The sequence below is a fragment of the Polyangium spumosum genome, from assembly GCF_009649845.1.
In the GTDB taxonomy this organism is placed as follows: Bacteria; Myxococcota_A; Polyangia; order Polyangiales; family Polyangiaceae; genus Polyangium; species Polyangium spumosum.
Genome location: NZ_WJIE01000028.1, coordinates 1 through 51,394 on the forward strand (window position 1 = coordinate 1; position 51,394 = coordinate 51,394).

Annotated in this window: 56 protein-coding genes; 24 read left to right on the forward strand and 32 right to left on the reverse strand. The window is 68.1% G+C overall.

The annotated features are described in order from the left end of the window. The 19 genes from GF068_RS46745 to GF068_RS41215 all read left to right on the forward strand — a co-directional run. The coding region (locus tag GF068_RS46745; protein ID WP_153825036.1) for a phage portal protein family protein at window positions 1-2,158 on the forward strand (2,158 nt) is incomplete at its 5' end. A gap of 182 nt (window positions 2,159-2,340) precedes the next feature. Beyond that, window positions 2,341-3,333 (forward strand): phage protease, encoded by a 993-nt coding sequence (locus GF068_RS41130; RefSeq protein ID WP_170319992.1) that lies wholly within the window; start codon window positions 2,341-2,343, stop codon window positions 3,331-3,333. 12 nt (window positions 3,334-3,345) lie between these two features. Continuing rightward, a complete protein-coding gene (locus GF068_RS41135; protein WP_153825038.1) occupies window positions 3,346-3,759 on the forward strand; it encodes a hypothetical protein in 414 nt (137 codons plus the stop codon). 18 nt (window positions 3,760-3,777) lie between these two features. Continuing rightward, entirely contained in the window at window positions 3,778-4,725 is a 948-nt protein-coding gene (locus tag GF068_RS41140; protein ID WP_153825039.1) for a Mu-like prophage major head subunit gpT family protein, read from the forward strand. Between the two features lie 17 nt (window positions 4,726-4,742). Next, window positions 4,743-5,051 carry a hypothetical protein gene (locus GF068_RS41145; RefSeq protein WP_153825040.1) on the forward strand — a complete coding sequence of 103 codons (309 nt, stop codon included), beginning with the start codon at window positions 4,743-4,745 and terminating at the stop codon, window positions 5,049-5,051. Next, entirely contained in the window at window positions 5,048-5,473 is a 426-nt protein-coding gene (locus GF068_RS41150) for a phage protein Gp36 family protein (protein WP_153825041.1), read from the forward strand. The genes GF068_RS41145 and GF068_RS41150 overlap by 4 nt, the downstream gene beginning before the upstream one ends. Continuing rightward, a complete protein-coding gene (locus GF068_RS41155) occupies window positions 5,470-5,925 on the forward strand; it encodes a phage virion morphogenesis protein (protein ID WP_153825042.1) in 456 nt (151 codons plus the stop codon). The genes GF068_RS41150 and GF068_RS41155 overlap by 4 nt, the downstream gene beginning before the upstream one ends. Beyond that, window positions 5,925-6,431 (forward strand): hypothetical protein, encoded by a 507-nt coding sequence (locus tag GF068_RS41160; protein WP_153825043.1) that lies wholly within the window; start codon window positions 5,925-5,927, stop codon window positions 6,429-6,431. The genes GF068_RS41155 and GF068_RS41160 overlap by 1 nt, the downstream gene beginning before the upstream one ends. Continuing rightward, a complete protein-coding gene (locus tag GF068_RS41165; protein WP_240808165.1) occupies window positions 6,431-8,479 on the forward strand; it encodes a DUF2586 family protein in 2,049 nt (682 codons plus the stop codon). Before GF068_RS41160 ends, GF068_RS41165 begins: the two co-directional genes overlap by 1 nt. A 13-nt stretch (window positions 8,480-8,492) precedes the next feature. Further along, a complete protein-coding gene (locus GF068_RS41170; RefSeq protein ID WP_153817265.1) occupies window positions 8,493-8,939 on the forward strand; it encodes a hypothetical protein in 447 nt (148 codons plus the stop codon). A gap of 6 nt (window positions 8,940-8,945) precedes the next feature. Next, window positions 8,946-9,635, forward strand: coding sequence for a hypothetical protein (locus GF068_RS41175; RefSeq protein ID WP_153825045.1), 690 nt, complete (start codon window positions 8,946-8,948; stop codon window positions 9,633-9,635). Between the two features lie 148 nt (window positions 9,636-9,783). Continuing rightward, window positions 9,784-12,411 carry a tape measure protein gene (locus GF068_RS41180; RefSeq protein WP_153825046.1) on the forward strand — a complete coding sequence of 876 codons (2,628 nt, stop codon included), beginning with the start codon at window positions 9,784-9,786 and terminating at the stop codon, window positions 12,409-12,411. Continuing rightward, window positions 12,411-12,998, forward strand: coding sequence for a hypothetical protein (locus GF068_RS41185; RefSeq protein WP_153825047.1), 588 nt, complete (start codon window positions 12,411-12,413; stop codon window positions 12,996-12,998). The genes GF068_RS41180 and GF068_RS41185 overlap by 1 nt, the downstream gene beginning before the upstream one ends. Then, complete coding sequence (locus tag GF068_RS41190) at window positions 12,995-13,666, forward strand: hypothetical protein (protein ID WP_153825048.1); 672 nt, start codon at window positions 12,995-12,997, stop codon at window positions 13,664-13,666. The genes GF068_RS41185 and GF068_RS41190 overlap by 4 nt, the downstream gene beginning before the upstream one ends. Beyond that, window positions 13,663-14,202, forward strand: a complete 540-nt coding sequence (locus tag GF068_RS41195) for a hypothetical protein (protein ID WP_153825049.1) — start codon at window positions 13,663-13,665, stop codon at window positions 14,200-14,202. Before GF068_RS41190 ends, GF068_RS41195 begins: the two co-directional genes overlap by 4 nt. Window positions 14,203-14,206: 4 nt before the next feature. Beyond that, window positions 14,207-14,614, forward strand: a complete 408-nt coding sequence (locus GF068_RS41200) for a hypothetical protein (protein WP_153825050.1) — start codon at window positions 14,207-14,209, stop codon at window positions 14,612-14,614. Further along, window positions 14,614-15,759 (forward strand): baseplate J/gp47 family protein, encoded by a 1,146-nt coding sequence (locus GF068_RS41205; protein ID WP_153825051.1) that lies wholly within the window; start codon window positions 14,614-14,616, stop codon window positions 15,757-15,759. Before GF068_RS41200 ends, GF068_RS41205 begins: the two co-directional genes overlap by 1 nt. A 14-nt stretch (window positions 15,760-15,773) precedes the next feature. Continuing rightward, entirely contained in the window at window positions 15,774-16,535 is a 762-nt protein-coding gene (locus tag GF068_RS41210) for a phage tail protein (protein WP_153825052.1), read from the forward strand. A gap of 4 nt (window positions 16,536-16,539) precedes the next feature. Then, window positions 16,540-17,568, forward strand: a complete 1,029-nt coding sequence (locus tag GF068_RS41215; protein ID WP_153825053.1) for a hypothetical protein — start codon at window positions 16,540-16,542, stop codon at window positions 17,566-17,568. Between the two features lie 386 nt (window positions 17,569-17,954). On the opposite strand, the gene GF068_RS41220 is transcribed toward GF068_RS41215, so the two are convergent. The 8 genes from GF068_RS41220 to GF068_RS41255 all read right to left on the reverse strand — a co-directional run bounded on the left by GF068_RS41220 (window position 17,955) and on the right by GF068_RS41255 (window position 25,391). Beyond that, a complete protein-coding gene (locus GF068_RS41220; RefSeq protein WP_153825054.1) occupies window positions 17,955-18,248 on the reverse strand; it encodes a helix-turn-helix transcriptional regulator in 294 nt (97 codons plus the stop codon). 41 nt (window positions 18,249-18,289) lie between these two features. After that, a complete protein-coding gene (locus GF068_RS41225) occupies window positions 18,290-18,574 on the reverse strand; it encodes a hypothetical protein (protein ID WP_153825055.1) in 285 nt (94 codons plus the stop codon). A 26-nt stretch (window positions 18,575-18,600) separates the two neighbouring features. After that, a complete protein-coding gene (locus GF068_RS41230) occupies window positions 18,601-19,491 on the reverse strand; it encodes a hypothetical protein (RefSeq protein ID WP_153825056.1) in 891 nt (296 codons plus the stop codon). 25 nt (window positions 19,492-19,516) lie between these two features. Next, window positions 19,517-20,563 (reverse strand): RNA polymerase sigma factor, encoded by a 1,047-nt coding sequence (locus GF068_RS41235; protein ID WP_153825057.1) that lies wholly within the window; start codon window positions 20,561-20,563, stop codon window positions 19,517-19,519. Between the two features lie 39 nt (window positions 20,564-20,602). Further along, complete coding sequence (locus GF068_RS41240) at window positions 20,603-21,640, reverse strand: hypothetical protein (RefSeq protein ID WP_153825058.1); 1,038 nt, start codon at window positions 21,638-21,640, stop codon at window positions 20,603-20,605. 100 nt (window positions 21,641-21,740) lie between these two features. After that, window positions 21,741-22,796, reverse strand: a complete 1,056-nt coding sequence (locus GF068_RS41245) for a hypothetical protein (protein WP_153825059.1) — start codon at window positions 22,794-22,796, stop codon at window positions 21,741-21,743. A gap of 163 nt (window positions 22,797-22,959) precedes the next feature. Next, window positions 22,960-23,442, reverse strand: coding sequence for a hypothetical protein (locus tag GF068_RS41250; protein ID WP_153825060.1), 483 nt, complete (start codon window positions 23,440-23,442; stop codon window positions 22,960-22,962). A 245-nt stretch (window positions 23,443-23,687) separates the two neighbouring features. Beyond that, window positions 23,688-25,391, reverse strand: coding sequence for a recombinase family protein (locus GF068_RS41255; RefSeq protein ID WP_153825061.1), 1,704 nt, complete (start codon window positions 25,389-25,391; stop codon window positions 23,688-23,690). 700 nt (window positions 25,392-26,091) lie between these two features. Here GF068_RS41255 and GF068_RS41260 point away from each other — a divergent pair. From GF068_RS41260 to GF068_RS41280, 5 genes are all read left to right on the forward strand, one after another. After that, window positions 26,092-27,000, forward strand: coding sequence for a hypothetical protein (locus GF068_RS41260; protein WP_153825062.1), 909 nt, complete (start codon window positions 26,092-26,094; stop codon window positions 26,998-27,000). Between the two features lie 587 nt (window positions 27,001-27,587). Continuing rightward, complete coding sequence (locus GF068_RS41265; protein WP_153825063.1) at window positions 27,588-28,133, forward strand: hypothetical protein; 546 nt, start codon at window positions 27,588-27,590, stop codon at window positions 28,131-28,133. A gap of 39 nt (window positions 28,134-28,172) precedes the next feature. Then, complete coding sequence (locus tag GF068_RS41270) at window positions 28,173-29,213, forward strand: RNA polymerase sigma factor (RefSeq protein WP_153825064.1); 1,041 nt, start codon at window positions 28,173-28,175, stop codon at window positions 29,211-29,213. A 566-nt stretch (window positions 29,214-29,779) separates the two neighbouring features. Further along, window positions 29,780-30,208, forward strand: a complete 429-nt coding sequence (locus tag GF068_RS41275) for a hypothetical protein (protein ID WP_153825065.1) — start codon at window positions 29,780-29,782, stop codon at window positions 30,206-30,208. A 23-nt stretch (window positions 30,209-30,231) separates the two neighbouring features. Next, window positions 30,232-30,528, forward strand: coding sequence for a hypothetical protein (locus GF068_RS41280; RefSeq protein WP_153825066.1), 297 nt, complete (start codon window positions 30,232-30,234; stop codon window positions 30,526-30,528). A 5-nt stretch (window positions 30,529-30,533) separates the two neighbouring features. Here GF068_RS41280 and GF068_RS41285 read toward each other — a convergent pair whose 3' ends face one another. From GF068_RS41285 to GF068_RS41395, 24 genes are all read right to left on the reverse strand, one after another. Next, a complete protein-coding gene (locus GF068_RS41285; RefSeq protein WP_153825067.1) occupies window positions 30,534-31,577 on the reverse strand; it encodes a hypothetical protein in 1,044 nt (347 codons plus the stop codon). Further along, a complete protein-coding gene (locus GF068_RS41290) occupies window positions 31,567-32,328 on the reverse strand; it encodes a phage tail protein (protein ID WP_153825068.1) in 762 nt (253 codons plus the stop codon). The genes GF068_RS41285 and GF068_RS41290 overlap by 11 nt, the downstream gene beginning before the upstream one ends. Before the next feature lie 15 nt (window positions 32,329-32,343). Next, on the reverse strand, window positions 32,344-33,489 hold the full coding sequence (locus GF068_RS41295) for a baseplate J/gp47 family protein (RefSeq protein ID WP_153825069.1): 1,146 nt from the start codon (window positions 33,487-33,489) through the stop codon (window positions 32,344-32,346). Further along, window positions 33,489-33,896 carry a hypothetical protein gene (locus GF068_RS41300; RefSeq protein WP_153825070.1) on the reverse strand — a complete coding sequence of 136 codons (408 nt, stop codon included), beginning with the start codon at window positions 33,894-33,896 and terminating at the stop codon, window positions 33,489-33,491. Before GF068_RS41300 ends, GF068_RS41295 begins: the two co-directional genes overlap by 1 nt. A gap of 4 nt (window positions 33,897-33,900) precedes the next feature. Continuing rightward, on the reverse strand, window positions 33,901-34,440 hold the full coding sequence (locus tag GF068_RS41305) for a hypothetical protein (protein WP_153825071.1): 540 nt from the start codon (window positions 34,438-34,440) through the stop codon (window positions 33,901-33,903). Further along, window positions 34,437-35,108 (reverse strand): hypothetical protein, encoded by a 672-nt coding sequence (locus tag GF068_RS41310; RefSeq protein WP_153825072.1) that lies wholly within the window; start codon window positions 35,106-35,108, stop codon window positions 34,437-34,439. The genes GF068_RS41305 and GF068_RS41310 overlap by 4 nt, the downstream gene beginning before the upstream one ends. Continuing rightward, entirely contained in the window at window positions 35,105-35,692 is a 588-nt protein-coding gene (locus tag GF068_RS41315) for a hypothetical protein (protein WP_153825073.1), read from the reverse strand. Before GF068_RS41315 ends, GF068_RS41310 begins: the two co-directional genes overlap by 4 nt. A gap of 1 nt (window position 35,693) precedes the next feature. Continuing rightward, a complete protein-coding gene (locus tag GF068_RS41320) occupies window positions 35,694-38,324 on the reverse strand; it encodes a tape measure protein (RefSeq protein WP_153825074.1) in 2,631 nt (876 codons plus the stop codon). 148 nt (window positions 38,325-38,472) lie between these two features. Next, complete coding sequence (locus GF068_RS41325) at window positions 38,473-39,162, reverse strand: hypothetical protein (RefSeq protein ID WP_153825075.1); 690 nt, start codon at window positions 39,160-39,162, stop codon at window positions 38,473-38,475. A gap of 6 nt (window positions 39,163-39,168) precedes the next feature. Further along, entirely contained in the window at window positions 39,169-39,615 is a 447-nt protein-coding gene (locus GF068_RS41330) for a hypothetical protein (RefSeq protein WP_153824625.1), read from the reverse strand. Window positions 39,616-39,628: 13 nt separating this feature from the next. Continuing rightward, window positions 39,629-41,677: a DUF2586 family protein gene (locus GF068_RS41335; protein WP_153825076.1), complete on the reverse strand. Its 2,049-nt coding sequence runs from the start codon at window positions 41,675-41,677 to the stop codon at window positions 39,629-39,631. Next, window positions 41,677-42,126 carry a hypothetical protein gene (locus tag GF068_RS41340; RefSeq protein ID WP_153824627.1) on the reverse strand — a complete coding sequence of 150 codons (450 nt, stop codon included), beginning with the start codon at window positions 42,124-42,126 and terminating at the stop codon, window positions 41,677-41,679. The genes GF068_RS41335 and GF068_RS41340 overlap by 1 nt, the downstream gene beginning before the upstream one ends. A 56-nt stretch (window positions 42,127-42,182) precedes the next feature. Further along, window positions 42,183-42,638: a hypothetical protein gene (locus GF068_RS41345; protein WP_153825077.1), complete on the reverse strand. Its 456-nt coding sequence runs from the start codon at window positions 42,636-42,638 to the stop codon at window positions 42,183-42,185. Next, entirely contained in the window at window positions 42,635-43,060 is a 426-nt protein-coding gene (locus tag GF068_RS41350) for a phage protein Gp36 family protein (protein WP_153825078.1), read from the reverse strand. Before GF068_RS41350 ends, GF068_RS41345 begins: the two co-directional genes overlap by 4 nt. Next, window positions 43,057-43,365, reverse strand: a complete 309-nt coding sequence (locus GF068_RS41355; protein ID WP_153825079.1) for a hypothetical protein — start codon at window positions 43,363-43,365, stop codon at window positions 43,057-43,059. Before GF068_RS41355 ends, GF068_RS41350 begins: the two co-directional genes overlap by 4 nt. 17 nt (window positions 43,366-43,382) lie before the next feature. Next, window positions 43,383-44,330, reverse strand: a complete 948-nt coding sequence (locus GF068_RS41360; protein ID WP_153825080.1) for a Mu-like prophage major head subunit gpT family protein — start codon at window positions 44,328-44,330, stop codon at window positions 43,383-43,385. 18 nt (window positions 44,331-44,348) lie between these two features. Further along, window positions 44,349-44,762, reverse strand: a complete 414-nt coding sequence (locus tag GF068_RS41365; protein ID WP_153825081.1) for a hypothetical protein — start codon at window positions 44,760-44,762, stop codon at window positions 44,349-44,351. A gap of 12 nt (window positions 44,763-44,774) precedes the next feature. Then, a complete protein-coding gene (locus tag GF068_RS41370; protein WP_153825082.1) occupies window positions 44,775-45,827 on the reverse strand; it encodes a phage protease in 1,053 nt (350 codons plus the stop codon). 119 nt (window positions 45,828-45,946) lie between these two features. Continuing rightward, window positions 45,947-48,214 carry a phage portal protein family protein gene (locus tag GF068_RS46750; protein WP_153825083.1) on the reverse strand — a complete coding sequence of 756 codons (2,268 nt, stop codon included), beginning with the start codon at window positions 48,212-48,214 and terminating at the stop codon, window positions 45,947-45,949. Beyond that, complete coding sequence (locus GF068_RS41380) at window positions 48,211-49,620, reverse strand: terminase large subunit domain-containing protein (RefSeq protein ID WP_170319993.1); 1,410 nt, start codon at window positions 49,618-49,620, stop codon at window positions 48,211-48,213. The genes GF068_RS46750 and GF068_RS41380 overlap by 4 nt, the downstream gene beginning before the upstream one ends. A gap of 4 nt (window positions 49,621-49,624) precedes the next feature. Then, on the reverse strand, window positions 49,625-50,149 hold the full coding sequence (locus GF068_RS43985) for a hypothetical protein (RefSeq protein ID WP_170319994.1): 525 nt from the start codon (window positions 50,147-50,149) through the stop codon (window positions 49,625-49,627). Window positions 50,150-50,152: 3 nt separating this feature from the next. After that, on the reverse strand, window positions 50,153-50,431 hold the full coding sequence (locus GF068_RS47550) for a hypothetical protein (protein ID WP_153825085.1): 279 nt from the start codon (window positions 50,429-50,431) through the stop codon (window positions 50,153-50,155). Between the two features lie 65 nt (window positions 50,432-50,496). Continuing rightward, window positions 50,497-50,805, reverse strand: coding sequence for an HNH endonuclease (locus tag GF068_RS47555; protein WP_153825086.1), 309 nt, complete (start codon window positions 50,803-50,805; stop codon window positions 50,497-50,499). Continuing rightward, on the reverse strand, window positions 50,802-51,212 hold the full coding sequence (locus GF068_RS41395) for a hypothetical protein (protein ID WP_153825087.1): 411 nt from the start codon (window positions 51,210-51,212) through the stop codon (window positions 50,802-50,804). Before GF068_RS41395 ends, GF068_RS47555 begins: the two co-directional genes overlap by 4 nt. Window positions 51,213-51,394: the final 182 nt, after the last annotated feature.

Sequence of the window (51,394 nt, forward strand, 5' to 3'; positions counted from 1 at the left end):
TCGCGAATCAGCAGACCTCGCGGAAGCGCTCTTGACCGACGAGCGGCTCGATGGCGCTCTCCAGCAACGGATCGACGGGCTGCTCGCGCTGCCGCTCTCGTTCGAGGTCTCGACCGAGACGGGCGACAAGGAGGCGGCGGAGCTCGCGCAGAAGAAGGCCGCGGAGGTCTGGTGGCGCTTCTGTCCCGAGCCTGTCCTGCGTGATGTCCTGAAGTGGTTGATCATGCTCGGCGTCGCGGTCGTGCAACTGAACTGGACCGAGGAGCGGGGGCAATGGCTGCCGCTGCTCGAGGTCTGGCATCCGCGCGATCTGTGGTTCGAGGGGCACGAGGTTACCTACAAGGTCGGCACTCCGACCGCGCAGATCGCGATCGGCGCGGACCCGTACAAGTGGGCGATCTTCGCCTCGGGGAGCCAGACACCCTGGATGAACGGCGCCGTCCGGCGGGTCGCGATGTACTACCTCGCGAAACAACAGATGTTCACGGATTGGGCCCATTACTCCGAGGTTTACGGGCATCCTACGCGGGTCGGGAAGTATCCCGCGGCCCTCGACGAGAGCGACGAGACGGCGCGGGAGCGCGATGCGTACCAGGACGCGCTCGTCAACGCGGGGAAATCGCCGGTGATCATGCTCCCGGTCGATATTGACAGCGAGGGCAAGGCGGCGGCGGGTTGGGATTACGAGCTCGTCCAGGCGGACGGCGCGAGCGCGGTCGAGGTGTTCGAGCGCGGGATCCGGTACTGTGACAGCGCGGCGGCGATGGCGATCCTCCGGCAGACACTCACCATGGAACCTGCGCCGATTGGCTCGCATGCGCTCGGGAAGGTGCATAACGCCGTCCGCCATGAGGGGAAACGGGCGGACACCGAAGGGCTCGCGACGACGGGGCATTTCGAGGTGTTGCGGCCGTGGGCGCTGTTCAACTTTGGGGACGAACGCCTCGCGCCGTGGCCGAAGTGGGACACGAGGACGCCCGAGGAGCGGGAGGCGCAAGCCGAGGCCGAGGTGCTCGAGGCGCGACGGCGGGCGGACGTGGCGAAGGCGGAAGCGGAAGCGCGGCGAGCCGTCGCTGAGGCGAAGCGGGCGGAAGCCATCGCGGCGGCCGAGGCGGCGAAGCTCCGGGCCGAGACGCTCGAACGTGTCGCGGGCGCGTTCGCTGCCCTCGGCGCGAGCACGCTCGCGAGCCGCGTGGATTGGGACGCGCTGGCGAAGGACGAGGGGCTCCCCCTGGCTCCGGCGGGCAAGTCTCAGCCGCGGGAGCTCGGGCGTCGCGCCTTGTCGGGAGGCGGGAAGGTTCTGCACGTCGTTGACGGCACGTATGAGCTCTTCCGCGCTCACTTCTCGCGAGGCCGGCGGCGCGTCGTCGACGGGAAGGACGTCAAGGCGACCGTGGGCATGGTGGCCTCCCTCGTGACCCTGCTCGAGGCGGGCGAGGTCACGCATCTTGCCGTAGCCTTCGACAACCCGATCACGAGCTTTCGAAACAAGCTGTTCGAGGGATACAAGGACGATACCGTCGTCCCGGCGGCCCTGCGCGCGCAGTTCGAGGACGCGGAAGCGGCGGCGCGCGCGCTCGGGGTCGTGGTCTGGTCGATGGACGAGTTCGAGGCCGACGACGCGCTTGCCACGGCATGCCAGAAGTACGCGCAGGACTTCGCCACGATCCGCCTCCTCTCGCCGGACAAAGACCTCGCGCAATGCCTGACGCGGGCGGGCGTCGTGCTCGTGGATCGTGCTCGTGGTCGGGAGCTCGCGGCGGATGGCGTGCGGGATCGGTTCGGCGTCGATCCGGAGAGCATTCCCGATCTGCTCGCGCTCGTGGGCGATGCCGCCGACCAGATCCCGGGGCTCGATGGGGTGGGCATCGAGGCGGCGGCCGCGCTCCTGTCGAGATACGGCCATATTGAAGATATCCCGGAAGATGCGACGGATTGGGACGTCGAGGTCTGGGGCGCGGAGCGTGTCGCGGCGGCCCTGAAGGCCGGTCGAGAGGACGCGCTCCTGTACCGCGAGCTCGCCACGCTCGTGCGGAATGTCCCCCTCGAAGAGAAGGCCGAAGAGCTCGCGTGGGGTGGGGAGAGCGAGGGATTTGGCGCATGGTGTGAGAGAATGAACGCCGACCATTTGAAGGGACGGTTGCCTGTCGCCGGGTGAACTGGCGTCGATTTCGTGCTCGTCGTCAATTGACGCGCTGAATCATCCATCAATCCGCCAGATATGGCTGATTAAACCCCCAAGGGTAGAGGGCTCCTATTTGAGGGGCCCTACACCCGATGAAACGCACGTCTCGTGCCACGCTTCGCCTTGTCGACCTATCCGGGGATCCCCCTGGCGAAGTGCTGCTCTTCCGCGCGGGCGTAAACAAGTCGTACAAGGGCCTCCTCCTCTTCGATGAGGAAGCCGCGCGGCGCGTCCTCGCCGATTTCGAGGCGCACGGCGCCGAACTGTTCTTCGATTACGACCACGCCTCTCTGTTCGGCTTCTCGAAGGGCATGGGCGAGGCGGCCGCATGGTTCCGGCCCGAGGTCCGCGAGGGCGCGCTCTGGGCCGTGAATGTCCGCTGGACCGAGGAGGCGGCCGAGAAGGTCCGGGCGCGGAAGTATCGCTATATCTCGCCCGCGGTCGATTACGAGCTCGATAGCAACCGGATCACGCGGCTGATCAACGTCGCGCTGACGAACCTGCCCGCTTCGCACGGGCTTCCGCCGCTGATGGCGGCTTCGCAGGGAGCAAAAGGCATGCTGGAAGGCGCGCTCGCGCATATCGCCTCGGCGCTCGGGCTCGATCCCGATACGGCGACCGAGGACGACGTGATCAAGGCATTCGATGATCACATGGCCGAGGAGGGCGGCGACGAGGGGGACGACGCGCTCAAGGATAGCGACGCGGCGGAGGCCCTCGCGCAGATCCGCACGCTCACCGGGAAGGCGACGGCGCGCGAGGCGCTCGCGGCGGCGGCCGAGGAGCTGCAAGCGGCGCGAGCGGCGGCAGTGGAAGACGAGATCGGCGCGCTCGTCGATCGAGGCGTCGCGGCGAAGCTGATCCCCGAGGCGGGGCGCGAGGCGTTCGTCAAGCTCGGCCGGAAGGACCTCGACGCGCTGCGGGAGCTCGTCGGGAGCACGGGCGAGGATCCCGAGCGGGAGAAGCCGAAAGGGGATCCGCCGAAAGCCGATCCCCCGAAGAAACCCGCGGCGCGGCCCTCGCCTCCTGCGACGCGGTATCAGCAAGCGACGCTCGCGGCGCGCACGCGTCGGAATGGGGAGTTTGATCTCCAGGTGGCGAAAACGCTGCGGATCGATCCCGCTGCGATGGACGACGGCGACGATTGAAGGAGCTGGGCCATGGTCCGTGACGTCAAGCGATACGGGATCGGCGTCTGCGTCGAGAGGATCGCGCCCGGCATGAAGGCCGGCGCGGTGATCGAGGAAGGCAATATCGTCTGCGTGGATGCCTCGGGCTACGCGGTCGAGACGACCGAGGCGGCGGATCTCCGGCCGGTCGGGCGAGCCTGCGAGACGAAGGACAACAGCGCGGGCCAGGACGGCGCCGAGCGTATCAACTGCGAGCCGGGGACGTTCCTGCTCCAGAATTCGAGCGGGGCCGATGCGGTGACCATGGCCGATTTCCTGAAGGACGTGTTCCTCGTGAACGGGGGGCGCGTCGCGAGGACGAGCGGCGGCGGGAAACGGTCGGTGGCGGGAAAGATGATGGGGCTCGACGGGGGCCGCGTCGCGGTCTCCATCGGTCCGCGCTGACGCGAGGAAGGGCGTTCGATGATCATCACGCGTTCGAGCCTGCGGGCGATGTTCAAGGGCTTCCAGGTCCTCTTCAAGAGCGGGATGGGCATGGCGGAGCCGTGGGGCTCGAAGGTCGCCCGCACGCTCCCGAGCACGGGCGAGGAAGAGACTTACTCGTGGTTGACCGCGATCCCGGGCCTCCGGCATTGGGTGGGCCCTCGCGTGGTCGAAAACCTCCGCTCGCGGAGCTTCACGATCAAGAACAAGCCCTTCGAGAAAACCCTCGGGGTCGAGCGGGAGAAGATCGAAGACGACAAATACGGGATGTATGGCGATTATGCGAGCCTGCTCGGGCAGCAGGCCGCAAAGCATCCCGACGACTGCATCGCGCCGATCCTTCTGTACGGGGAGCAAGCGAGCTACCTCGATCCCCTCGTCGGGCCGGTCTCGCTCGTCGTGTACGATGGCCAGCCGGTCTTTTCCGAGGTGCATCCGGTGGATCAAGACGATCCCGATTCACCCGTCCAGGCGAATTATTACCCGTCGGGGATGGCGCTCACGCCCGAGAATTACGAGATCGTCCGCGCGAACATGCGCTCGCTCGTCGACGTGAACGGGCGGCGGATCGGGATCAAGCCGGATACGCTGATCGTGAGCCCGCAGAAGGAAGGCACGGCCAAGCGGATCGTCGAGGCCGAGACGATCGCCCGCGGCGGCGCGCAGGAAGACAACATCAATCAGGGGACGGCCGAGGTGCTCGTGATCGATGAGCTGAGCGATTCGCCCGGGGTCTGGTTTCTCGCCATGCTCAAGAATCAACTGATGCGGCCGATCATCTGGCAGGAACGGCAGAAACCGCGGTTTCAGGCGCTCATGAACGGGAGCGAGTACGCGTTCGTCAATAACCAATACCTCGCGGGGGTCGACTGCCGGGGCAATGCCGCGCCGGCCGTCTGGCAGAGCATCGCGAAGTGTCGCCCGTAGGGCCGGAGGGAAGGACGATGATCATCGTTACGTGTGTTCCGCCTCCCGGATATGACGCCTATCGCTGCGGGTGGCGCGAGGAGGAGCGCGACGGGAAGAAGGTCCGGATCGGGCTCTGCTGGAAGGCCGGGGCAACCGAGCTCCCGGATGATGCGTTGACGCGCGAGCAAATCGAAATGCTGAAGCGTGATCCCGGGAAGCGGATCACGGTGCGGGAGCTGCCGGGCGTCGAGCAAGTGCGCGCGCCGAGGTCGAAGGAGCCGACCGAGGCGAAGGGCAAGGCGCCGAAGGAGAGCGGCGAGGCGAAGGAGACGGGGGAGACGTGAACGCGTACGCCACGCTCGCGCAACTGTACGCGCTCGGCGTCAACAAGGAGGCGCTGGCTCGTGTACCCGTCGCGGATCAACTCGAAGGGCTCGAGGCGGCTTCGCGGAAGGTGGATACGTATCTCGCGGATCTCAACCCTCCGCTGGCAGTCTTCACCGGGGCGATCGTCGAAGCTACCGCGGCGCTCGCGGCCTATATGCTCATGTCCGCCTCGGGGTTCGACCCCGAGCACGACGACTCGAAGAATCTGCGGCAACGATACCTCGACCAGATCCACTGGCTCGAAGGGCTCGACGGCGGAAAGAAGCTGCCGGGCGTGGTCGGGCAATCGGGGGCCGGAGGAAAGCGGCTCGGGCCGCGTGTGCGCGCGGCGGAGCTGCGTGGATGGGAGCGCGGGTGGCGAGGAGGGCGGCGGGCATGAAGCTGTCACGAATCGCGGGGCGCGGGCTGCTCGAAATGGCCAAGAGGCTTCGAGGGCTCTCGAACGGCTCGCATCAAACCGAGGTGCAAAAGACCCTCGGCAAAGAGGCCGTCGAGCTCGTGAGGGACGGCATCGAGTCCGGGCGCTCCCCCGACGGGGACGCCTGGCCAAAGCGCGCCGCGGATGGCGCGCTCGCGCTTCAGCCGCTCGCGGCGCACGTCGAGTATCGTCCGCTTCCGCCGAACCCTTTCGAGTGCGCGGTCGAGGTGCGGGTGAATCACTGGACCGCCCATTTCGCGCAACGGGGGACGCTTCAGCATGGGGTCATCCATAACCCCGAGCGGGCGCTCGTGCCCGATGGCCAACCCCCTCCGGGGTGGATTGCGCGCATCCGCGCGAGTGCGGGCGTCGCTTTCTCCGCGGCGGTGCGGCGCGCGGTCAAGGGGGAGTAATGGGCGGCTGGGACGAAACGAGCCTCGGGCGGTTCGCCAAGGAGCTCCATGCGAAAATGAACGTCGAGGGGCTCGACCTCGCGATCGGAAAGGACGAGGGGCGCGGGCTCGCCTCGCCCGCGCGGCTGATCGTCTCGGCTCCTGAACATGAGGACCTCGAACCTCCGGCGCAGCAAGGCGGCGCGGGGAAACACGTCTGCGAGGACCGCGTGATCGAAGCGACGTTTACGATCTGGGGGAGCTCGCCCGTCGAGGCGGAAGGCGTCTACCTTCGCCTGTTGCAATCGGTGCGGGAGCTCGGGGTGAGCCGGCGTGCGCGCGGATATGGGCGCGTCCAGTGGATCGCGGGGGCCGGGCGCGCGGGTTCGGCGGGGGTCAAGGTGGTCGTTCCGATGTCGATCCGCCTCCCCGTGGTCGACGTCGATCTGCGACATGCGCTGATCCTGAAAGCCTCGGTCGAGGGGGAGACGGCTGCGCCCGATGGCTCGAAACGTGAGGGGTTCTGATGCCGAGCGCTGAAATCACGTTTACGGAATTCGGGCCGGCGGGTGAGCCGGCATCCGCCGCGCGGGTGGTCGCCAAGGTCGGCGTATGCTCGGCGGGGTCGAAGAATACCGCTTATGCGTTCGATGTTCCCTCTCCGGTGGCGAAAGCCCTCGGCGAGGGGCCGCTCACGGAAGCCACGGCGCAAGCGGTCCGCGTCTCCAGGCAGCGCACGCTCGCGGTTCCCGTCGAGGCGAGCATTCCGGGCGTCCTCGGGCCGCTCACGCAATCGGGCCCGGGGCCGGCGCTCGTTCTCTCGGGGGATCCGACGGATGCGGCGGCGGTGCGTGTGCGCATCACGAAGAGCGGGCCGCAAGGTGTCGGGCGGTTCCGCGTCTCCATTTCGGGGACGGCGGCGGGCGCGCAGGTGGTTCCGCGGTTCGGAACCGAGCTCGCGATTCCCTCGCGGAAGGCGGCCGAGGTGACGGGGACGCGGGATCTGTCGCGGCTCGCGTATGCAAAATCGGCTGTCATCCGCGGCGACAAGGACCTCGGGGCGTCGGGCCTCTACGGGCCCGGGGGCTTGCTCGATGGGAAGAGCATCGAGGCGAAGATCCACGGCGGCGAGGTGTCTTGCGTGCTCGAGGCGCCGAAGGACGGGGCCACGCTGCTCGCGCAACTGTCGAACGCTTTCGCCGCGTGCGTGTTTTCGCTCGACGTGGGCGCGCGGCTCGTGTGGACCTCGAAGGCCATCGGGAAGGCGGCGACGATCGAGCTCCTCGGCGGCTCCGCGCTCGGCGTGCTCGGGCTGGTGGTCGGGCTGAAGCAAGGCGAGGCGGGCGACCTCGACGGGACGACGGTCGATTTGCAGGAAGACACGGGCGATGCACAGAGCATCAAGTTCGATGATCCGCCCGCTGATCCTGCGGCGGTCGTCGCGGCGATCGGGAAGGCGAACAACGTGGCGGCGTCGCTCGTGGCTCCGGCCTCGAAGCTGCGGCTCGTGAGCAAGACGATCGGCGAGGGGTCGAGCCTCACGATCCTCGGCGGGAGCGCGATCGAGCTGCTCGGCCTCCCAAAGGCAGCGGCGAAGGGGCGCGAGGCGGACCATAAGATCCCGGGCGTCGGCGTGACGATCCAGTTTCCCGCGGCGGCGTTCGTCAAGGACACTGAATACGCGTTCGTCTGCAACGCGCCGGGGTTCGCGATCGAGGCCGTGATCGAGGCGATCGACAAGCTCGTCCACGTGAAGGCCGATTTTCGGCTTCTGCATGTCGTCGGCGAGCTCGCCGATGCTGCGGAAACGAGGGCGCTGGCGGAGGCGCTCGACACGAAGATCGCTGAGCTCGAAGCGCTCAAGCGGCCGATCGTCGCGATCCTCGGCGCGCCCCTCGGCGAGACGGACGAAGCGCTCGCGGAAGCCTTCGAGGGCTTCGTTTCGCGGCGCGTGTGCGTGTGCGCTCGTGGCGCGTGGCTCCGCGGTGGGACGCTGCAAGGGTCGTTCTTGCGGTCGCAATCGTGGGCGGCCGCGTACAAGGCGGCGGCGCTGCGGTTCTCGTCGGACCTCGGCAACCATGATGACGGGCCGCTGAAGGAGGTGGACGCTCTGCCGGTCGATGAGGGCCTCGCGACGGTGAAGCTCCGCGCGGCGCGGTTCACGGTCATGGATACGAGCGGGGGGAACGTGTACTTCGCTCGCGGTCTCACGATGGCGGACGAACGGAGCCGCTATCGGGATCTGAACGTGGCGCGCGTCATGATCGAGGCGTACCTCGCGGCGCAGCCGGTCCTCGATAACGAGATCAACAACGATCCGCCGCTGAACGAGGACGGGACGCTCGAAACGAATACCGCGGGGGCGATCGATCGAGCGGTAACGAATGCGTTGGCAAATTCGCTCATGCCCGACCACGCAAGCGCGGTCCGGGCGCGCGTCATCCGCACGGACAACGTCTTCGAGACGAACCTGCTCCGGGCGCGGATGACCGTGGTCCCTCGGGGGCAAATCTACGGGGTCTCGGCCGAGCTCGGGCCGGGGCTCTTGACGGACAACGAGGAGGAGGGCGGCTGATATGGGCCATACCGTGACCACTCCGCGCGGGGAATTCGCTCATGATGATCTAACGATCACGGCGATCCTCCACAACGGCAAGCGGCACACGTTCACCACGTGCTCCTCGATCACCTACGGCAATGGCCTGTCCTCGAGCACGGTCGGCGGGACGCAACCCGGGCCGAAGGCGCACGGGGGGCGGAAGGCGGAGCCGAAGTGCGAAATGGAGATATCCCGCGGCGAGGAGGACGAACTGCGCGGGAAGCAGGGGGACGGCTGGATCTATCGGACCGTGGATCTGCAAATCGTCTATTCGCTCCCGGGGAGGCCGGACATCATCGATCGCGTGGAGACGTGGCTGCCGCTCGGGGATGAAACGTCCTCGCAAGCCGGTGATCCATCAATGACGAAGCTCGAAGGGAATTGCCTCAAGGTGATCAAGAATGGAATCGATCCTTTCAAGAAGCCGAGGAGCTGAGCAAAAATGCGCAAGCTGACGGATGAGGTGCGGGCGGACCTGCGGCGGACGCACGGCGGGGAGCTGCGCCTGATCGAGGTCGAGGATCGCGAGGGCGCGGCCGTCGTGGTGAAGCCTCCGACGCGGAAGGCGTGGGCGGCGGCGTTCGATGGGCTCTCCAAGCCTGCCGGGCGCCCGGACGCGCTGCACAACCTGCTGATCGATTGCGTGGCCTGGCCCGATGCGGCGGCGCTCTCGGCCGTACTCGAGGAGGTTCCCGCGCTGTCTGAACTGGCCTGGCCGATCCTGGCGGAGCTCGCCGGGGCGCCCGACGACGAGCTGGAAACGATCCCGCTCGGGAAGCTCGGTTCCGATGACTGGATCACGCTCGCGGCGGCGGGCCTGGCGGAGGCGAAGTGCGCCGAGCTCGCGGCGGAGGCGCGCGGGCCCTCGCAACGCGTCGCGCTGCGGCTGCCGACGGGCTTGTGGTTGCTGAAGTGTCCGAGCTCCTCGCAATATACGGCGGCGCGGCGGCTGACCGCGCAAGGCAAGGTCTTCGAGGGGCTCTATCGGCTTTCCCTCAACGCGATCGAATGGCCGACGAGTGAAGCCGTGGCGGCTGTCTTCGAGCGCGCGCCGGGGCTCGCGAGTGCCGTCGGCGAGGTGGTGATGGATCTGGCCGGCGCGGGGGCAAAGCTTCGCGTGGGGGGGATCTAAGCCTGCTGCGACAGGCGAGAACGGATCCGGGCCTGGTCGCGGACGGGCTCCTCGAGCTGTGCGGCGTCGATGCGGATTCCGAGCCGGCACGCGCGGCGGCGCTCATGATTGCGGCGTTTCTTCAGTCGAACATCAAATGGGCTGACTCATGACCGTCTCCGAGAAACTCGTTCTGCGCGAAGATGTGGCGCGGCCCGCGGCAAAGGCGGCGGCGAGCGTGGAGCGGCTTGCGGGCGCGCTCGGCGAGCTCGGGGCCGTCGAGGTGGACGCGCAAGCGGCCGCAAAGATAGAGCGGACGGCGAAGGCCGCGGCGGCGGCGCAGGATCGCGCAACGGAGGCGGCGAAGCGGGCGGCGGCTGTTCGAGAGGGGGCGACAAAGACTGAGGCGAAGGCGCGCGAGGCCGCCGAACGCGTTGCGAATGCGACGCGGGAGGCCGAGGACAAGGCCGCGGCGACGGCGAAGAAAGCCGCGGCGCTCCGCGAGGAGGCCACGAAGGCCTCCGAAAAGGCGGAGGAAGCCGCGGCTCGGGCGGCGCGGCTCCGGGAGACCGGAATCACGTCGGATAAGGCAGACAGGGAAGCCGCGCGCGCGGCGGCCAAGGCGGCGCGCCTCCGGGCGAGCGCGGATCGGGCCGAGGAAGCGGCGCGAGAGGGCTCGGCGGCAGCGGCGCGGGCGCAGTCGTCCGCGGAGCGCCAGGCGCAACGGCTCGGGGAGAAGGCCGCGAGGCAACGGATAGCGGCGGAGCGCGCGGAAGCGACGGCGAAGAAGCGCGCGGCTACCGCGGAGCGCGCGCAAAGCAACGCGAACAAGGCGAAAAGCAAGGCCGAGGAGGCCAGCGCGAAGCGCGTGGCCAAGGCCAAGAAAGACGCCGACAAGGCGGCAGCGCGGGAGGCCAAGAAGCTCCCTCCGGGGATGAGCAAGACGGAGAAGCGCCTGCTGGATTCGATACACAAGTTCAATCCGGCGCAGGAACGGCGTGAGGCCATGCTGGAGAAGCAACTGCGCAAGATGCGGGAGGGGGCGCGCGTCGGCGTTGATGAACCATCCAAGGAGGGGGCCGGCGGCGGATGGGAGACGCTCAAGCAAGGCGCAAAGGCTGCGGCGCTCGCGGAAATCGCCTCGCGGGTCGCCTCGGCTGGGGCGCGCGCGGCGCTCGATCTGGGCTCGGCTGCCGTCGATGCGGCGGCGTTTCGAGAGGATGCGACGCGGGCGCTTGGCATTTTGCGCAAGTCCAAGGGAGACGCGGATCACGTTCTCCAGACGGCCATCCGAACGGCGGATTTCATAGGCCAAGGCCGTAGGGCTACGCTCGCGCAAGTCGTGGGCTTGCTGGGCAAATTCGAGGACGCTGCGCTCGTCGATCGGATCATCCGGTCGATCGCCGATCTCGGAACGGTCAACCCCGAGGCGAACGTCGACGCGATCATTCGCGCGATGGGAAAGATCCAAGCGCAAGGCTACCTCCAGGGCGATGAGCTCAACATGCTCACCGAGGCCGGCCTCGCGGCAGACAAGGTGTACACGCAGCTTGCGCGCAGGCTCGACAAGACGACCGATCAAATCCGAAGCATGCAGGGCGCGCGGAAGCTCTCGGCCGCGGATACCATCGAGTCGATCCTGGGGGCGATCAACGAGCAAGCTGGCGGCCGTGCGCCCGGCCTCGCGGCACGGGCGAAGTCGCTGGAGGATATCACAGGGATCCTCGGCCGCCTCCAAGCGATGCCGGGGAACCTGCTCATGGACCTCGACGTGACTCCGGGAATGCGGTCCTTCAAGGCGTTCGTGGGCGGCGTGCTCGATAGCCTCGATCCCTCGGGGCCGCGCTGGGGAAGGATCACGGGCGCGCTCGGGCGCGTGCTCAATTCAGCGTTCGGCGGGATCTTCGCAGAGCAGGATCCCGGGAAGTTCATCGATCGCTTGGTCGCGAAGATGGAGCAGGCCGAGCCCATCATCTCGGCGCTCGTCTCGGGTTTCCGGACGGGGTTCGGAGGTGTCCTCGGCGTGTTCGAGAAGCTCGATTCGCTCAGCGCGGGCGCGTTCGGCGAGGTGGAGAAGGTGCTCGGGATCGACAAGATCCCCTGGATCGAGCGGGTGGCCCAGGGCGTCGGGTTGATCGCCGGTGTCGCGGGCGTGGCGATCGGGCTGATCGGGGTGATGGCGTCGAAGTGGGCCTCGTTCGTCGGGTCGGCCTACACGGCGGTGCTCGCGACCTACGGCTATCTCGTGACCTTTGTGGACTGGGTGGGGGGCCTGTTCTCCGGCGAGGGCCTCGCGGAAGCCGGGGCATCTGTGGGGACTGCCATCGTCGATGGCCTGGTCGGCAGTATCCGCGCCGGTGCGCTCGCGGTCGCTGGCGCGGTCAAGGCCATGGCCGGTGGGGCCATCTCCACGGCCAAGAGCGTGCTCGGGATCGCGAGTCCCTCGCGTGTGTTCGAGGGGATCGGCTGGAACATGGCCGGCGGCGCCGAGGTGGGCATCACGGGCGGCGCGGGGCGCGTGGTCCGCGCGGCGGAAGCCATGGCGTTCGCGGCGACGCGGGCGGCAAATGACAACATCGTGACCCCCTCGAAGGCCGCTGGCGTCGGCGGCTCCGGGATCGCTTCGAGCTCGGGCGCGCGGGCCGGGCGCGGGGGCGCGTACAGCGGCGAACGCGTGACGATCCACGTCGAGAAAATCGAGATCGTGATCCAGGGCAGCGCAACGGAGCGCGACGGGGAAGCCGTCGCCCGCGGGCTCTGGGCCGAGCTCCAACGTCTCGCCGAGGAGGCTGCCTGATGCCGATTCCCGCGCCGAGCGATAACCCGGACGTCTGGGATACCGTGACCCTCGGGCCGGGTGATCTTCCGCCGAACCCTCGCGAGGGGACGGCGACGCTCAAGGTACAGCCAAAGGCGAAGCTCGATACGAAGCGGAAGGGCGGCGCGTCGAAGCCGACCACCACAAATGCAGCGCGCGAGCTCGCCGAGGTGACGATCACCGTGCGTTTCACCGAGGCCCTATGGCACGACATGGAGGCGGCGATCGAGCGGCTCCAACCGGGGAGCGGGCCGCACAAGATCGGGCATCCCAAATGCCGCCTTGCGAAGATCAACGCGGTTTCCATCGAGTCTTACGAGGGCCCGGATTGGGACGAGTTCCAAGTCGGGACAATCGTCTGGCATTGCAAGGAATGGGCGCCTCCGCCTCCGGCCGAGGTCGCTGCGAAGAAGCCGGACGCGGTAGAAACGCCGAGCACGGCTGTTCCGTACGAAAACAAGCCGTGGCATGAGGTGAAGCCGGGGAGCACGGTTGCTCATAAGGGCATCGGCGCGCTCTTCGCGACGGCGGCGGCGAAAGCCGTGGCGGGAGCGAACCGGCCGTGAGCCTCGTTCAGATCGGCGCGCTCGAAGTGATCTCGCTCCGGCTCTCGATGCCGCTCGCGGGAGCCTGGACGGCGGAGGTCGAGGTCGACACGGGCGAGCCTCTCGCGGGCTCGGTCGTGGTCGCTATGGGCGTGGAAGATGCCGCGCCGGTCGAGTTCTCGGGGGCGGTGCTCGAAAGCCGGGCGTTCGAAGGGCGCGCGCGGGCCTTCATCGTCGGCGGGCGTGGAGGCCTGCGGCGCGAGCTCCCTCCGCGGCAGTATCAACTGGCTCCGCCTCGCCTCGTCGTCTCGGCGATCCTTCGCGAGGCCGGCGAGGAGGCGGCCGAGCTCGAAGGGCTCGACGGGCTGCCGCTGCTCGCGCGGTGGGTTAGGGCGCGTGCTCGGGCCGGGGACTCCCTCAACGTGGTTTGTCGACGTGCGGGCGTCTCGTGGCGGGTTCGGCGGAACGGTACAATCCGCGTCGGCGTCGAGACTTGGCCCGCGTATCCCGGGCGGCCGTTCTGCGTCTCGGAAGACGGGGCGCACGCGCGGGCGATGTATGCGCAAGAGGCGCCCGACATCGAGCCGGGCATGCTGCTCGAGGGGCGGCGCGTCGGGCGCGTCGTTCACCACGTGAACGATGCTGGCGCCTTCCGGACCGAGGTCATCTTCGACGAGGGCGGCTCATGACTGCGGCGCGCGAGAAGGAGATCCTCCGGCGGATCGTGGCGCAAGCGCTCCCGGTTCCGCTGCAATACCTGGCCGCGCATGATGCCACGGTCGTGGCGCAAGGGACCGACGGGACGCTCGATCTGCGCCTCGATGCCGCGGACATGCCCGGTTTATCGGGCGTCCCGATATGGCTCGGTCTGCCGGGCGTGCGGGTCGAGGTGGCGAAGGGCGCGCGCGTGAAGGTCGGGTTTTCCGAAGGGGATCCGGCCAAGCCCTTCGCGGGGCTGTGGGAGACGGATGCGGCCATGATCCGGATCGTCCTCGGTGGCGGGACGAAGGCCGTTGCTCGGGTCGACGATTCCACGGATTCGGGGACGCTCGTCCTCCGGACGGTCACGGAACCGGCGGCCCTTTGCACGATCGAATGGAAGCCGCCCGGCTCGGCGGTGGCGATCGTCCTCGGGGCCCTCGGCGTCCAGGTCTCCGTGCCTTCGGTGGTCGAGATCCCGATCCGGGGCATCATCACAAGCGGGCTCGCCTCGCTGCTGGGATAGGCCGATGGCGATCGATTACGGCGACGATCTAAGCACCTTTGGCCCGGATGGGTCGATCGATATCGATTTCGATTCGGTCGTCGAAGGACCGCGCGTCGTCCTCGAGGCCGTAGCGCGCCGGTGGCTCATGAGCTCGGGTGCGTTGCCCTGGTCGCCCGCCGAGGGCGTCAACGTCCTCCGCATGATCAACGCGGATCCCTCGCCGACGGATCTCTATCGCCTCGGCGAGCTCCTCGAAGGTGAGGCGCTGCAAGAGCCGGGCGTCGTCGGGGCCTCCGTGCGCGCGGAGCTGCGGGGCGGCGTGCTCTTCATCGTGGGGCGCCTCGAGCTCGCCGAAGGAAGCTACCTCCTCACGGTCGAGACGGGCGAGGCGCGGCGCGTGTTGTTCCGCCCGCTCGGGGAGGCTGCGTGATGGGCGCGCCGTCGCTCGCGGCGCTGCTTCGGGCTCGCCGAAAGGACGTCATCTTCGAGGACCTGCTCGAAAAGGCCCACGGGCTCGGGCTGCGGGCGCGCGGCTGGGACTCGAAGAGGATCGGGCGCGTGCTCCTCGAAATCGAGGCGCAAACGGTCGAGGCGTGGGAGGCGGCGAGGATCGCAATCACGCGCGGCGGATACCTCGGCGACGATGAAAGCGGGCCCTTCGGCGCGTGGCTCGATCTCGTCGCGCTCGGCTGGTTCCAAGAGCTGCGGCGCGAGGCCATTCCGACCGAGGGGCGGATGGTCCTCACGGAGTTTGCCGACGACTCGCTGCACGTCATCCAACCGGGCGAGCTCGCGGCGGTGTTCGGGCCCGAGCTCGCCGATCCTCTCCGGTACGTGAACGTTGACGGCGGGACGCTACCAAAGGGCGGAAGTCTCGCGCTCACCTTTCGGGCCGAGGCGCCCGGCGCGAGGTACAACGTTCCTCCGTCGACCATTTCGTTTCTGAATACGCCGCTCCAGGGCGTGAGGATCGCCAATCCGGCCGATCCCGCGACGGGGACATGGATCACGCGGGCCGGCGCGGACGAAGAGAGCGATCCGAGCCTCCGCGCCAAGTGCCGGGATAAGTGGGGCTCCCTCGGCGCAGGTGGAAACCTCGCGGCCGTCCGCTATCGCATTCGCAAGGCGGCCGAGCTCTTCGGGCTCTCGGTCTCGCGGTTCCGGGTTCGTGACGATAACCCGAACGGGCCCGGGAGCGTGGACGTCTATCTCGCGAATCCGGCCGGGCCGGCGTCGGCGGCCGAGGTGAAGGCGGTTCGGGGCTACCTCGCGGGCCTGAAGGCCGTGGGGACGGGGCCGCTTCGGTGCTTCGCGGCAACGCTGCTCGAGGTGCCGATCGTCGCGGGCCTGCGAAACCCGACGAATCCGCACGCGGTGGCGGAGGCGATCGGGCGGCTCGTCGCCCTGCAATCGGATTACCCTCTCGGCGAGGCCCTCTACCGCGCGCGGCTGATCGAAGAGCTCGTCGATGTCGCCAGCGGGACGGTGGATGTGCGGCTCGTGTCGCCCGCGCGGGACGTCCTTCCGAAGGCGACGGACGCAATCGTCTTCGTCCCTCAACTCATCCTGCTTTGAAGATCCGAGGGCGCATGGCCGACGAGTTTCGAGAGCTACAGCACGGCAATATCCCCGACGGTGGACAATGGACCGACGCGGAATGGCTCCGCGGCCCGAACGCGCAAGCCTTCCTCGCTCTGCTCGGCGAGACGAAGGACGCCACGCTGGACGAGCTCCGCGCGGCGATCAAAGCGCGCTGGCCTGGGCTCGGTCCGCCCGATGCGCTGCGCTTGCAGGGGCAGGGCTTCGACGTCGAACGCTTCGAGGGCGAGACGGACGAAGCCTACCTGGCTCGGCTGGAACGGGCTTGGGAGACGCATCGAGGCGCGGGGACCTCGGGGGCCATCGAGGAAAGCCTTCGGGCCTTCGGGCTCCCGGATGTGCTCGTGATCGAGGATTGGCAAGGGCGGTTCGCGGAGGGGTCCTGGTATTCGCGGTTCTGGGTCGTCCTCGGCCCGGATTTCGGGACGCTCGGGATCGAGCCGCTGCGAATGCCCTTCCTTCTGGGGGAACCAACGCTCGGGAGCTCGGCGACGGTGGCACAAGTGCGGGCCATCAAGCGGCAAGTCCTCAAGTGGAAGGACGCGCACGGCTTCCCCGTCCACATGATCCTTCGCTTCCGGGACGCTCCGATCCTCGGGCTCGGGCTCGAGCTCGGCTTCAAGCTCGGCGGCTCCGAAGGGAGCGGGGCGGCGTTCTGGCCGATCGGCGCGGCGAACATGCTCGGGGAAATGACGATGCCCTTCCGGCTCGGCGGCGGTTACGACATCGATGGAGGCGGTCATGGCTTATGATTTCATGGGTTCCCTCGTCTTCCATGCCTTCGTTCGCATGCTGAACGACGGGGAGCTCGTCAATCACGAATCCCTCTACCGTCTCGGTCTGGTCCGCCTCGCGGATCGGACGGCGTACCTACTCGATGCCATCGGTCGAGCGCGCGCGGAGCTCGCCAGCGTGGCGAACGGGACGCGGGCAACGCTCCTCGGCTCGAAGCGGCTGTCCGTGTTCACGCAATATGACGCCGAGACGAACCCTACCGGCGAGCTTGGGCCGGGGGGGCTGCTCGACGGGAAGACCCTGCTCCTCGGCGAGGACTCGGGGCCGGCGGAGCTGGTCCAACTCGCGGCGCCGATGACGCCTGCGGACATCGTGCAGCAGATCAAGGCGGGCGCGCCCAAGAACAAGGACGCCGGGCTCGATGATGAATCCCGGCTCGTGCTCATGTCGAAGACGTTGGGCGCGAGCTCCTCGCTCTCGGCGAGCGGGACGGCGGCGGCGATCCTCGGCCTCCCGAGCGGAACGGCGACGGGGACGGGGGCGATCGATGATGGAGCGTCGCGGGTCGGCTTCTTCGAGCATGGCGCGATCCCGACGGGAAACGTCCGCTCGGCCCTCGTCGGCCTGATCCAAGCGGTGGACAAGCTCGGGAAGACGAAGGCGGCGCTCGCGGGGGACACGTTCACAGGGCCGGTTACGTTCGCGGGGCCGGTCACGTTCAAATCAGGAACGCAGGATACGATCTTCGCGAATGCGCCGAATGCGGACGCGGTGCTCGATGCGAGCACGGCAAACGTCTTCCTCCTGCCCATGCTTACGGGAGCACGGACCTACACGCTCGCGGAACCCTCGGGGGGCGCGAGGCGCGTCCGCGTCGTGCGTACTGCGATCTCGGGCTTCGGGGCGCTGTTCCGGCGGCAGGATAGCGCGATGGTCGGGTTTCCGCCGAACGGCCAAGCGTGGGCGGAGTTCACGCATTTCGATGATGGGACGGGGGCGCGGTGGCGGCCTACGGCTTGGGGCGGGAGCGTTTCGCAGGTGATTTGGTAGTCTCGCAGGACGAGTTCGGGCGCTTAGCCCGTGAAGGTTCTCTTTTCGGCCAGCACTTGCTCACGCGGCTCGTGCTCCACTGGACTTCAGACGCCATTCTGCGAACCGTCTGGTGGAACTCGTCCGTATGCGTCAACTCGTACCCGAGGAACAGATCTCTTCCCTGTTCGGACCGGGGCAGCATGCTCCAAAAGACGTAAATACGCCCATCACTGCCGATCGCAATCTCCCCGGTGACTGCCCACGCCAGTAAAGGCCAATGCCCGAGCCGCGCGAGTTCTCGCCACGTAATGGCAAACCCCATGAACCAACGTCGACCCCGCTTCGGGCTGCCACGCACGTAGACGCGCCCATCCGTCGCACAAACGAAGTCGCGCTTTGCCACATCATCCTGCGCGCTTGACATGGCTTCCCGGGTCGCTTTCTCGACCCCTCGACAATAGGGCCTCCAACCCGCTGGGAATCACGTCCTGCACCCGGACCCCGAGGCCTACGGCGATCTTCACGCAGGTTTCGACCGTGAGGTTGATGCGCCCATTTTCGATGCTGGACAAGGATCCCTTGCTCACGCCGCTCGTGTCGGCGAGCTTGGCCAACGACATCTTCCGGTTGAGGCGCAGTTCCCGGATGCGGTCGCCAAGGGGCCTGAGAAGCGGCTGGACGGCTTTTCGACGCGGCATGGATCAGTCCTCGAGGCGAGGTACCGCCGGGCGGATCGTGGTCAACGCTTTCGCTTGCTCTTCGGGTTCGCGAGACGGACTTCCGCTGTGATGTTGAAGGCGATCTTGTGCATCGCGGAGGCGGCGCGCTGAGCCTCGGCGGGGGTCATTGCGTACCCCTGGAACATGCGGCGACCCTCGCGCTCCTCGGCGGTCAGGTGCTCCGCGTTCACGTAGAGAAGGCCATCGGAGCCAAGGGCGAGCTCGGTGAACAACTCCTCCGGCTCCTTCTCCTCGGGGAACGTCAAGGGCGCCGCGTCGTCTTGCTGAATTTGCGTCTTTGCCATGGTACCACCTCTCGTGCCGCGCTTGTTCAGAGCGGGCGGCGAAGCTCGATGTGCGTGAGACAGCCGCGGACGGGATTCGAGATCCCGAGCGAAACCTCGCGCGGGTCGTTGGTCTCCAAGCAATAGAGCGCAATCGCTTGTTGCTCCTCGAGCTGCTCGAGGGCGCGATTCAGGTCGGACCGGCGTACCTCGGGGATGCGCGCGCGAACCCACGCGATCGGCACGGGGTCGCGCGCGGTTGCGCAGAGGCGCGTGACTGCGAAATGGACGACCGCGAGGACGCGTTCATGACTGGGAAGACGCTGGACGAGCCGGGCTGTGTAGAGGACATGCTCCGCCGCGTCGAGATACGCGGGCGACAGTCGAAAGAGGTTGTGGAGAAGGATCTCCCCGATCTGCTCGTGGGAGAGTTCGCCTTTGCGATGGAACGGCGGCGGCGGAAGGACGCTCGCCAAGGGCGGTGGATTGAGGCGCGCGGCGAGGCGCTCGCGGGCGCGGCGAGGCGCTCCGGCGATGAATGCCAGGATGGCGAACACGAAATCGAGGGCGCGGCGCGGCCAAGGGACCGGCGGAGCGCACTGCGGATCGAGCCAAGTGTCGCGCTTCTCCTCGGGCGGCGCGCTCGAACGCACCCCCGAGGCCGGCGGCGCGACGCTCGACGCGCAAACCACGGTGGGATCGTCCTCGTCCATTGGATTGATCGGCTGCGCGGACATGAGATCCTCCAGGCGAAAAGACACCGTCCGCTCGGGCCGGTCGTGGTGCGAATGCACAACGTCCCATTGCGAGCTGCACGGGGATACACGACAAGCGAAGGGGGCCGCGCGTCGACCTGGGCGACGGGTCGGCTCCTGCTCCTCTTGGTCTCTCGTGCGTATAGTCGGAGGATGGCTGCGGTTTTCCAAAAAAAACCGCACGCGGTCGGACGTGTGGAGAAAGAGGCTACGGTGTAGGCTTACAGGGGCCGTGCGTCGCAAACGCGGCGGCAAAGGCGCCCGTGAGCTCGCGGCGGAGCTTGTTCGCAGTTTCGCAGTCCCCCCGGGCCTCGGCCGCCTTGATGATCCGCGCGAGGTGGCGGTTCTTCGCGTTGATGTCCGCCTCCGGAGGGGCTCCGCCACGTGAGGGCGGAGCGGGCGCGGGGGCTGGCGCAACTTCGGGGCAAACAACCGCGCGGTCGTGCTCGAGGATCCCGCCCGGGGCGCCCGGCTCCCCCGAGGTCGCGACGGTGACGAAGATGGGCGAGAGTCGCGCGACGGCTTGGGGGCTGCGCATGAGAAGGAAGACGACAAGCCCCCCGGCGGCGGCGCTGGCGAGCATCGAAAGCACGCGCCGAGCTCGCCCGCCAGGCTGCGGCGCAGGGGGCGGGACGGGGGCCGTGAAGGTGACCGGCGCCTCCGGCTTGTCCGTCGTTCCGCCCGCCTCCGCGGCGCCGTCGTGCATGTGGCTCTCGTCGATGAGCGGGAGGATCGTGCGGCTCGTGATCCCGCGCTTCCTGAACTCCTCGGCGAGCGTCGCCACGGCCTTCGTGAGCAAGTGATGCGCCGTGCTCATCGGCAACTTGAACTCCGCCGCGATCTCCTTGGTCGTCAGGTCGTCGACGAACCAAGCCCGCAAGATGGCGCGGCCGCGCGGGTCGTGCGTCTCGAGGCTCTCGAGGATGTCTTCGAGGTGTCGCTTGATCTCCGCGTCGTTGCACTCGTGCTCCGGGTTCGAGTCGGCGAGATCCTCCTCGGCGAGGCGAGGCGCCGCGCGCTCGTGGACGGCGCGCTTCTTCCAATAGTCGGCCGCTACCCTTTCGGCGATTCGCTGAAGGAACGTGCTCATGGCCCGGACCTCGTGGGTTTCGAGGTACTTGATCGCCTGCCGGTACACCTCTTGCCGCAAGTCCGGCACGTCGACGGCCGGGACGTGTTGCCTTCGCAGGCAGGCGTCGATGGCGTCCTGGTGGTTCGTCAGAAGGGCGAGCGGGTCCTGGTCACGTGCATCCATGCTGCGGTTCCTCGTTCCTTCGGCAAACGCGGTGCGGGGTCACGGGCGGCAACACAAGGTCCGGGGGCCGACGAGGGCGACGTCGCCCGAAAGCTCGCCCCCGGAAGCCTCGCAAACGCCGGCATGGTAGGTCGGGGCCGTCGCTGCCTTCGCTGCGATTCCCTGGCCTTCTGGATTGATATCGAGGCAGGTCGGCTTGGTCGAAGAGGCGGACGCCTTGAACGTGTCGGCTGAGCACGCGGCGTCCTCGTAGAGGGTGATCCACGCGGAACATGAGCTCCCCTCGGGCGCGCCGCACGTGCAAGGGGAGCACGTGCGATGGTCCTCGAATGCCTCGTAAACGATGACGCGGTCGATGTAATCCTCGGCCGGGCACGCGTGGATCCCGAGACGCTCGACGCAGTGGCGGAAGCCGTCCTGTTCGGCGGGAATACAATGCTCGTCGGATTCGCACGCGCCGAACGCGCTCCCCTCACAGATCCGCGCGAGCTGGGAAAAAGAGGGCACGGGGGGCGGTACGGTCGTGCTGTTCGAGGCGTCGACAGCCATGCACGTCTCGTCCTCGACGCCAAGGGGGCCGAAGGTGACGGACTGCACGCACGGTACGCCGGGCCCGCAGGAAAGGTCCGCGGGGATGGCTCCCTCGGCGGTACAAGCGCCGTCCCAACCGGCCGGGGGGTTGGTCGGCGTCGCAATCGTCCCCTCGGGAGGCGTGCACGGGGCCGCGTGCGCGGTGATGGTCGAGGGCAAGGTGCATGCTCCCGTCGACGGGCGGCACGAACACGGGCCGCACGGCTTCGGGGGGATCACGAGATCGGCGTACCAGGTGTACTGCTCGACGGGCGCGGCGTCCGGGCAGGCGGGCGCGGTGCCGTCGTTCGGGCCGATCCACGCGAGAAATGGGAAGGTAAACCCGGCGGGTCGGAACGGCGCGCAGTCTCCCAAACACTCGAAATTGCAGTCGTCCCCCGGGATGATACTTGGAACGTCGGCGTCCTCGTCACCGGAATCTGCGTCTGCGCCTGCGTCGGGCGCGCCTCCGCCTTCGCCGTCGTCGATGGGGCGAACGATGACCATGCCTTCGCTGCAACCGATGAAGCCGGCTGTCAAAACGGTGATGAAGGTGGCGGCGAGAAAGTGTTTCCAGGGTAGAACAGTGAGGCTCCTCATTATATGATTACTCCATGAGGTTCGCGGACACATTGACGCCAATAGCAATGCGGAGGACCGGTGATCGCCAGAAGGTGGTTTCTCCTGTGGTTTGCGACGGGTCGAGCGCTACAGCGATGCTTCGAAGCTGCATGTTCACGTCCACGTAGCCGTGCAACCTGAAGCGTTCGGAGAGCCGGATCCGGCCGTCTATCCGACCCCCGAAACCTACCGAGAAGGCATCCGAGGCCGTCACGTCGTAGGCCGGACCCAGGTCGAATTGAAGCTGGCTGAAGCTGACTACGCCGCACGCGTCGACGTGCTTCAACGCAAGGCAAGGGAGCACGGATCCTGTCCAAGCCACGGTCCGGCCTGGCAAGTCCCTATCTCCGATGCCGGACGCTGGGGTGATCAAGCCGCGGACCTCCGCGAAGGCGGCGAAAAACGGCCATCGTACGCCAAGCAAGCCGCTTCCTCCCACTGCGACGCCGGGCAAGCCATAGAGCGACACAGCCGGGCCGGCGGCGGCTTCTACCTCGAAGGGTGGTTCCTCCCCGTTGGGCGTCGAGCTTGTGACGGACGCTGGCGCTCGTGGGACGAGGGCCGCTAGGGACTCGGGCGGGCGAAAGGCGAAGGTGTGAAGCTCGGGCGGCTTGACCTCGATCTCGGGCGGCGCCGCGAGGTGCGGCGGCGGGGCCTCGCTGCTCCACGCGCGCGCACCGAGCCGCGCCTCGACGAGGGCCGCCACATCGTAGGCGAGCTCGCGGCAAGTCCCTTGCGGATCCGTTCGGCCATGCCAGGGCTCGACCCCCTCGGCGGGATCGGGTCCCCAAATCTCCGCCTCGAAGCCCTTCCCGACGCGTTGGACCTCGATCCGGACGACGGGCGAGACGTCGGTCCGGACAACCAAGTATCCGAATTCGCCCGCGAGGAGAAGCGCGAGCTCCTCGGCGTCGGGGCACCCCTCGGGCGGCGTCGGCGCGTACTCCAGGCGAAAGGCGATCTTCGGTTTCGCCGCGAGGGCAGGCGGCGCGAGCGTGAGCCCGCAAAACACGGCGGCGAGGCTGGCGAGGCGGCGCGGCATGACGCTGGGACGAAGCTACGCTCGGTCTTCGCGGGGATGCAAGCGCCGTTTGCCGGGGCCACCTTCCCGCGGGGGAAACGCGAGAAGTCCCGAGGTGGGTTGCGGTCGAGAGGTTCGTCCGGGGCGCTGTCTGCGCGCGCTCCCCTCCCCTACCCCACGGGCTTCAGAACTCCGCCACGGCCTTCCGCGTCTTCGCGACGAGGGGCTCCGGCACGGCTTGCCCGCCGAGGTTCATCATCACCACGAAGCACCACGAACGCTCCGAACCCACGAAGACGAGCTCCTTCTCTTTCTTTCGCGGCTCGACGGCGCGGTATTCCTCTTCCGTGCGGCACTGCGGGACCATGACGGTATTGTCGACGGACAGGCCAAACCCGTTGGCCGTCTGAATGCACGTTCCCGCGCCGTGGGCCGTCCGGAGCTTGTCGCAAAGCGTGCGCGCGTCGCGCGCGGGGCTCGTTGTGGTAGTCGAAACTTCGGTCGCGGCCGGCTCGGTCTTGCCCTTGCTGGAAGCTCCTCCCACCACGACGAGCACACACGAGCCAAGCCAGATGAAGCCGCCCGCGAGGACCAGGGCCCACGGGATGGGGGTGGACTTCTGCGGCGGCGGGGGCGCGGGGCCTGCCTGCGCGCAGGCCGGGTGCATCGGTCCGGCGGGAAAGGCGACGTACGCGCCGTAAACAGGGTGGCGACACCCAAGGCATGTTCCGACGAGCGGCGGGTTGGGAGGGGGGCCGTAGGGCGTCATGCCTCCGGAGCTTACCACGGTGGGTTCGTCCGGGCACGTTTGCTGCGCGTGGTCGTGAGGGGGAGCCGTGCAGGGGACGCGAGGAGCGCGGGCCTAGGAACTGTGATCTGTGTTGCGTGTCCGGCCCTGCGTTAGGCAGACCGTCACGCAGCGAAGCCCATCCGCGCGGAGGCGACGCGGGCCAGATCGAGCGAAAACGCGGCGTTTTGTGGATGTCTTAATGTTTCGAATCCCGCTGGGGACGCTGAGTTGCCAAGTTCGATACCGAACAGTCTGCCAGGGGCCGACACACCGACCAGCCGCATCCGACGCTCTCCGGGCGTCGGGAGCGGCGTGGCGGTCAGACCGTTCGGGAAGAGCTTCTGGATGAACCGCCGCGCTTCGACCGGGTTCCGCCCGATCGCCTCCCGCAGCTCTTCCAGCCGCCGCCGGGCGTCGACCTCGAGCCGACGGACCTCGAGGTCCATCGCGGCAGGAACCGTCTTGGCCGTCCGGAGCCGCGCTTCGAGCGCCGTCAACTCCTTCTGACGCTCGCCCACCTTCGCGAAGAAGACGCCCCGCGCCTCTGCCGGCGCTTCGAGCGCGAGCTCCGCGAACCTGTCTACCTCGGCGCGCAGCTTCGCCGCTTGGCGCTCCAAAGCCTCGACCTCGTCGCCCTGCGACTTCGCCCGAGCCTCGAGCCGTCCCCGAAGCGCCGCGAGTAACCGACCGAGGAGCTCCTCCGTCATGACCTCCCGCGAGACCCACGCGAGCACAGCCGTGTCGACCGTCTCGACCTGGCGCCGCAAGGTCGACGCGCAGACCTGCCCGCCCCGATCGCGACGACGGCAGCACGTGTAGACCTTGATCGGATCGTACCCCTTCTTGCCGTTGACGACCGAGAGCGGACCCCCGCACTCCCCGCAGCGCAGGATCCCCGAGAGTAGGTAGCTCGTCGGCCTTCCGCCGTCCGTCGAGTGCCGCTCGTTCCGCTCGATCCGCGCCTGGACGGCTTGCCAGAGCTCTTCAGGCACGATCCGAAGGTGCGGAGCATCGACGACGACCACCTCGTGAGCGTGCGTCTTCGTCCGGACCTTCGTCCCGGCCTTGTACGTCTTGTGCGTGTGCCCCCACTCGATGCGCCCGACGTAGAGCGGGCGCCGCAGCATCGCGTGGATTGCAGCAGGCGCCCAGGCCCCGAGCCCATCCTTGCGCACCCGAGGAGGCGTGATCCCGCGCTCCGTCAGATCCTTCGCCACGGTTCGCAGACCTTCGCCGTCCGCGTAACGTTCGAAGATTTCCCGCACGATCGCCGCTTGCTCGGGATCGACCTCTCGCACGCGCCCCGCCCCGTCCGCCGCCGGAACGTTCCGGTAGCCGTACACCGCGCCGCCCGCCACGAGGCCCCGCCGGGCCTTGCGCTCGACGCTCTCCCGCGTGCGGCTCGCGATGCGCCGCCGTTCGCTCTCCGAGGCAAACCCACGCATGACCGCGACGAGCCGCGTCATCTCGTTGTCGAGGACCATCTCGTCGCCGGTCGAGTAGAAGAGGATCTTGACCCCGGCATCCGTCAGCTCTTGCGCGAACGTGGCCACGCGGAGCATGTCGCCGCCGAGCCGGGAATCGTCGCGAACGATGACGACGTCGAACTGACCCGCGAGCGCGGCATCCCGCAGCGCCGCGAACCCTCGCCGCCGGTGGGGAGCGAACTCCGCGCGGCTCGCCGTGTCGGTGAATTCGTGCGCCATGTCGAGCGAGTACCCGCGCTTCAGGGCGTAGCGCCTCGCGTTGTCGAGTTGGGTGTCGAGGCTCTCGACTTGATGCTCGTCCGTCGAGCGACGCGCGTAGATTGCAGCTCGGACCGTCATGACCGCGGAGGGTATCGCACGAGGTCTGCCTCGACAAGCGCGAGGAGCGCGTCGACGATCGCATCCTGCTGCTTTCGTGGCAGTTCATCCCAGAACCGAGCCCTCGAAGCGGTTGTCGGGCCACTCCCCGCCGACGAACCTGCCCCCCCACGTCCGCCTCGCCGAGCATCCGTCTCGCTCCCGGGGGCGTCCTGCGCCGAGGCGGGGGACGCGTCGACTTCGGTAGGGGGGATCGTGGAAGGGGAGCGTGCTCGCAGCATGGTGCCGTGGAGGAAGGTACCTACTGCCAGGCGCACTTTGCACGCGGAAACGACGCGGAGATAGGACAATTTCTGACATATCATCCGCTCGGATCCTGTGCGTACCGTCCGCCGCAGTGGGCCCGCCATCCAGGGCCCTGGCTCGTGTGCCCGCTCGTGTTGTCGTAGACGAACTCGCCAACGGTCCGAACGTCGGAAACCGCCTTCAATAACCGGCAGACGGCGCTCCCGGGCAAACGGGGCTTGCATCCCGGCGCGAACGGAGCGTAGCTTCGAGTCGTTCCGACATGCCTCGCCGTCTCGCCAGTCTCGCCGCCGTGCTCTGCGGGCTCACCCTCGCGCCGCCCGCCCTCGCGGCGAAGCCGAAGATCGCGTTCCGCCTGGAGTACGCGCCGCCGACGTCGCCCGAGGATTGCCCCGATGCCGAGGAGCTCGCCTTCATGCTCGCGGGCGAATTCGGGTACATGGTTGTCAGGACCGACGTCTCGCCGGTGGTGAGGGTCGAGGTCCGCCGCGTCGGGAGGGCCTTCGAGGCGGAGCTTTGGGGACCGGATACCGAAGGCGGCGTGGAGGCGTGGCACGGCAAGACGGACACGCAGGGGACGTGCCGCGAGCTCGCGTACGACATCGCCGCCCTCGTCCGAGCGCGCCTCGGACCGGGCGCGTGGGGACGCGAGGACCCGCCGGCCCACCTCGCCGCGCCACCCGAGATCGAGGTCCAGCGGCCCGAGCTCCGCCCCTTCGCCCTTCGCCTGCCCGAGTCGCTCGCGTTCCTGGCCCCACGCATGCCGGCGTCCTTGGAGAGCTCGACACCGAACGCGGAGGGATCACCCGTTCTTATCGAGGCAGGGCTCGGAGCCGCGGTGTCCCCGTACGGCTTGCCGAGCGTGGCAGTCGGCGGGAACGCGTTCCTCGGGGTTCGCTGGCGCCGGTTCGCCGCATTCGTCGAGGCCCGGGGGCTCATCACGCCCGCATCCGGGATCGGCGAGACGGAGATTCCCGGCCGGGCCACGATCTGGACGGGTTCGGCCATGCCCTGCCTTGCCTTGAAGTATGTGGATGGATGCGCCGTCGTTTCGCTGAGTCAGCTTCAGATCGATCTCGGGCATGGGCGCGCGGTCACGGGCTCGGATGGCTTTTCGGTTGGGTTCGGTGGTCGAGTCAACGGCAAGCTCTCCCTATCGGAACGGTTTTCCTTACTCGGATATGCGGACTTCAACATGCAACTACGGAGCATCGCGCTCGAATTGGCTCCGCAGACGTCGACTTCGGGAGCGGTCCCCGACTGGCGATCACCGCTCCTTCGCATCACGCTAGGCGTTGCTGTCACAGCAAGTTTCTCTGATTGAGGTAGGCAACTATGAGGACCAAGATTCATTGGCAACGATCCTTGCTGAAGGGGGCGTTTGTTGTAGCCCTGGTTTCCTCCCTCGTCGCCTGTAGCGAGGGTAAGATTTATTATATTGAACTCGACGCGGGCGAAGGCGGAGCTTCAGCCGACGCGGGCGCAGATTCCGGCGACGAGGACGCCGACGTTCCAAGTACCGACGGGGGGGACGACTGTGATTTTACCTGCCTGGGGGTTTGCGCGCCCTTTCGCCCTGGGGATTTCTCCCTCCCCGTGCTCGCCTACATCGGGCCCGACGACGACACGGCGCCCGACTGCCCCGACACGGCGCCCGTGGAGCAATTCATCTGGCACGACGACATCCAGATCCCCCCGAAGCCCTGCGGACCTTGTTCCTGCGGTCCTCCCAAGGGCTTCTGCGCCCTACCCTCGACCATCACCGCGTACGCGGCCCCTACCTCGCCTCCCGAGGGTACGATCGCGACGCCGACGAACCCGCCGGAGGATTGGGACGGTTCCTGCGCCGCGGATGGGGCGATCCCCGCGGGCCTCGCTTGCGGCGCGTCCCTCCCTTGCGTTCAATCGATCATGATCGGACCGCTCGAGATCACGGACGAGTTTTGCGTTGCCGTGGACGGCGCCGGAGGCCCGACCGAGCCGACCCCCGCGCCCACTTGGGGAACCATCGCCCGGATCTGCGAAGGCAGCACGTTCGGCCAGTGTTTGGCGGATGAGCACTGCGTTCCCGCGCCGGTGGGCAGCTTTCGGCAGTGCGTCCAGCGCCAGGGGATCCACGACTGTCCCGCCGAGGAATACACCGAGCGGCACGTTTTCTTCGAAGCGTTCGAGGATGAGCGCACGTGTTCGCCCTGCACGTGCGGGGCGCCCACGGAAAGCTACTGCCAAACCTCGGTTTCCTTGTACCCCGACGCCAGTTGTTCCGCGCCCACGTTCACGGTATCCGCGTCCTCCATCGAGCCGACGTGGTTCGACGTGAACCCCAAGGGCCAGGCCATCGGCGCGAAGACCGCGACTGTGCCGACGTACCACGCCGGGATTTGCCATGCCCAAGGGGGCGAGCTCGATGGAGACGTGCAGCTCCTCGGGCCGCGGACCTTGTGTTGTCGTCCTTGAAACCGGAGAGCGTTTCCCTTCTGATCGAGGATCAAGACTATGGATGCACATGACCGGGATCGGCTGGCCATTCTGACGACCCATCAAGGCGCGATCGACGCGCAGCTACGAAAGAAGAACATCCCGGCGAATGACGTGCCAGACCTGCGACAGGAGGTCTACCGCCGGGCGCTGAAGTACCTCTCCAAGCGAGAGATCACGGATGCCGTAAAGGGCCTCTTGGTGCGGACGGCGGAGAGCGTCGCGGCCGACTACTGGAACGAGCGAGGCATCGAGCGCCGCGCAGCTCCGAAGCTCGCGGAGGACGACGTCGCGCCTTCGAACCCCGAGCACGAGTACAACGAGCGCGAGATCCGCAAGCACCTGACCGAGATCCTCGAGCTCTGCGAACCCCGCGGCCGCGCCGTTCTCTGGGCGCGCTTCGCCCAGAACATGACGCTCGATCAGATCGCGAAGACGATGGGGGTGCCGAAGAGCACGGCACACGACCTGACCGAGCGTACGCTCGCCGAGCTCGCGGAGGAGTTCAGAAGGCGCGGGATCACGCGCCGCATGATCCTTCCCCTCGTCGAGAGGACGGGCGAGCACGGAGGGCCAGCCTCGCCACCCGGAGGGACCGACAAGGGAGAGGCGCCCGTCTCCTTCGCCGCGCCCGTCGCGCCCTCGGTTCGTCCCCCGGGCGGCTGGAGCAGGCCCGTCCTCTACGTGACCAGCGGCGCGGCCCTCGGCGGACTCATCGTGTACCTCTTGATGCACTCCGCCGCGCCGCTCGCGAGGCTCTCGCCAGTGATCGTCACTGTGGCCGCCGCGGGGCAACCCAGCGTCCAGGGGGGCATCCTTGGGGTGGATCGCCCGCTCGTCTGCCCGGAGGTCGTCGCCGCGCCCGGCCCCGCCTCGCCGCCACCCCCGGTCAGCCCAGGGCAGCCCGAGATCAACGCGAAGAACCGCCACGTCGCGCGCGCCATCATGGCCGCCGAGGAGCGGGGGGACTGCGAAACCGCGAACAAGCTCCGCCGCGAGCTCACGGGCGCCTTCGCCGCGACGTTCGAGCTCCGCGGCGCCTGCAAGCTTACACCGTAGCACACGCTCCCACCAATCGACAGTTTGTTCCGGAAAACGGGAGCGATCCCCCGAAGTAAGGGGGTGACAAACAGGAACGTCGGGAGACCCGACGAGCCACCCGCTTTGCTCGGACGATAGCCCTACGGCTCGCAAAGGCGCGCGCTGCAATCGCCACGCGCCCCTTTGGGGGCCGTCCGTTTGGCCAATGCCGACGTACGAGCTCGCGGCGCGGCATTCGACGGACACCCGCGCGCTCCATAATGTCACCCCGCTGGGCCGCATGTCACAAGCATCGTGGCCAAGCGGACGGCCCCGTCTTTTCGCCTGGAGGTCTTATGTCCGCGCAACCGGTCGAAACAGTGGACGACGACGAGCCCACCGTGGTCTGCGCATCGAGCGCCGCGCCGCCGGCCTCGGGCGTTCGCCCGAGCGCGCCCCCCGAGGATCAGCGCGAAACGTTGTACGATCCCCGTTGTGCTCCGCCCTTGCCCTGGCCCCGTCGAGCGCTCGATTTGGTATTTGCCCTCCTGGCATTCCTCGGTCGTCCGTTTCAACGTATCCGCGAACGCCTCGACCCGCCACCCTTGGCCAGCTTCCTCCCGCCGCCGCCGCTGCATCGCAGAGGCGAGATCCCGACCGAGCAGATCGGCGAGATTCTGCTCCACAACATCTTCCGACTCTCCCCGGCCTATTTACTCGCGGCGGAGCAGGTCGTCCGAGAGGCCCAGCACATCCAACGCTTTCCGAGCCAGGATCGGCTCCTCGTTTTCGTGCATTTCGCGATCACGCGACTCAGCGCAATCACGCGCGAGCCCGTGCCTGTCGTATGGGTTCGCGCGCGCCTGCCCGAGGTGCGCAGGTCCGACCTGAACCGCGCCCTCGAACGGCTCGAGGAGGAGAACCTCATCACGCTTTATGGTCTGGAGACGAGCGATCCGCGCGCGGTAGCTGGTGGCATTTCAAGCCCCGTTCGTGGGTGTCTCACGCACATCGAGCTCCGTTCCCCGCTTTGATCTCAAAGGAGAGGTGACGACCCATGGCCACGAAGAAAGGCCGGCCGCGCCGCAAGCCAGAGCCCATACCCACCACCAAAGAGGACGAAGAGAACCCCGCTGAATTGTTCGCGGAGCTTGCGCTCGGCTCCGATGGTCTCCTCTACGTGACCGCGGAGCACCTGACCGAAGAGGAGCGCCAAGGGCGCGACAGGTTCGAAGGGTACGCGTTGACCCCCGAGGAGACCCAGCGCGCAATCGATACGATGCACACGATGGCCTTCAACCTGACCATTGCCGCGATGGGCAAGGGCAAGGCCAAGTCCTCCTCGAACAAATAAGCGCGTTACCAGATCACCTGCGACACGTTCCCACCCCAAGCCGTAGGCCGCCACCGCGCCCCCGTCCCATCGTCGAAATGCGTGAACTCCGCCCATGCTTGGCCGTTCGGCGGAAACCCGACCATCGCGCTATCCTGCCGCCGGAACAGCGCCCCGAAGCCCGAGATCGTGGTCCGCACGACGCGGACGCGCCTCGCGCCCCCCGAGGGTGCCGCGAGCGTGTAGGTCCGTGCTCCCGTCAGCATGGGCAGGAGGAAGAGGTTTGCCGTGCTCGCATCGAGCACCGCGTCCGCATTCGGCGCATTTGCGAAGATCGTATCCTGCGTTCCTGATTTGAACGTGACCGGCCCCGCGAACGTAACCGGCCCCGTGAACGTGTCCCCGGCGAGCGCGGCCTTCGCCTTCCCGAGCTTGTCCACCGCCTGGATCAGCCCGACCAGCGCCGAGCGGACCGTTCCCGTCGGGATCGCGCCATGCTCGAAGAAGCCGATCCGCGACGCACCATCATCGATCGCCCCCGTCCCCGTCGCCGTCCCGCTCGGGAGCCCGAGGATCGCCGCCGCCGTTCCGCTCGCCGAGAGCGAGGAGCTCGCGCCCAACGTCTTCGAGACGAGCACGATCCGCGATTCATCGTCGAAGCCGGCGTCCTTGTTCTTTGGTGCCCCCGCTTTGATCTGCTGCACGATGTCCGCCGGCGTCATCGGCGCCGCGAATTGGACCAGCTCGGCCGGCCCCGAGTCCTCGCCGAGGAGCAACGTCTTCCCGTCGAGCAGCCCACCCGGCCCGAGCTCGCCGGTAGGGTTCGTCTCAGCGTCATATTGCGTGAACACGGACAGCCGCTTCGACCCGAGGAGCGTAGCCCTCGTCCCGTTGGCCACGCTGGCGAGCTCCGCGCGCGCCCGGCCGATGGCATCGAGGAGGTACGCCGTCCGATCCGCGAGGCGGACCAGGCCGAGACGGTAGAGGGATTCGTGATTGACGAGCTCCCCGTCGTTCAGCATGCGAACGAAGGCATGGAAGACGAGCGACCCCATGAAATCATAAGCCATGACCGCCTCCATCAATGTCGTAACCGCCGCCGAGCCGAAACGGCATCGTCATTTCCCCGAGCATGTTCGCCGCGCCGACCGGCCAGAACGCCGCCCCGCTCCCTTCGGAGCCGCCGAGCTTGAAGCCGAGCTCGAGCCCGAGCCCGAGGATCGGAGCGTCCCGGAAGCGAAGGATCACGTGGACGGGGTAGCCGTGCGCGTCCTTCCACTTGAGGATTTGCCGCTTGATCGCCCGGACTTGTGCCACGGTCGCCGAGCTCCCGAGCGTTGACACCCCCAGAAGGAAGGGCATTCGCAGCGGCTCGATCCCTAGCGTCCCGAAATTCGGGCCGAGGACGACCCAGAAACGCGAATACCAGGACCCCTCAGCGAACCGCCCTTGCCAATCCTCAACCACGAGGACATCCGGGAGCCCGAAGGCCCGCAGGCTTTCCTCGATGGCCCTCGCGGTCCCCGCCCTTTGATGCGTCTCCCAGGCCTTTTCCAGGCGTGCGAGGTACGCTTCGTCCGTCTCCCCCTCGAAGCGTTCGACGTCGAAGCCTTGCCCCTGCAAGCGCAGCGCATCGGGCGGACCGAGCCCAGGCCACCGCGCCTTGATCGCGGCGCGCAGCTCGTCGAGCGTGGCGTCCTTCGTCTCGCCGAGCAGAGCCAGGAAGGCTTGCGCATTCGGACCGCGGAGCCATTCCGCGTCGGTCCATTGCCCCCCGTCCGGAATGTTGCCGCGCTGAAGCTCGCGAAACTCGTCGGCCATGCGTCCTCGGTTCGGTCAAAGCAAGGTGAATTGAGGGAGGAAGACGATCGCGTCCGTTGCCTTTGGGAGGACGTCCCGCGCGGGCGACACGAGCCGGACATCCACCGTCCCGCTGGCGACATCGACGAGCTCTTCGATCAGCCGCGCGCGGTAGAGGACCTCGCCGAGCGGATAATCCGATTGCAGGGTGACGAGCCGCCCGATCGCTTCCGCCACCGCGTGCGGATTCGTCGGGTTTCGCAGGCTCGCGACGATCGGCACCTCGAGCAGCGTTGCCGCGAAGCACCGGAGGGGCCCCGTCCCCACGGCCTTCAGCCCCGCGAGGTAGCCGCGGACGGCCTTCACCTCGACCGCCGACGCCGGCCCCGCCGGATTGGCGAGGTAGACGTCCACGCTCCCCGGACCGTTCGGGTTATCGTCGCGGACGCGGAAGCGCGAGACGGAGAGCCCGAAAAGCTCGGCCGCCTTGCGGATGCGATAGCGGACGGCCGCGAGGTTTCCACCTGCGCCGAGGGAGCCCCACTTGTCCCGGCACTTCGCGCGGAGGCTCGGATCGCTCTCTTCGTCCGCGCCGGCCCGCGTGATCCATGTCCCCGTCGCGGGATCGGCGGGATTCGAGATGCGGACCCCTTGGAGCGGCGTATTCAGAAACGAAATGGTTGACGGAGGGACGTTGTACCGCGCGCCGGCTGCCTCGGCGCGAAAGGTGAGCGCGAGGCTTCCGCCCTTTGGCAGCGTCCCGCCGTCAACGTTCACGTACCGGAGAGGTTCGGCGAGCTCGGGCCCGAAGACCGCCGCGAGCTCGCCCGGTTGGATGACGTGCAGCGAGTCGTCGGCGAATTCCGTGAGGACCATCCGCCCCTCGGTCGGGATGGCCTCGCGCCGCAGCTCTTGAAACCAGCCGAGCGCGACGAGATCGAGCCACGCGCCGAACGGCCCGTTTTCGTCGTCGCCGAGGTATCCGCCGCGCGTGATTGCGATCCTCGCCGCCTCCCATGCCTCGACCGTTTGCGCCTCGATTTCGAGGAGCACACGCCCGATCCGCTTCGAGTCCCAGCCCCGCGCGCGCAGCCCGAGCCCGTGAGCCTTTTCGAGCAGGTCCTCGAAGATGACGTCCTTTCGGCGAGCCCGGAGCAGCGCCGCGAGCGACGGCGCGCCCATCAAGCAGCCTCCCCGAGCGGGCGGAAGAGGACGCGCCGCGCCTCGCCCGTCTCGACCGTGAGGAGGTAGCTCCCTTCGGCGAGCTCGAGGCGCCCCACGATGAAGAGCACGCCGCCACGCAGCTCCGCGCGCACCGAGGCCCCGACGACGCCCGGCTCTTGCAGCGCCTCGCCTTCGAGGAGCTCGCCGAGCCGATAGAGGTCTGTCGGCGAGGGATCCGCGTTGATCATCCGGAGGACGTTGACGCCTTCAGCGGGCGACCAGGGAAGCGCGCCCGAGCTCATGAGCCACCGGCGCGCCACGGCCTCGAGGACGACGTGCGGTCCTTCGACGACCGAATCGAAATCGATATCGATCGACCCATCCGGACCGAACGTGCTTAGATCGTCGCCATAGTCGATCGCCATCGGCCTATCCCAGCAGCGAGGCGAGCCCGCTTGTGATGATGCCTCGGATCGGGATCTCGACCACCGAAGGCCCGGAGACCTGAACGCCGAGGGCCCCGAGGACGACCGCGATCGCCGAGCCGGGCGGCTTCCATTCAATCGTGCAGATGGCCGCCGGTTCCGTGACTGTCCGGAGGACGAGCGTCCCCGAATCCGTGGAATCGTCGACCCGTGCAACGGCCTTCGTTCCGCCGCCGAGGACGATCCGGATCATGGCCGCATCCGTCTCCCACAGCCCCGCGAAGGGCTTGGCCGGATCCCCGTCGGAAAAACCGACCTTCACGCGCGCCCCCTTCGCCACCTCGACCCGCACGCCCGGCAGACCGAGCCATATCGGGACGCCCGACAAACCAGGCATGTCCGCGGCATCGAGGCGCAGATCGAGCGTCCCGTCGGTCCCTTGTGCCACGACCGTGGCATCATGTGCGGCCAGGTATTGCAGCGGAACCGGGAGCGCTTGCGCCACGATCCGCCGGAGGATCTCCTTCTCGCGCGTCGCAGTCATGACCCGCCCTCATCGAAGATGACCTCGGTCCGGAAGGCCCCGGCATCGTTCACGTGGTGAACCACGCGCCCGACGCGTCGCCCCTCGAGCAGCATCCCCGGCTCGATGTCCGGAGCCCCTTGCGCGTACACCGCCCGCGCATGCGCCCCGTCTTCCGAGACGCAGAACGGACGCCCGGGATACGCGGGCCAAGCCTCGACGCCGACGCGAATTGTACCGTTCCGCCGAACCCGCCACACGACGCCCGCCCGTCGACAGATCACGTTGAGCGCTTCCGCGGCCCGAGCACGCGCCCGAACCCACCGCGCGAGCAGCGGCAGCCCGTCGAGCCCTTCGAGCTCGGCCGCCTCCTCGCCGGCTTCGCGCAGGATCGCCGAGACGACGAGCCGCGGCGGAGCCAGTTGATACTGCCGCGGAGGGAGCTCCCGCCGCAGCCCACCGCGCCCGCCGACGATGAACGCCCGCGCGCGCCCCTCGAAGGCCCGGCTATCAAGCACCGTGCCCGAGAACTCGACCGGCGCGGCATCCTCCACGCCCATAGCGACGACGACCGCCCCCGCGAGGTGCTCGCCCGTGTCGACCTCGACCTCCGCCGTCCAGGCCCCCGCGAGCGGCATCGAGAGCCGCAGCGAGATCACTTCGAGCGCGCCGATCTGTACGAGGCTCACGGCCGGTTCGCTCCCGCCACGGCTTTCGCCGCCGCCGTCGCGAAGAGCGCGCCGATGCCCTTATGAGCAACCGTGCTCCCCGGCTTGACCTCATGCCACGGCTTGTTTTCGTAGGGAACAGCCGTGCTCGGCGTTTCCACCGCGTCCGGCTTCTTCGGGGCGACCTCGGCCGGAGGCGGAGGCGCCCATTCCTTGCAATGCCAGACGATTGTCCCGACCTGGAACTCGTCCCAATCCGGGCCCTCGTAAGACTCGATGGATACCGCGTTGATCTTCGCGAGGCGGCATTTGGGATGCCCGATCTTGTGCGGCCCGCTCCCCGGTTGGAGCCGCTCGATCGCCGCCTCCATGTCGGGCCATAGGGCCTCGGTGAAACGCACGGTGATCGTCACCTCGGCGAGCTCGCGCGCTGCATTCGTCGTGGTCGGCTTCGACGCGCCGCCCTTCCGCTTGGTATCGAGCTTCGCTTTCGGCTGGACCTTGAGCGTCGCCGTCCCCTCCCGAGGGTTCGGCGGAAGATCGCCCGGCCCGAGGGTCACGGTATCCCAGACGTCCGGGTTATCGCTCGGCGCGGGAATCGGCATGTCAAGCCGCCTCCTCAGCGAGACGTTGGAGCTCGGCCCAGAGCCCGCGGGCAACGGCTTCCCCGTCCTGCTCCGTTGCGCTGCCTTGGACGACGATCTGGATCGCCCCGGCCTCGAAGTGCATCACCACCCGCTCGCCCCCGTGCAGGGCCGAGCGCCCGGCCCGCGCGCCCGCGCTCGAGGCGATCCCCGAGCCGCCGACGCCGGCCGCCTTCGAGGGGGTCACGAGGTTGTCGTTGGCCGCCCGCGTCGCCGCAAACGCCATCGCTTCCGCGGCCCGGACCACGCGCCCCGCGCCGCCCGTGATGCCCACCTCGGCGCCGCCGGCCATGTTCCAGCCGATCCCCTCGAACACGCGCGACGGACTTGCGATCCCGAGCGTCCGCTTCGCCGTGGAGATGGCCCCGCCGGCCATGGCCTTGACCGCAGCAGCGACCGCCAGCGCACCGGCGCGGATACTGCCGACCAGGCCATCGACGATCGCGGTCCCCGCCGAGCTCCCCGCTTCCGCGAGGCCCTCGCCCGAGAATAAGCCCCCCAGCCATTCCACGAAGGTAACGAGATATCCGTATGTTGCGAGCACCGCCGCGTAGGCCGAGCCGACGAAGGAGGCCCACTTCGCCGCCGCAACTCCGATGACGCCGATCGCGACCCCTGCCACGCCCGCGATCAAGCCGACCCCCTTCGCCACGCGTTCGATCCACGGGACATCATCGACCCCGAGGAACTTGGAGAGCTCGCCGAGCGGCCCCGCGTTCATCGCGTCGAGTTTCTCGAAGACGCCCAGAGCTCCGCCGAGCCCCGTCCGAAAGCCCGAAATGACGGCCGAAATGATCGGCTCCGCCTGCTCCATCTTCGCCACCACGCGATCGATGAACTTCCCTGGATCCTGCTCCGCGAAGAGCCCGCCGAACACCTTGTTCAGCACCCGCCCGAGGGACCCCGTGATCCTGGCCCAGCGTGGCCCCGAGGGGTCCAGGCTATCGCGCACGCCCCCCACGAATGCCTTGAAGGACCGCATCCCCGGGGTCACGTCGAGGTCCATGAGCAGGTTCCCGGGCACGGCGCGGAGCCGTCCGAGAAGCCCCGTGATATCCTCCAGCGACTTCGCCCGCGCCGCGAGCCCCGCCGCCCGTCCGCCTGACAGCTCGTTGATCGCCGCGAGGATCGCCTCGATGGTATCCGCCGCCCCCAGCTTCCCGGCGCTCTGCATTCGTCGAATTTCGTCGGTGCTCTTCCCAAGCCTAGCGGCAAGCTTTCCGTACACCTTGTCAGCCGAGAGCCCCGCCTCGGTGAGCATGTTCAGCTCGTCTCCCTGAAGGTAGCCTTGAGCTTGGATTTTCCCCATCGCTCGGACGATGGAGTCGACGTTCGCCTCGGGGTTGACCGTGCCGAGATCAGCGACGGATCGGACAATTCGATCGACGATTGTTGTATCGAACCCCTTCCCGAGCAGCTCGACGAATTGCCCGATGGTCTCGCGTCGACCTTGCCCGACGAAATCCGCCGTGCGAACCGCTGTTTGGAAGACCTTGTCCGCGTCCCCCTGAGTGCGCCGCAGGATGGCGAGCGCCCGCGTCGCATCCTCGCGAAACGCCGCCGCGTCGACAGCCGCCGAGCCCAGATCGAACGCCGCCCGCGCCGCCCCCGAGGCTACCGCCGCCCCCGCAGCCGCGAGCGCTGCGACCGCAGCAGCGCGCCCGCCCCCCACGCCGAGCTCGCCGCCTCGCCCCCCATCGTCATCGAGGCCCGTCCGTGCTTGCTTCCGCATCTCTCGAAGCTGACGCTCCAGCATCGCCTCGCGCCGTTCCTGCGCCGGGTTGAACCGCTGAACCGAATCGGCGAGCCGCGCCTCCGTCTTGCTGACCTTGGACTCCAGGCCCTTCCGCCGCCGCTGCTCCTCGCGTTGCGCCAGCCGATGCGCCCTTGCGGCGCGCTTTTCCGCGGCCGCCTCCGTGGTTCGTCGCGCCCTTTCGGCCGAGGACTGCACACGCGCCGCCGAGGCGGCCCTCTTCTTCGCAGTCGCCTCCGCGCGCTCCGCGGCCGCCCGTTGCTTTGCGGCTTTCTCGCCCAGCCGTTCCGCTTGCCGTTCCGCGGCCGACTGCGCCCGCGCAGCCGACGCCGAGCGCTTCCGCGCCGCCTCCTCGGCCCGCTCCGCGCTCGCCCGGAGCCGCGCCGCCTTCACCGCCGCGCGCTCCGCCTGCTGCTCCGCCTTGCCTGCCTTGACGCTGGCCTCCCGCAGCCGCGCCGCCCTCGTCGCCGCCTCCTCCGCCTTTTCCGCCGCCTTGTTCGCCTCCTCCCGCAGCGCCGCCGCTTTCTTCGCCGTCGCCGCCGCCTTGTCCTCCGCCTCGCGCGTCGCATTCGCCACGCGTTCGGCCGCCTCCCGCGCCTTCCCCTCGGTCTTCGTCGCGGCCTCCCGGACCGCCGCCGCTCGCTTCGCCGCCTCGGTCGCCTTGTCCTGCGCCGCGCTCGCCGCCTTCGCCGTCCGCTCGATCTTCGCCGCCGCGCCCGCGTCCACGTTCACGGACCCGAGCCCGCCGAGCGCGCCTGCAAGGCGTTCCACGCTCGCCGCTGCCTTCGCCGCGGGCCTCGCCACATCCTCGCGCAGAACGACCTTTTCCGAGACCGTCATGGGTCATTCCATTTAATGTTCGACTGAAGAAACGCCGCAATCATGAGCGCCGCCGCGCGCGCCGGCTCGGAATCGCCATCGACGCCGCACAGCTCGAGGAGCCCGTCCGCGACCAGGCCCGGATCCGTTCGCGCCTGTCGCAGCAGGCTTAGATCCCCCCCACGCGAAGCTTTGCCCCCGCGCCGGCCAGATCCATCACCACCTCGCCGACGGCACTCGCGAGGCCCGGCGCGCGCTCGAAGACGGCCGCCACGGCTTCACTCGTCGGCCATTCGATCGCGTTGAGGGAAAGCCGATAGAGCCCCTCGAAGACCTTGCCTTGCGCGGTCAGCCGCCGCGCCGCCGTATATTGCGAGGAGCTCGGACACTTCAGCAACCACAAGCCCGTCGGCAGCCGCAGCGCGACGCGTTGCGAGGGCCCACGCGCCTCCGCCGCGAGCTCGGCGCACTTCGCCTCCGCCAGGCCCGCCGCCGCGAGCGTGATCCAGTCGTCGGAACCGAGCTTGCCGAGCGGGATCGTTTCCAGCTCGTCGTCCGGCGCCCCGGCGAGCTCCGCCAGGATCGGCCAGGCCAGTTCAGACAGCGCCGGAACCTCCTCGAGCACCTTCGCGAGCTCCGCCGCATCGGGCCAGGCCACGCAATCGATCAGCAGGTTGTGGAGCGCATCCGGGCGCCCGGCAGGCCTGGAGAGCCCATCAAACGCCGCCGCCCACGCCTTCCGCGTCGGAGGCTTCACCACGACCGCCGCGCCCTCGCGATCCTCGACCTCGATCAGCCGCAGCTCCCCGCCGTGCGTCCGCCGCAGCTCCGCCCGCACCTCATCCGTCAGCTTGCGCATTTTCGATCAGCTCCTCGGTTTCTTGAAAGGATCGATCCCGTTCTTTACGACCTTGAGGCAATTCCCTTCGAGCTTCGTCATCGAGGGATCCCCCGCCTGCGACGACGTTTCATCCCCGAGCGGCAGCCACGTCTCCACGCGATCGATGATGTCCGGCCGGCCCGGGAGCGAATACACGATTTGCAGATCAACCGTCCGGTAGATCCAGCCGTCCCCTTGCTTCCCGCGCAGCTCGTCTTCCTCCCCGCGAGAAATCTCCATCTCGCATTTCGGCTCGGCCTTCCGCCCCCCGTGCGCCTTCGGTCCGGGTTGCGTCCCGCCGACCGTGCTCGAGGAGAGGCCATTTCCGTAGGTAATCGACGAGCACGTGGTGAACGTGTGCCGCTTGCCGTTGTGGAGGACCGCCGTGATCGTCAGATCATCATGAGCGAATTCCCCACGCGGAGTGGTCACGGTATGCCCCATGTCAGCCGCCCTCCTCCTCGTTGTCCGTCAAGAGCCCCGGCCCGAGCTCGGCCGAGACCCCGTAGATTTGCCCCCGGGGAACGACGGTCATCCGCGCCCGGAGCAGGTTCGTCTCGAAGATGTTGTCCGTGCGGACGACGCGCGCCCGTACCGCGCTCGCATGGTCGGGCATCAGCGCACCTGACAGGGCATTCGTTACAGCTCGGTCAATCGCGCCTGCGGTATTCGTTTCGAGCGCCCCGTCCTCGTTCAGCGGCGGATCGTTATTGATCTCGTTATCGAGCACTGGCTGCGCCGCGAGATACGCCTCGATCATGACGCGCGCCACGTTCAGATCCCGATATCGGCTCCGTTCGTCCGCCATCGTGAGCCCGCGAGCGAAGTACACGTTTCCCCCGCTCGTATCCATGACCGTGAACCGCGCCGCGCGGAGCTTCACCGTCGCGAGCCCCTCGTCCACCGGGAGCGCGTCCACCTCCTTCAGCGGCCCGTCATCATGGTTGCCGAGGTCCGACGAGAACCGCACCGCCGCCGCCTTGTACGCGGCCGCCCACGATTGCGAGCGCAAGAGCGACCCTTGCAGCGTCCCCCCGCGAAGCCACGCGCCACGAGCGCACACGCAGACGCGCCGCGAAACGAAACCCTCGAAGGCTTCCGCGAGCGCTTCGTCCGCCTCGCCGAGCGGCGCGCCGAGGATCGCGACGATCGGCCGCTTGAGCGCTTCGAGCTCAGCGATCTTCGTGTCGAGGGCCTCCGCCAGCGCCCTCGTTTCCGCAGCATCGGCGAGCTCGCCGACGACGTGCAGGAGCCGGAAATCGGCCTTCACGTGGACGAGCTTGTCGATCGCCTCGATCACGGCCTCGATCGCGAACCCCGGCGCGTTGCAGACGAACGCGTATTCCGTGTCCTTGACGAACGCCGCCGCGGGAAACAGGATCGTCACGCCGACGCCCGGGATCTTATGGTCCGCCTCGCGCCCCTTCGCCGTCGCCTTTGGGAGGCCGAGCAGTTCGATCGCGCTTCCGCCGAGGATCGCGAGGCTCGACGCCTCGCCGATCGTCTTGCTCGCAAGCCGCACCTTCGAGGCCGGAGCCACAAGCGACGCCGCCACGTTGTTCGCCTTCCCGAGCACCGCGACGACCGCCGCAGGATCAGCAGGCGGATCATCGAACTTGATGCTTTGTGCCTCGCCCGTGCCTTCCTGCAAATCGAGCGTCGCCCCGTCGAGGTCCCCCGCCTCGCCTTGCTTCACCCCGACCACCAGGCCGAGCGCGCCGAGCGCGGAGCCGCCGAGGAGCTCGATCGTCGCCGCCTTCCCGATGGCCTTCGAGGTCCATACGAGCCGCGCGCCCACGTCGAGCGAGAACACGCACGAGCCGAAAGCGTTCGCCAATTGCGCCAGCAACGCGGCCCCGTCCTTCGGCGCCTCGAGCACACACGTCATCTCGGCGCCGTGGATCTTCGCCTCGATTCCCTTCCCATCGAGCAAGCCCCCGGCCCCGTACAGGCCCGAGGCCCCGAGGTCTTTGTCCCCGCGGACGACGGCCGGTGTTGCATACGCGAGCCGCGACAGATCCCGCGTCCCAGTCACCTCGGCCGCCTTCCGCGAGGGAATCACGAGCTCGGTTCCGAACCGGGGAACCACCTGCGCGCCCGCCGCCGTCCCCGAAATCGACACGCGGAAGCGCCCGACACCTTGCGGCCCGCTCTTCGTGATGCGCACACGCACGGCCGCCGTATCCGTCGGAGCGCCCGCGAGCAGGAGCGCCGGCCCCGGTCCCGATTGCGTGAGCGGCCCGAGGACACCCGGAATGCTCGCCTCGATGGGAACCGCGAGCGTGCGCTGCCTTGAGACGCGGACCGCTTGCGCCGTGGCTTCCGTCAGCGGCCCCTCGCCGAGCGCCTTCGCAACGGGGGAGGGGACATCGAACGCATAAACGGTATTCTTCGGCCCGGCCGAGCAGACGCCCACTTTGGCGACCACCCGCGCGGCGGATGCCGGCTCGCCCGCCGGCCCGAATTCGGTGAACGTGATCTCAGCGCTCGGCATCAGAACCCCTCACGTTTCGAGCCATCGGGCGCAGCCGTCTCCCCCTCGACCGAGGCTTTCAGAATCAGCGCATGCCGCAGATCGACATCCACCACGGGGAGGCGGATCGACATCGGAACGACCACCTTGACCCCGGCCGAACCCGCGCGCCCGGCGCCCGCGATCCACTGGACGCGCCCATATCCGCGCGCACGCCGGCTCACCCCGAGCTCCCGCACCGATTGCAACAGGCGAAGGTAGACACCTTCCGCCTCGACGGGCGAGCTCCCCCAGATCGTGAACGTCGCTTCGATCACGCGGTCCTCGCAGACGTGTTTCCCCGCGCCGCCTTGCTGCGCCGGAGGTTCGAGGTCCTCGTGTTCCGGCACCGAGACGATCAGCCGCGCGGGCGAGGCGAGCCCGCGCCCCTCGTCCTTTCCGATCGCCAGATCGAGGCCCTCAACGTTCATTTTCGCATGGAGCTCCTTGGCGAACCGCCCGAGGCTCGTTTCGTCCCAGCCGCCCATTACTCCCCCTTGACGGCGCGCCGCACCGCCGCGGAGAAAGCGATACCCGCACTCGCGCGGATGCGCGCAATCCAGCCCGGAGGGGGTTGGCCATCGGGCACGAGCGCCCGCTCGGGGTTATGCATGACCCCGTGTTGGAGCGTCCCGCGTTGCGCGAAATGCGCGGTCCAGTGATTCACCCGCACCTCGACCGCGCACTCGAAAGGGTTCGGCGGAAGCGGACGATACTCGACGTGCGCCGCGAGCGGCTGTAGCGCGAGCGCGCCATCCGCCGCCCGCTTGGGCCAGGCGTCCCCATCGGGCGAGCGGCCGGACTCGATGCCATCGCGCACGAGCTCGACGGCCTCTTTGCCGAGGGTCTTTTGCACCTCGGTTTGATGCGAGCCGTTCGAGAGCCCTCGAAGCCCTTTGGCCATTTCGAGCAGCCCGCGACCCGCGACCCGTGACAGCTTCATGCCCGCCGCCCTCCTCGCCATCCCCGTTCCCAGCCCCGCAGCTCCGCCGCGCGCACACGCGGCCCGAGCCGCTTGCCGTTCGTGCCCGATTGCCCGACGACGCCCGGCAGTTTCTTCCCCCCGTCGAGCCCTTCGAGCCAGTGGATCTGGTCGAGGTACCTTTGCCGCAGATTCTTCGAGTCGTCGTGCTCGGGATCAAAACCCGAGGCGGACATGAGCATATAGGCCGCGAGCGCCGCCGTAGCTTCGACGATCGCCCCGGTGAAGACCGCCAGCGGAGGGTTGAGATCGGCGAGGTACGTGTCGACCTTCCGCGAAGCCGCCTCGAGCCCTTCGAGTTGATCCGCGACGGGTACACGAGCCAGCGCCTCCTTGTTGACGCCGAGCGCGTACAGTTGCGCGAGCGTGGCGTACGTGCTCACGTCTCCCCCGTCTCCTTCGCCTCGCCGCTCTCCTTCGACGCCTTGCCCTTCGCCTCGATCGGCTCCTTCGACCTCGGCGCGCGCACTTGCTCGACGCCCGGCAGCTCCCGCACCGTGATCCGCTTCCCGGGATCACGCTTCAGCATTTCGATTTGCTCGCGCGTCAACGCATCGTCGGGCAGCTCGGTTGCACCGGCCTTCCAGCAGAGCCCGATCCGGACCTTCCTCCCGTCCCGCTCCTCCTCGCGCCACCCGCAGCGGTAGGCGTCATATCCGGGAGGCGGAACACACGTAACGATGATCATCGTCCTTCCCTCCGGCCCTACGGGCGACACTTCGCGATGCTCTGCCAGACAGCCGGCGCGGCATTGCCCCGGCAGTCGACCCCCGCGAGATATTGGTTATTGACGAACGCGTACTCGCTCCCGTTCATGAGCGCCTGAAACCGCGGTTTTTGCCGTTCCTGCCAGATGATCGGCCGCATCAGTTGATTCTTGAGCATGGCGAGGAACCAGACCCCGGGCGAATCGCTCAGCTCATCGATCACGAGCACCTCGGCCGTCCCCTGATTGATGTTGTCTTCCTGCGCCCCGCCGCGGGCGATCGTCTCGGCCTCGACGATCCGCTTCGCCGCGCCTTCCTTCTGCGGGCTCACGATCAGCGTATCCGGCTTGATCCCGATCCGCCGCCCGTTGACGTCCACGAGCGAGCGCATGTTCGCGCGGACGATCTCGTAATTCTCGGGCGTGAGGGCCATCCCCGACGGGTAATAATTCGCCTGGACGGGTGAATCGGGATCGTCTTGATCGACCGGATGCACCTCGGAAAAGACCGGCTGGCCATCGTAGACCACGAGGGAGACCGGCCCGACGAGGGGATCGAGGTAGCTCGTTTGCTCCCCGTAGAGGAGGATCGGCGCGATGCAATCGTCGGGATGCTTGGCGGCCTGCTGCCCGAGCAGGCTCGCATAATCCCCATACATCCCGTATTTGTCGTCTTCGATCTTCTCCCGCTCGACCCCGAGGGTTTTCTCGAAGGGCTTATTCTTGATCGTGAAGCTACGCGAGCGGAGGTTTTCGACCACGCGCGGGCCCACCCAATGCCGGAGCCCCGGGATCGCCGTCAGCCAGGAGTAGGTTTCCTCCTCGCCCGTGCTCGGGAGCGTGCGGGCGACCTTCGAGCCCCACGGCTCCGCCATGCCCATCCCGCTCTTGAAGAGGACCTGGAAGCCTTTGAACATCGCCCGCAGGCTCGAACGCGTGATGATCATCGAACGCCCTTCCTCGCGTCACCGCGGACCGATGGAAACCGCGACGCGGCCCCCGTCGAGCCCCACCATCTTTCCCGCCACCGACCGTTTCCCGCCGCCGCTCGTTCTGGCGACGCGCCCCCCATTCACGAGGAACACGTCCTTCAGGAAATCGGCCATGGTCACCGCATCGGCCCCGCTCGAATTCTGGAGCAGGAACGTCCCCGGCTCGCAGTTGATCCGCTCGGCGCCGTCCTGGCCCGCGCTGTTGTCCTTCGTCTCGCAGGCGCGCCCGACCGGCCGGAGATCCGCCGCCTCGGTCGCCTCGACCGCGTAGCCCGAGGCATCCACGCAGACGATATTGCCTTCCTCGATGACCGCGCCCGCCTTCATGCCGGGCGCGAGCCTCTCGACGCAGACGCCGATCCCGTATCGCTTGACGTCACGGACCATGGCCCAGCTCCTTCAATCGTCGGCCTCATCCATCGCAGCGGGATCGATCCGCAGCGTTTTCGCCACCTGGAGATCAAACTCTCCATTCCGACGCGTGCGCGCCGCGAGCGTCGCTTGCTGATACCGCGTCGCCGGAGGCGAGGGCTTCGCCGCGGGCTTCTTCGGGGGATCGGCTTTCGGCGGGGGATCCCCTTTCGGCTTCTCCCGCTCGGGTTCCTCCGTCCCGACGAGCTCTCTCAGCGCGTCGAGGTCCTTTCGGCCGAGCTTGACGAACGCCTCGCGCCCCGCCTCGGGGATCAGCTTCGCCGCGACGCCTCGATCGACGAGCGCGCCGATCTCGTCTTCCACGGCCGCCGCCCGCGCCGCTTGCAGCTCCTCGGCCGCCGCCGCGAGCGCCTCGCGCGCCGTCGCCTTCCCGGTGAGCGTGCGAATCTGCGCGAGGGCCTCCGCCGCGTCGCTATCCTTGAGCGCGTCGTCCCCCTCGTCGCCGCCTTCCTCGGCCATGTGATCATCGAACGCCTTGATCACGTCGTCCTCGCTCGCCGCGTCGGGATCGAGCCCGAGCGCCGAGGCGATATGCGCGAGCGCGCCTTCCAGCATGCCTTTTGCTCCCTGCGAAGCCGCCATCAGCGGCGGAAGCCCGTGCGAAGCGGGCAGGTTCGTCAGCGCGACGTTGATCAGCCGCGTGATCCGGTTGCTATCGAGCTCGTAATCGACCGCGGGCGAGATGTAGCGATACTTTCGCGCCCGGACCTTCTCGGCCGCTTCCTCGGTCCAGCGGACATCCACGGCCCACAAGGCGCCCTCGCGGACCTCGGGCCGGAACCATGCCGCCGCCTCGCCCATGCCCTTCGAGAAGCCGAACAGGGAGGCGTGGTCGTAATCGAAGAACAGCTCGGCGCCGTGCGCCTCGAAGTCAGCGAGGACGCGCCGCGCCGCTTCCTCATCGAAGAGGAGCAGGCCCTTGTAGGATTTGTTCACGCCCGCGCGGAAGAGCAGCACTTCCCCGGGGGGATCCCCAGAGAGATCAACGAGGCGAAGCGTGGCACGAGACGTGCGTTTCATCGGGTACGGGCTCCTCAAAATGAGGAGCCTCTACCCTTCGGGCGGGAATCAGCCATATCTGGCGGATTGATGGTTGATTCAGCGCGTCAATTGTCAACGAGCACGAAATCGTCGCAGGTTCACCCGGCGACAGGTAACCGTCCCTTCAAATGGTCGGCGTTCATTCTCTCACACCATGCGCCAAATTCCTCGCTCTCCCCACCCCACGCGAGCTCTTCGGCGTTCTCTTCGAGGGGAACATTCCGAACGAGCGTGGCGAGCTCGCGGTACAGGAGCGCGTCCTCTCGACCGGCTTTCAGGGCCGCCGCGACACGCTCCGCGCCCCACACCTCGACGTCCCAATCTGTCGCATCTTCCGGGATATCTTCAATATGGCCGTATTTCGACAGGAGCGCGGCCGCCGCCTCGATGCCCACCCCATCGAGGCCCGGGATCTGGTCGGCGGCATCGCCCACGAGCGCGAGCAGATCGGGGATGCTCTCCGGATCGACGCCGAACCGCTCCCGCACGCCATCCGCCGCGAGCTCCCGACCACGAGCACGATCCACGAGCACGACGCCCGGCCGCGTCAGGCATTGCGCGAGGTCTTTGTCCGGCGAGAGGAGGCGGATCGTGGCGAAATCCTGCGTGTACTTCTGGCATGCCGTGGCAAGCGCGTCGTCGGCCTCGAACTCGTCCATCGACCAGACCACGATCCCCAGCGCTCGCGCCGCCGCTTCCGCGTCCTCGAACTGCGCGCGCAGGGCCGCCGGGACGACGGAATCGTCCTTGTATCCCTCGAACAGCTTGTTTCGAAAGCTCGTGATCGGGTTGTCAAAGGCCACGGCAAGATGCGTCACCTCGCCGGCCTCGAGCAGGGTCACGAGGGATGCCACCATGCCCACGGTCGCCTTGACGTCCTTCCCATCGACGACGCGCCGCCGGCCTCGCGAGAAGTGAGCGCGGAAGAGCTCATACGTGCCGTCAACGACGTGCAGAACCTTCCCGCCTCCCGACAAGGCGCGACGCCCGAGCTCCCGCGGCTGAGACTTGCCCGCCGGAGCCAGGGGAAGCCCCTCGTCCTTCGCCAGCGCGTCCCAATCCACGCGGCTCGCGAGCGTGCTCGCGCCGAGGGCAGCGAACGCGCCCGCGACACGTTCGAGCGTCTCGGCCCGGAGCTTCGCCGCCTCGGCCGCCGCGATGGCTTCCGCCCGCTTCGCCTCAGCGACGGCGCGCCGCGCTTCCGCTTCCGCTTTCGCCACGTCCGCCCGCCGCCGCGCCTCGAGCACCTCGGCCTCGGCTTGCGCCTCCCGCTCCTCGGGCGTCCTCGTGTCCCACTTTGGCCAGGGGGCGAGGCGTTCGTCCCCGAAGTTGAACAGCGCCCACGGTCGCAACACCTCGAAATGCCCCGTGGTCGCGAGGCCTTCCGTGTCCGCCCGTTTCCCCTCGTGACGAACGGCGTTATGCACCTTCCCGAGCGCATGCGAGCCGATCGGCGCTGGCTCCATGGTGAGCGTCTGCCGGAGGATCGCCATCGCCGCCGCGCTGTCGCAGTACCGGATCCCGCGCTCGAACACCTCGACCGCGCTCGCGCCGTCCGCCTGGACGAGCTCGTAATCCCAGCCCGCCGCCGCCTTTCCCTCGCTGTCGATGTCCACCGGGAGCATGATCACCGGCGATTTCCCCGCGTTGACCAGCGCGTCCTGGTACGCATCGCGCTCCCGCGCGGTCTCGTCGCTCTCGTCGAGGGCCGCGGGATACTTCCCGACCCGGGTAGGATGCCCGTAAACCTCGGAGTAATGGGCCCAATCCGTGAACATCTGTTGTTTCGCGAGGTAGTACATCGCGACCCGCCGGACGGCGCCGTTCATCCAAGGCGTTTGGCTCCCCGACGCGAAAATCGCCCACTTGTACGGGTCCGCGCCGATCGCGATCTGCGCGGTCGGAGTGCCGACCTTGTAGGTAACCTCGTGCCCCTCGAACCACAGATCGCGCGGATGCCAGACCTCGAGCAGCGGCAGCCATTGCCCCCGCTCCTCGGTCCAATTCAGTTGCACGACCGCCACGCCGAGCATGATCAACCACTTGAGAACGTCACGCAGGACAGGCTCGGGACAGAAGCGCCACCAGACCTCCGCGGCCTTCCGTTGCGCGAGCTCCGCGGTCTCCTTGTCGCCCGTCTCGGTCGAGACCTCGAACGAGAGCGGCAACGCGAGCAGCCCGTCGATCCGTTGCTGGAGAGCGCCATCGAGCCGCTCGTCGGTCAAGAGCGCTTCCGCGAGGTCCGCCGACTCGCGGAAGTCTCCCGCTTCATGCCGTTCGAGCGCCTGCCGCACGCGGTCATTATCCCAGCCCATGAGCGGCGCGAAGACGTGTTGCGCGTAGCGGACGCGAGGAGCTCGATTCATCGGGTGTACCTCGTGAGCTTCACCGGCCGCTTGTTCGCCGCGGAGAACGACCCCGCGATCCGCCCCGCCGGCGAGGAGAGCAGGTCATGCGCGGCCGCGCCGGCGTCGACCTGGTCGTCTTCGTCGTCGTCCTGCCCCGTGAACCGAAGATGCTCCGCCAGGAAGACATTGACCCACGAATCCGGGCCCACGTCTTCCGGGAGGAGCACGCGCCCATCGTTCCAGGACGCCGCGTACGGTTGCGCGCGCGTGAACTTGTCCGCCTTCACGCGGCGCGCCTCGACCGTGAAGCCGCGATCCGACATGAACGGGACGATCATCTTCTCAAAAACCGTGACGTAGCCCATCGCCTTGCATCCCCCGTGCGCCCGTTGCAGCCGCGCGCCCTCCGCGGCGAATTCGGGCGCAAGGACCTGCTTCCGCAGGCATTCGAGCACGTAGTAAACGCGCCGCCCGCGCTCGGGTTCGTGCGAGCGCATGACCACCGCCGACGAGTAATCCGCATGCTTCCGCGCGGTATACGCGAAATCGACGCCGATCCCGTCGCGATATTCCCGCACCAGGTCGAGGGCCGCGGAGGTGTAGAGGGCCGGCTCAGCGTTGAACACGGCCCCGCCCCGAGGCCTCGGGACGCCTTGATAGAGCGAGGCCCACGTGTACTCTCCGACCTCGCGCCGCCGCGCTTCGAGCTCAGCCGCGGGCCATCGTTCGGGCCAGAGCGCGCGCCCGTCGTCGGAGAGCGCAGGGAGGCGGAGATACTGCCAACCCTGGGAGATCAGGCGTCCGGAGAGGTCCTCGGGATGCCACCGCGTAGCAAGGACGATCGCGCTCCCGCCCGGCTCGACACGGTTGATTGTCGAGCCCTGCCAGAGGTCCCAGATCCGCGAGCGATAGGTCGGGCTTTCGGCTTGGATCCGGTTCTTGAAAGGGTCGTCCACGAAGAGCACGCGGAACCCCTTGCCCGTGAGCGAGCCATTTAGCGCCGTGAACACGGCCCGCCCGCCCTCGCGCGTGCGCCATTCGCCGACGCCCTTCGCGCCCGCATCGAGCTCGACGCCAGCCGCGCGCGCCATCGCCCGAGCGTCGCGGCTCTTGCTGTTGGCCAGCTCGATCCCGTACGTGGCGTAAGCGATCGGCAGGGTGGGATCCTTCCGCAGGTACCACGCAATCGCATGGAGGATCGTGTCCGTCTTCCCGTGGCGCGGCGGAGCGTGGATCACCGCGCGGACAGGCTCGCGCCGCGCGCGCTCGAGGAGCTCGATCAGGGGGGCGAGATGATCCGGGCGCGCATACCCGGGCGTCACGGCCGGTACGAACGCCGCGAGGCCCTCGGAGGGGGCCGCCGCGATCCGGCCGTGCTCCTTGAATGAGAAATCGCCCACCCGGTAGCCGAAAGCCTTCGCCATCGAGCTATTCCCCGAGGTACGGCTCCGGGTTTGCTTTGAGCTCGGCCAAGAGCTTTTCGAGCGCTGCGATCTGCTCGGGCCTCGCGATCTCCCCCGTCGCCCAATAGATTTCCAGCTCCCGACAAGCCTTCCGATCCTTCCACCCGCTCTTCGCCCCCGCATCCCACGCGGCGCGGAGCTCCTTCGGAAGCGTCGGGGGTCGAGCGACGTCCACGTGGACGTTGCCATCGACCCGCGTATGCCTGCGGTTCCACTTTTCGGGATACCGCGCGCGCAGAATGTCGAGCGCCAAGCGAGGATCATCCGCGGCCCCTTGCGTCGCGATCAAGGCGAGCCGCGCTTCGCCCTTCGCTTCCGCGGCCCGGATCGCCGCGTCGAATTCGGGATCCTGCTTCCGCCAATCCCGCAGCGTGCGCGGCTTGATCCCGACGAGCGCGCAGACCGTGGGCCGGTGAAGTTGACCGAGCCGGAGCGCGTCGAGGATTTGCTTTTCCACCTCGGGGGTTCGCAGCGTAGGGCGTCCGCTCATGGTCTACTCCAGCAGGTTTCGGAAATCGTCAAACTCGTCCCGGGGCTTGGCGCCTCCGTTCCCGCCCCCCTCGAAGCGCCCCGGCTCGGGAGCCGTGGCCGTGCGCGACGAGAGGCGCCCTTCGCGGATCGCGATGGCATCGAGCAGCCGGTGGACGTCGCGAAGGATCACGCTCGTTTCGGGGAAGACGATCCGCCGCTCCCGCTCGATGCGCACGGCTTCCTTGAGCCGGCGTTTCTCGACGCGGAGGAGCCAGCGGAGGGTCTTGACGTCCGCGTCCATCTTCGGCGCGTCGGGGTTCGGTTCGGGTCGGCCTTCCGCGGATGCCCGCTCGGCTTCCTCGGGCGTCAACGGTTGAGCGCGATCCCGCGGCCTTTCGCTGCTTTGGTCCATGACGGCCTCCGGATCAAGGGGTGCATGAGCATGTGGCAATCGTTGCAGATCACGATCAGATTCGCGGGATCGAAGACGAGCTCCGAGGCGATCCCCGAGATCGAGCAGGGGATGATATGGTGAACGTGCCGCGCCGGAACGCCGCAGCACTCGCAGAACCGCCCGCGAGCGTCGAGGACTTCGCGGACGATGCGCCGGTAACGGCTTTGCGGGGTCTCGGCCCTGGGTTCTGCCATCTCGCCCTTACGCCGCGAACGTGTCATTTTCGGCCCGTTTTCGGTCGCATTGTAGACGCCGGGCCGCCGATCTCGCGTTCGACGACCGCGAGCCGCCGCTCGAGGGCGACGCAACGTTCGCGGAGCTCATGAACGGCAAGCGCGGCCGCTACCGGAACCGGACAGGCCAGATAAAGCCCCTCGAGCCGCACCATGGCGCCCTCCCGACCGCGCCGCGAGACGAGGATCTCGACGTGGTGCTCTTTTTCGAGCGCCCGGAGCCGCCGCAGCAGCCGACGGCGCCAATCAGGATGCTTCGTCGCCTCGCCGATCATGGCGCCCGCTTCGGCAAGCTCGATGCAGCCGGGCGGACGGGATTCCACGCGTGCCGCGTCGGGGGTACGCGCCGCGACTACATTGACCACCGCCTCCCAATTGGACTCCATCGGGGCCATAGCGGACCTCTCTTCGTCGAAGGGTCGCTCCGGTCGGGGATCGGGGGAAGTAAAAAATAAAATGTCGAGCGCGGTCAGGGCGCCTCGACCCCGGGGAAGATTTTCGACGAGCGCCGGCCTCCTCGCCGAGGCCCCCTCGACCCCTTGCGCGCGCCGAGCTCGCGCCCCTCGACCAGGCCCGG

What these genes read in the sequence shown, in the direction of transcription:
- GF068_RS41135 (WP_153825038.1), top strand. Translation starts at nt 3,346, where the DNA reads ATGGTCCGTGACGTCAAGCGATACGGGATCGGCGTCTGCGTCGAGAGG.
- GF068_RS41140 (WP_153825039.1), top strand. Translation starts at nt 3,778, where the DNA reads ATGATCATCACGCGTTCGAGCCTGCGGGCGATGTTCAAGGGCTTCCAG.
- GF068_RS41145 (WP_153825040.1), top strand. Translation starts at nt 4,743, where the DNA reads ATGATCATCGTTACGTGTGTTCCGCCTCCCGGATATGACGCCTATCGC.
- GF068_RS41155 (WP_153825042.1), top strand. Translation starts at nt 5,470, where the DNA reads ATGAAGCTGTCACGAATCGCGGGGCGCGGGCTGCTCGAAATGGCCAAG.
- GF068_RS41160 (WP_153825043.1), top strand. Translation starts at nt 5,925, where the DNA reads ATGGGCGGCTGGGACGAAACGAGCCTCGGGCGGTTCGCCAAGGAGCTC.
- GF068_RS41165 (WP_240808165.1), top strand. Translation starts at nt 6,431, where the DNA reads ATGCCGAGCGCTGAAATCACGTTTACGGAATTCGGGCCGGCGGGTGAG.
- GF068_RS41175 (WP_153825045.1), top strand. Translation starts at nt 8,946, where the DNA reads ATGCGCAAGCTGACGGATGAGGTGCGGGCGGACCTGCGGCGGACGCAC.
- GF068_RS41180 (WP_153825046.1), top strand. Translation starts at nt 9,784, where the DNA reads ATGACCGTCTCCGAGAAACTCGTTCTGCGCGAAGATGTGGCGCGGCCC.
- GF068_RS41185 (WP_153825047.1), top strand. Translation starts at nt 12,411, where the DNA reads ATGCCGATTCCCGCGCCGAGCGATAACCCGGACGTCTGGGATACCGTG.
- GF068_RS41195 (WP_153825049.1), top strand. Translation starts at nt 13,663, where the DNA reads ATGACTGCGGCGCGCGAGAAGGAGATCCTCCGGCGGATCGTGGCGCAA.
- GF068_RS41200 (WP_153825050.1), top strand. Translation starts at nt 14,207, where the DNA reads ATGGCGATCGATTACGGCGACGATCTAAGCACCTTTGGCCCGGATGGG.
- GF068_RS41205 (WP_153825051.1), top strand. Translation starts at nt 14,614, where the DNA reads ATGGGCGCGCCGTCGCTCGCGGCGCTGCTTCGGGCTCGCCGAAAGGAC.
- GF068_RS41210 (WP_153825052.1), top strand. Translation starts at nt 15,774, where the DNA reads ATGGCCGACGAGTTTCGAGAGCTACAGCACGGCAATATCCCCGACGGT.
- GF068_RS41215 (WP_153825053.1), top strand. Translation starts at nt 16,540, where the DNA reads ATGGGTTCCCTCGTCTTCCATGCCTTCGTTCGCATGCTGAACGACGGG.
- GF068_RS41220 (WP_153825054.1), bottom strand. Translation starts at nt 18,248, where the DNA reads ATGCCGCGTCGAAAAGCCGTCCAGCCGCTTCTCAGGCCCCTTGGCGAC.
- GF068_RS41225 (WP_153825055.1), bottom strand. Translation starts at nt 18,574, where the DNA reads ATGGCAAAGACGCAAATTCAGCAAGACGACGCGGCGCCCTTGACGTTC.
- GF068_RS41235 (WP_153825057.1), bottom strand. Translation starts at nt 20,563, where the DNA reads ATGGATGCACGTGACCAGGACCCGCTCGCCCTTCTGACGAACCACCAG.
- GF068_RS41240 (WP_153825058.1), bottom strand. Translation starts at nt 21,640, where the DNA reads ATGGTCATCGTTCGCCCCATCGACGACGGCGAAGGCGGAGGCGCGCCC.
- GF068_RS41245 (WP_153825059.1), bottom strand. Translation starts at nt 22,796, where the DNA reads ATGCCGCGCCGCCTCGCCAGCCTCGCCGCCGTGTTTTGCGGGCTCACG.
- GF068_RS41250 (WP_153825060.1), bottom strand. Translation starts at nt 23,442, where the DNA reads ATGCACCCGGCCTGCGCGCAGGCAGGCCCCGCGCCCCCGCCGCCGCAG.
- GF068_RS41255 (WP_153825061.1), bottom strand. Translation starts at nt 25,391, where the DNA reads ATGACGGTCCGAGCTGCAATCTACGCGCGTCGCTCGACGGACGAGCAT.
- GF068_RS41260 (WP_153825062.1), top strand. Translation starts at nt 26,092, where the DNA reads ATGCTCGCGGGCGAATTCGGGTACATGGTTGTCAGGACCGACGTCTCG.
- GF068_RS41265 (WP_153825063.1), top strand. Translation starts at nt 27,588, where the DNA reads ATGATCGGACCGCTCGAGATCACGGACGAGTTTTGCGTTGCCGTGGAC.
- GF068_RS41270 (WP_153825064.1), top strand. Translation starts at nt 28,173, where the DNA reads ATGGATGCACATGACCGGGATCGGCTGGCCATTCTGACGACCCATCAA.
- GF068_RS41280 (WP_153825066.1), top strand. Translation starts at nt 30,232, where the DNA reads ATGGCCACGAAGAAAGGCCGGCCGCGCCGCAAGCCAGAGCCCATACCC.
- GF068_RS41285 (WP_153825067.1), bottom strand. Translation starts at nt 31,577, where the DNA reads ATGGCTTATGATTTCATGGGGTCGCTCGTCTTCCATGCCTTCGTTCGC.
- GF068_RS41290 (WP_153825068.1), bottom strand. Translation starts at nt 32,328, where the DNA reads ATGGCCGACGAGTTTCGCGAGCTTCAGCGCGGCAACATTCCGGACGGG.
- GF068_RS41295 (WP_153825069.1), bottom strand. Translation starts at nt 33,489, where the DNA reads ATGGGCGCGCCGTCGCTCGCGGCGCTGCTCCGGGCTCGCCGAAAGGAC.
- GF068_RS41300 (WP_153825070.1), bottom strand. Translation starts at nt 33,896, where the DNA reads ATGGCGATCGACTATGGCGACGATCTAAGCACGTTCGGTCCGGATGGG.
- GF068_RS41305 (WP_153825071.1), bottom strand. Translation starts at nt 34,440, where the DNA reads ATGACTGCGACGCGCGAGAAGGAGATCCTCCGGCGGATCGTGGCGCAA.
- GF068_RS41315 (WP_153825073.1), bottom strand. Translation starts at nt 35,692, where the DNA reads ATGCCGATTCCCGCGCCGAGCGATAACCCGGACGTCTGGGATACCGTG.
- GF068_RS41320 (WP_153825074.1), bottom strand. Translation starts at nt 38,324, where the DNA reads ATGACGGTCTCGGAAAAGGTCGTTCTGCGCGAGGATGTGGCGAGGCCC.
- GF068_RS41325 (WP_153825075.1), bottom strand. Translation starts at nt 39,162, where the DNA reads ATGCGCAAGCTGACGGATGAGGTGCGGGCGGAGCTGCGGCGGACGCAC.
- GF068_RS41335 (WP_153825076.1), bottom strand. Translation starts at nt 41,677, where the DNA reads ATGCCGAGCGCTGAGATCACGTTCACCGAATTCGGGCCGGCGGGCGAG.
- GF068_RS41340 (WP_153824627.1), bottom strand. Translation starts at nt 42,126, where the DNA reads ATGAACGTTGAGGGCCTCGATCTGGCGATCGGAAAGGACGAGGGGCGC.
- GF068_RS41345 (WP_153825077.1), bottom strand. Translation starts at nt 42,638, where the DNA reads ATGAAGCTGTCACGGGTCGCGGGTCGCGGGCTGCTCGAAATGGCCAAA.
- GF068_RS41355 (WP_153825079.1), bottom strand. Translation starts at nt 43,365, where the DNA reads ATGATCATCGTTACGTGTGTTCCGCCTCCCGGATATGACGCCTACCGC.
- GF068_RS41360 (WP_153825080.1), bottom strand. Translation starts at nt 44,330, where the DNA reads ATGATCATCACGCGTTCGAGCCTGCGGGCGATGTTCAAAGGCTTCCAG.
- GF068_RS41365 (WP_153825081.1), bottom strand. Translation starts at nt 44,762, where the DNA reads ATGGTCCGTGACGTCAAGCGATACGGGATCGGCGTCTGCGTCGAGAGG.
- GF068_RS41370 (WP_153825082.1), bottom strand. Translation starts at nt 45,827, where the DNA reads ATGAAACGCACGTCTCGTGCCACGCTTCGCCTCGTTGATCTCTCTGGG.
- GF068_RS46750 (WP_153825083.1), bottom strand. Translation starts at nt 48,214, where the DNA reads ATGAATCGAGCTCCTCGCGTCCGCTACGCGCAACACGTCTTCGCGCCG.
- GF068_RS41380 (WP_170319993.1), bottom strand. Translation starts at nt 49,620, where the DNA reads ATGGCGAAGGCTTTCGGCTACCGGGTGGGCGATTTCTCATTCAAGGAG.
- GF068_RS43985 (WP_170319994.1), bottom strand. Translation starts at nt 50,149, where the DNA reads ATGAGCGGACGCCCTACGCTGCGAACCCCCGAGGTGGAAAAGCAAATC.
- GF068_RS47550 (WP_153825085.1), bottom strand. Translation starts at nt 50,431, where the DNA reads ATGGACGCGGACGTCAAGACCCTCCGCTGGCTCCTCCGCGTCGAGAAA.
- GF068_RS47555 (WP_153825086.1), bottom strand. Translation starts at nt 50,805, where the DNA reads ATGACACGTTCGCGGCGTAAGGGCGAGATGGCAGAACCCAGGGCCGAG.
- GF068_RS41395 (WP_153825087.1), bottom strand. Translation starts at nt 51,212, where the DNA reads ATGGCCCCGATGGAGTCCAATTGGGAGGCGGTGGTCAATGTAGTCGCG.